Genomic DNA, 57,671 nt, shown 5'->3' with positions numbered 1-57,671 from the left:
CATGATGACGGGCATGCGCCGCCCGGCCGCGCGGAGCGCGCGCACGGTCTCGATCCCGTTCATCGTCGGCATCTCGATGTCGAGCGTCACGACGTCCGGGTCGAGCTGCTCGACCTTCGCCAGCGCGAGACGGCCGTCCGCCGCGGTGCCGACGACGGTGATGTCGGGGTCCCGCTCGAGGGTCTGCGAGACGAGGCGCCGGATGACGACGGAGTCGTCGACCACGAGGACGCGGATCATCCTCGGCCTCCTTCGGTGCCGTGCACGGCGGCGGGGTGCGCCGTGCGGGGGGTGGGGGTCGTGCGGGTCACGGTCGAGGCGTCAGAGCCGGAACCGGGAGACGCGGGCCCGCAGCTCCTCGGAGACGTGCGCGAGCTCGCCGACCGCGGCGCTCATCTGCTCCATGGTCCGGGCGTTCTCCTGGCGCCCGAGGCGATCCCGGTGATGTTCCCGGCGATCTCGCTGGCCCCGGTGGCGGACTCCTGGACGCCGCGCGACATCTCGGTCGTCGTCGCGCTCTGCTCCTCCACCGCCGAGGCGATGGTCAGCTGGTAGTCGTTGATCTGCCCGATGATCTGCGTGATCTCCGCGATCGCACCCACGGCACCCTCGGTGTCGCCCTGGATCGCCTCCACCCGACGCGCGATGTCCTCGGTCGCCTTCGCCGTCTCCTGCGCCAGCTCCTTGACCTCGCTCGCCACCACCGCGAACCCCTTGCCGGCCTCCCCGCGCGCGCCGCCTCGATCGTCGCGTTCAGCGCCAGCAGGTTCGTCTGCTCCGCGATCGAGGTGATCACCTTGATCACGTTCCCGATCTCCTGCGACGACGACCCGAGCTTCTGCACCGTCTCGTTCGTCACCGCCGCCTGCTCCGTCGCCAGGTTCGCGACCTTCGCCGCCTCGTTCGAGTTCTGCGCGATCTCCCGGATCGACGCCCCCATCTCCTCGGCACCCGCAGCCACCGTCCGCACGTTCTGCGACACCTGCTCCGCCGCCGACGCGACCGCGTCCGACTGCGCGGACGACCGTTCCGTCGTCGCGACGAGCTGCGTCGTGGACGCCGCCAGCTCCTCCGCGCTCGCGGCCACCGCGGAGGTCACCTCGTTGACGCTGCCGATCGTGGCGCGCAGGGAGGCGATCGAGCCGGCGAGGCTGTCGGTCATCCGGCCCAGCTCGTCCCGGGAGTCGGCCTGCGGCCGGACGGTGAGGTCGCCGGCGCCGAGGGCGTCGACGGCCGTGCCGATGCTCCGGACGTTGCGCATGATCCGACGCACGACGACGAGCGCGAGCCCGAACCCGGCGACGAGACCGGCGACGAGGATGACGAGGATGAGGCGTTCCGTGCCGAGCGCGAGGGCGGCGACCTCGTCGTTCGCCTCCGCCGCGGACTGCGCCTGCAGCTCCGTGAGCGCGGTGAGCGAGTCGTTGACGATGTCGGACAGCGGCTGCATCGTCTCGTCGTAGTAGCGCTCGATGACGGCGCGGTCGCCGCCGCGCACGACGTCGAGCCAGTCGCCGCGCACCGTCGCGCCGTAGTTCGTCACGGCGGCCACGGCCGCGTCGACGGCCGCCGGGTCGGCCGCCACGGGCCGCAGCGTCTCGAGCAGGTCCGTCGCGTCCGTCGTGAAGGTCTCGATCTCCGCGACCGCGAGGTCGAGCCGCCCGGGAGACAGCATCCCCATCGCGGCCGTGCGCGCCCGCGCACCCTGGTACATGCGGTGCGCCGCGGCGAAGTCGACCATCGGCTCGACGCGCTGCTGGTACACCCGTTCCTGCTCGGCGGCGAGGTTGCCCACCTGGCCCGCGCCCACGACGCCGATGGCGGCCGCGGCGACGGCCATCACGCCGACGGCGGAGAGGACCTTGGTGCGGATGGACAGGTCGCGCAGGCGACGCGTCCGGGTACGGGTGCTCATGACGGTGTCCTTCGGTCAGTGGTGCGTGGAGGTCCTTCGGTGGGTTGCCGCGTGGTCCTCGGAGTCGGGTGCTCCGAGGTCGGACGGCGGCTGCCGGTGGGGGCCGGCAGCCGCCGCCCTGGTCTGGGGGACCGCCGGGGTCAGTAGGCGAACTGGGCCGCGCGGGCGCGCAGCTCGGCCGACATGCGGGCGAGCTCGCCCACGGCCCCGTTGATCTGGTCGAGCGCCGCCGTGTTGGACGACGCCGCCGTCGCGATCCCGGTGATCGTGTCGGCGATCTCCCCGGCACCGGTCGCGGACTCCTGGACGCCGCGCGACATCTCCGTCGTCGTCGCGGTCTGCTCCTCCACCGCCGAGGCGATGGTCAGCTGGTAGTCGTTGATCTGGCCGATGATGTCCGCGATCTCCCCGATCGCGTCCACCGCGCTCGCCGTGTCGCCCTGGATCGCCTCGACCCGGCGCGCGATGTCCTCGGTCGCCTTCGCCGTCTCCTGCGCCAGCTCCTTGACCTCGCTCGCCACGACCGCGAAGCCCTTGCCGGCCTCCCCGCGCGCGCCGCCTCGATCGTCGCGTTCAGCGCCAGCAGGTTCGTCTGCTCCGCGATCGAGGTGATCACCTTGATCACGTCACCGATCTCCTGCGAGGACGTGCCGAGCTTCTGCACCGTCTCGTTCGTCGCCGCCGCGCGGTCGGTCGCCTTGTTCGCGACCTTCGCCGCCTCGTTCGAGTTCTGCGCGATCTCCCGGATCGACGCGCCCATCTGCTCGGCACCCGCCGCGACCGTCTGCACGTTCTGCGACACCTGCTCCGCCGCCGACGCCACCGCGCCCGACCGCGTCGCGGCCTCCGTCGTGCTCGCCGAGAACTGCTGGCTCGTCGCCGACAGCTGCTCCGCCGCCGCCGCGACCGCCTCCGACGTCCCCGCGACCTCACCGATGATGCCGCGCAGGTTCGTCTGCGCCGTCGTCAGGGACACGGCCATCTGCCCCAGCTCGTCCCGGCTGTCCACGTCCGCCGGCACCGTGAGGTCACCGGCGGCGAGGGCGTCCAGCGACCCCCGGACCTTGTCGGCCGACCGCCGGATCGAGTTCGCGACGCGGACGCCGAGCAGCAGCGACAGCACCAGGCCCGCGGCCGACAGCACGATCATGAGGAGGAACGTCCGCGACGACTCGGCAGCCGCGTCGTCCGCGACCGTGCCGAGGTAGTCGTACACGCCGGCACCGGACGCTCCGAGCGCCGCGCGGTACGTCGCGATGATCTCGTCGTTCTGCGCCTGGAGCTCCGGCGAGACCCCGCCCGCGTCGACCGCGGGCATGAGCGACGCGTCGCGGAACGCGACCCACTCGGCCCACGAGGCCTTGAACTCGTTCCAGTTCGGCTCGTCGACGCCCGCGGCCTCGAGCACCGCGTCGATCGCCGCCGACTGCTCCGCGACCAGCGCGTCGGTCGCATCCATCTGGGCGACGACCGCGGCGCGCGCCTCGCCCTGGACGAGCGGGTACTGGTAGGTCAGCCGCCAGGCCTCCTGCGTGTCGTGGTCGACCTGCGCGTTGCTGCGCAGGAGCGAGTTGGCGACGTCGGTGACCGAGGCCGTGCTGGCCGCCAGCGAGCGCAGGCTCGTCAGCGCGAACCCGACGATCAGGACCAGCACGGTGGCGAGGACGCCGAGCGCGACGAGCACCTTGGTGCGGACCGAGAGGTCGGCGAAGCGGCGACGCCGGCGGGTCGCCGTGCGGGGGGACGTGTCGTGGGTGGACATGGGGGTACTCCTCAGGAACGGAAGAACGTGCGGGAAGAAGGGAAGGTGCGGCTCAGGAGGCCGCGGCGTCGACGTCGAGCGCGAGGAGCAGCCGCTGGGGCAGCTTGTACGCGCCGAGGATGACCGCCTGGAGCTCGTCGGTGAGCGTCTGCGGCGGTGCCTCGAACTGCTCGGCGTCGACCTCGAGGACGTCGCCGATCTGGTCGACGAGCAGGCTCACGGTCTCGTCGCCGACGAAGACGACGACCATCATCTGGTCCTCGTCCCGGGCGGGCATGCCCAGCCGGCGGCGCAGGTCCACCGAGAGGACGACCTGCCCGCGCAGGTTGACGAGGCCGGCGACGTCGTCGGGTGCGAGCGGGACCCGGGTGCGCGTCCCGCCGGGGAGCACCTCCTGGACCCGGTCGACCGGGATGCCGCAGAGGCGGTCGTCGAGCGTGAACGTCACGAGCTGGGTGGTCATCGTGCACCTGCCAGGGTCAGGCCGGAACCGGCCAGCGGGTCGTGGAGGTCCTCCACGCCGTCGAGCTCGGAGAGGTCACCGGCCTCGACGTCGTCGAAGAACCCGGGGTCGGCCGCCTGGACGGCGCTGCGCACGTCGAGCAGCTCGGTCACCCGGTCCTTGAGCACCGTCGAGCCGAGGAGCCCGTGGTCGTCGATGTCGCTGTGACGACGCGCGTCGTCCTCGACGATGTCGACGATCTCGGTGACGGCCATCGCGATGCTCCGGCCGCCGCGCGTGTACACGACGACGTCGAGCTCGTCCGCCGGAAGGCCGCTGCTCGCGCCGAGCAGCTGGTCGAGCCGCACGAGCGGCAGCAGCGCGCCGCGGTACTGGAGCACCTCGCGCGCGCCGACCCGCTCGATGGTCTCGGCGCGGATGCGCTCGAGCCGCGTGACCGCGGACAGCGGGATCGCGACCCGACGCTCCCCCGCCCCGACGACGAGCGTCTGCTCGGTCGCGGTGAGCTCGTCGGCGGCCTCCTGGACGTGCGCCCGCGCGAGGCTCGCCGCCTCGGCCGACAGCACGCGCCGGGCGATCGCCTGGAGGTCGAGGATGAGCGCGACACCGCCGTCCCCGAGGACCGTCGCCCCGGAGTACATGCCGATCTGCTTGAGACGGCTGGCGATCGCCTTGACGACGATCTCCTCCATGTTGAGGACCCGGTCCACGATGACGCCGAAGCGCTGCTCGTCGGCCTCGACGACGGCGATGACGCGGCCCTCGGCCTCCTGCTCCAGCCCGAGCACCTCGGCCAGCGAGATCAGCGGCAGGAGGGTCCCGCGCAGCCGGAAGACCGGCGCGGTGCCGACGTGCTCGATCTCGCCGTGCTGGTCGCCCAGCGCCACGAGCTCCAGCAGGCTCACCTGCGGGATCGCGTACACGGAGCCGCAGCACGTCACCGTGAGCGCAGGCATGATCGCGAGCGTCAGCGGGATGCGCATGCGCCACGTGGTGCCGGTCCCCACCGCGGACTCGACGTCGACGGACCCGCCGATGGCCTCGATGTTGGTGCGCACGACGTCCATGCCGACGCCGCGGCCGGACACGTTGGTGACCTTGGCGGCCGTCGAGAACCCGGGCAGGAACAGCAGGTCGAGCAGCTCGGGCGGCGTCATGGCGGCGACGTCCGCCGCCGTGCGCAGGCCCTTGCTCACCGCCGTGCGCCCGACCTTCTCGGGGTCGATACCGGCCCCGTCGTCGGTGATCTCGACGACGACCTGGCCGTTCGAGTGGTAGGCGCGCAGCGTCACGAGGCCCTGGGCGCGCTTGCCCGCGGCGACCCGCACCTCCGGAGCCTCGATGCCGTGGTCGACCGCGTTGCGCACCAGGTGCGTCAGCGGGTCCTTCACGGCCTCGAGCAGCGAGCGGTCGAGCTCGGTGTCGCCGCCGACCATCTCGATGCGCACGTCGCGCCCCAGCATCTTGGCGAGGTCGCGCACGACGCGCGGCATCTTCGACCACAGGTGCTCGATCGGCTGCATGCGCGTCTTCATGACGCCCTCCTGCAGCTCCGAGGCGATGAGGCTCAGCCGCTGGGCGGACCGCTTGGTGTCCTGGTCCTCCCCCTCGCCGGCGATGCGGTCGATCTGGTTGCGCACGAGCACGAGCTCGCCGACCTGGCGCATGAGCGTGTCGAGCAGGTCCACGTCGACGCGGATCGAGCCCTCGGCGGCGTTGCGCTGGTGCGTCTCGGTCTCCTCGGCGCGCGGTCCCGTCGTCGGCGCCGGCACCGCGGGCGGCGCGGCGGCCTCCGGGGCCGGGGCGGGCACCGGTTCGGGGGCGGGCACCGGCTCTGCGGGCACCTCGGCCGTGGCCACCGCGTCGGCGGCCGAGACCGCGTCGACCGCCTCGGCCGGGTCCTCGTCGACCGGTGCGGCGGCGTCCCCGGTGGCCTCGTCCGAGTCCGGGCTCGCGGCCCGTGGCCCTGCGCCCTCGACGGCGCGGCCCTCCTGGACGGCCACGATCTGCTCGACCATCGGCTCGACGTCGAGGTCGTCGCCGGCTCCCGACTCGACCCGGGCCAGGATCGCCCGGAGCGTGTCGACGAGCGCGAGCAGCACGTCGGCCGTCGGCTGGTCCATGTCCCGCTTGCCGTCGCGCAGCTCCGACAGCAGCGACTCGCCCACGTGGGACACGCGCTCCAGGTTGCCGAACCCGAGGAACCCGCTCGTGCCCTTGATCGTGTGCACCGTGCGGAAGATGCTGCTGAGCAGCGTGCGCGACGACGGGTCGCTCTCGAGCGCCACGAGGTCCTGGTCGAGCTGGTCGAGGTTCTCGTACGACTCGACCAGGAACTCGTGAACGATCTCGTCCATCTCGTCCACGGCAACCTCCCCCTGCCATCACTGGCGTCTTCGTCCGTCGCCGGCTCCGGCGAACGGTCCCCGGAGCTCCCTCCTGGTGCTCCGGCGATCTCCCGCCGCGTACGGGGGGCGATCACCGGGCACTGTCGGCGGGTCGGCGGGGTTCGTGGGGGGTCGAGCGGGTGGTTTCCGGGACTACGCGGGGTGCTCCGTGGCGCCCCACGACACGGCGTAGCCGCGCGCGTCGAGCGTCGCCTCGTGGGTGCGGAAGTGCTCGGCGCACAGCAGGAGCTCGCCGCGCTCGCGACGCGCACGTGGACGCAGGCCCACGTGCCGCAGGCGTCGCAGCGGTGCTGCCACGCGGGGGGCACGGGCACGACGGGCGCAGGGCCTGCGGGGTGCCCGGCGTCGTCCCCGTCGCTCCGGCGCACGACGCCGACGACCTCCCAGGGCCGCCGCAGCGCCCTCACGCGGCGGTGGCCTTCTGCGCCGCGCGGTTGACGAGGCCGGCGGCCTCACCACGGGTCATGCCCTGCACGACGAGCTCGTCGACCAGGGAGGCGATCTGCTCGTGCACGTCGACCGGCGTCAGCGGCTTGCCGGACCGGCGGCGGGCGAGCTCCTTGGTGAGGGGCGCACAGCGCTCCGCGACGGTCTTCGCCCGCGTGCGCGCGGGAATGGCGGGGCCCATGGGATCTCCTCTCGTGGCCTCGGCGGACGAGGCTCTCGACGTTCGGTGTCCCTATGCAGACGGAGCGCCCCTCTCCCGGCGCGGACGGCGGGTGAGGGGCGCTCCGGGAAGCGCTGCGGCGCGCTGCTAGACGGCTGCGCGCACAGCCGCCGGGCCGGCCTCCGTGCGCTTCGCGCTCGTGCCCTGACGGGCGGTCGCGACGAGCTCCGCGAGCGTCCCACGCACCTGCGCGGGCGTGCGTCCGAGCGGGGTGCCGGGAAGCGCGGCCGCTGCGGCGAGCGACCGCAGGTACCGCACGGAGTCCCGCGTCGACTCGCCCGCCCCGCGGTCCGGGTCCCAGGCGGAGCGCGCCTCGTGCTCGTGCTCGAGGAACACGGCGGTGAGGTCCGTCACCCAGGCGCCGTCGACCTTGCAGCCGGCGACGGCCCGCTTCACGGCGACGCGCGTGCGCGACACCGCGGGACGGCCCGGCCGTGCGCGGTCGGCGAGGACGTCGCGCACGAGCAGGTCCGCGATCTTCTCGCCGTACTCGTGCTCCGCGACGGTCTCGAGCTCGGCGTCGTCGAAGGCCGCCCAGAGCCGGCCGAGCGCCTCGGTGCGGCGGCACGGCGGCGTCCGGTGGCGGGCGAGGACGGACCGCAGCGCGATGGCGGGGTCCTCCTCGACCCACGCGAGCATGCGCGTGCGCACCTCCGGGTCGAGCGGCCGCGCCAGCTCCGGCAGGTCGAACGCGTCCCGGATCGCCGACGCGTCGATGTGGGTCCGCAGGACGCCGCGCTGCCGTGCCGCCGCGCTGCCGTGCGCGTCGTAGAGCCGGTCGAGGCGCTCGTTGCGCCCCGCGTCGAGCACCTCGGCGGCCGGGTCGGGCACGACGGGCAGCTCGTGGACGAGGCCGGCGAGGCGACCGTCGGCGTCGATGGTGCCCTCGAGGAGCTCGGTCGAGACGATCTGGCCGACCTTGCGCGCGGAGCGCACGCTGCGCAGGAGCGTGCGGTGCATGAGCGTGTAGTCGCCGAGCGCCTGCCGGATCGAGCCGGCCGCGCTCGCGCCGTCCGCGAAGACCTCGAGGTCGAAGAACTTCGTGCCGTTGCGGCCGGTGGAGTCGCCCTCCGCACCGTCGACGCTCGGCAGGTCGAGGATCTTGCGCGTGTAGAAGTCCACCGCCGCCTCGACCATGTCGTCGTGGAGGAAGCGCGCGATGTTGTGCCGGTGGCAGTAGCGCAGCGTCTCCGCCCGCACGATGCCCGTGCGGAAGGTCGCCTCGTAGATCCTCATGCGCGCCTCGCGCTCGGCGAGGGTCCCGGCGCGCACGCGGAGCGCGAGCTCCGTCGTCGTGCGGTCGAGCTCGTCGCTCGCACGGTCGTGCAGCGGGCGGACCACGGCGGTGTCGGTGGCGGCGGACACGATCTCCATGTCATGGGTGTGTGCGGCGCCACCACGAAAACGGAGCGCTCGCAGCCCGAGAATTGTGTGACGTCGGTCACACCGCGTCATCGCGGCGCCGACGGCCTCGTCTTCCTCTGGCGAGCAGGCTGGCCGTCGCGAGGACGGCATAGGCCCGTCCGACGACATCGCGAGAGAGGACTTCCGTGGAGCACAGGCGCCGCACGCTCGACGTCGGGCCAGGAGAGCACCTCCTGCTGCCCGCGTCGGCGCTCGACACGGTCGAGCGGCTGCAGATGTGGCGCACGTTCACGGGGCTCGCCGAGGACGAGGTGCTGCTCTCCCCGCTCTCGGCGACGCCGCTCCCGATGCCCTGGACCGTACCGGAGGGGCACCGCCGCTGGCCGGCGCTGCGCCCCGAGGCGATGTGGCACCCGCTCCTGTGGCTGCCCGGGCGGCTGCGGGCACCGAGCGTCCTGCGCGACCCCGCCACCGGGGAGGCGTGGGGCGAGACGTACGACGAGTGGACGCTGCGGGTCGTGCTGGAGCTGTCGGAGTCGAGCCCGGTCGTCATCGAGGGCCGCCGCTGGGTGCTGCTCCACGACCACGCCCACGGCCGGTTCGTGCGCGCCGCCGGCGCGGCGGACGACCACCTCCTGCCGCTCTTCGACGCGCGGACGGGCACGTGGCTCGACGTGCTGTCCACCGTCGGCCTCGACGTCGACGACCCGCACGACCTCGCCCGCGTCGAGGCGTGGCTCGCGGGCGAGGACGACGACGCCCTCGACGCGGTCGACCTCGACCGGTACCTGCGCGCCGAGGACCGCGACCCCACGTGGGCGCTCGACCGCGCCCACCGGCCGCTGGCCGGCGCCGACGGCACGCGGACCTACGTCGAGGACCTGCGCGACGCGTCGTCGGCGCTCGTCGCGCGCGAGCTGTCGGACCGCGCGGCCGAGCTGGCCGACGCGCACCTGCCCGCGCGCGAGCTGGGCCGCCGCGCCGGCACGCTCGCCCGCGTCGCCTCGACGCTGCTCTCGCCGCACGACGACGTCGCCGAGGACCTCGGCCTCGCGCTGGGCCTCGTCACGGCGAGCGCCGAGCGCGCCGCGACGCAGGCCCGTGCGCTCGGTGCGGTGGCGGACCTGCGCGCGCTGCTCGGCTCGGTCGTGGAGACGTCGTCCGTCGGGCTCGACCGGATCGCGCTGCGGGTCGAGATCGAGACCGCCGAGGTGCTCGGGCAGGTCGCGGCCCTCTCCGGCCCCGCGACGCTCTGAGCAGGGCGCGTCACGCCTCGCGCGGTGCGTGCTTCTCGAGGAACGCGTAGACCTCGGTCGCGTCGACGCCGGGGAACGCCCCGCTGGGCAGGGCCGAGAGCACGTGCTGGTGCATGCGGGCGCTCGGCCAGGAGGCGTCCTGCCAGCGCCCGGCGGCGTCGGGGGCCGGGCGGCGGCAGCAGCTCTCGTCCGGGCACCCGGACTGCCGACGCACGGTCGTGTCCCGTCCCCGGAACCACTTCGCGGACGCGAACGGCACGCCCACGGCGAGGGAGAACTCGCCGGTCGCCGTCGTGCCCGTCTGGGTCGAGCACCAGAACGTCCCCGCGGGGGTGTCCGTGTACTGGTACGACTCGGTCGCGCGGTCGCGCCGCGCGAGCGCCTCGCGCACGGCCCAGCGCCGGCACACGAGCTGGCCCTCGATCGCGCCCGTCGCATCGGCGGGCAGGGGCAGCCCGTCGTTCGCGTACCCGCGGAACAGCGCGCCGTCGTCACCCACGCGCAGGAAGTGCAGCGGGATGCCGAGGTGCACGGTCGCGAGGTTGGTGAACCGCTGGGCGGCCGCCTCGTGCGTGACGCCGAACGCGTCGCGCAGGTCCTCGACGGCGAGGTCCTTCTCGCGCTTGCGCCGCTCGAGGAAGTCGACGGCCGCGGACTGCGGGATGAGGCAGCACGCGGCGAAGTAGGTGATCTCGACGCGCTGGCGGAGGAACTCCGCGTACGAGCGCGGGCGCTCGTGCCCGAGCACGCGGTGGGCGATGGCCTGCAGCGCGAGCGAGCGCAGCCCGTGCCCGCCCGGGATCGAGGCGGGTGGCAGGTAGATGCGGCCGTGGCGCAGGTCGGTCACGGTCCGGGTCGAGTGCGGCAGATCGTCGACGTGCCAGATGGTGAACCCGAGCTGCTCCGCCATGCGCGAGACGGTCCGGTGCGTCAGCGCCCCGGACGTGTAGCCCGCCCGGCGGGCCATCGACTCGGCGAGCTCCTCGATCTCCGGGTAGTGGTTGTCGCGCGCCTGGCGCTCGAGGCGCAGCTCGGTGTTGGCCCGACGCGCCTCCTCCGGCGTCGCGATCGCCTCGGTCGCCCGTCGCTGCAGCTCGGCGTGCAGGCCGACGAGGTTCTCCAGGACCGGCAGCGGCAGCTTCTGGCTCGCGCGCACCGACGGCAGGCCGAGCGCGGCGAACAAGGGGCCGCGCTGCGCGCGGTCGAGCGCGATCTCGAGCGCGGCGCGGCGCGAGGGCGGCTCGTCGGTGAGCAGGTCCGGGACGGGGACGTCGAGCGCGCGGGCGATCTGGTGCAGCAGCGTCAGCCGCGGTTCGCGCCGGCCGTTCTCGATCATGGACAGCAGGCTGGGCGCCGCCCCGACGGCCTCACCGAGCGTGTCGAGGGTCAGACCGCGGGCGGTGCGGAAGTGCCGGACCCGTCGGCCCAGGGTGATGAGGTCGGCCTCGGGGTCCGCCGGGGCCGCCGCGTCGTCCGCCGCCGGCGCGCCGTGCGTCATGGCTTCACGGTACGTCAAGATCCGCTGATCTTCACGGTCGTACTGCTGGGAAAGTCACGCGTGGCGGCACGAGGCTGGGAACGAGGGACGCCCGGTCCCTCGTCTCTCGCCCACCCACCGCAGGGAGCCCGCCCCATGACCGCCACCGCGAACCCGCGCCGCACCCGCCTCGCCGCACTGCTCGACGACGTCGAGTCCGAGCTCGCGGAGCTGAGCGCCGCCCCGGCGGGCGGCGGAACCGTGCCCGACCCGCGTCCGCGCGACGCCCACGCGTGGGTGCGGGAGATCGCCGCGCTGACGGAGCCGGACGAGGTCGTCTGGTGCGACGGCTCGCCCGAGGAGAAGCAGCGGCTGATCCGGCTCATGGTCGGGACCGGGACCCTTCTCCCCCTCGACCCGGAGCGCGCCCGGGCAGCTACCTCGCGCGGTCGGACCCGGGCGACGTCGCGCGCGTCGAGTCCCGCACGTTCATCTGCTCGCGCGACGAGGCCGACGCCGGCCCGACGAACAACTGGCGCGAGCCGGGGGCGATGCGCGCCGAGCTGCGCGGCGTCTTCGCGGGGTCCATGCGCGGCCGGACGATGTACGTCGTCCCGTTCTCCATGGGACCCGTCGGCGGGCCCCTCTCCCAGGTGGGCGTCCAGGTCACCGACTCGCCGTACGTCGTCGTGAGCATGGGCGTCATGACCCGGGTCGGCCGCGAGGTCACGGACCTCGTCGCCGGCGGAGAGCCGTTCGTCCCGGCCGTGCACTCGGTCGGCGCGCCGCTGGTGGGCGGGCGTCCCGGGCGGGGCGACGACGTCGTGCGGCGCGACGACGTGCCGTGGCCGTGCAACGAGACGAAGTACATCGCCACTTCCCCGAGACGCGCGAGATCTGGTCGTACGGGTCGGGCTACGGCGGCAACGCGCTGCTGGGCAAGAAGTGCTTCGCGCTGCGCATCGCGTCCACCATGGCGCGCGACGAGGCTGGCTCGCCGAGCACATGCTCGTCATCCGCGCGACGTCGCCCGAGGGGCGCCGCTACCATCTCGCCGCGGCGTTCCCGTCGGCGTGCGGGAAGACGAACCTCGCGATGCTGCGCCCCGCGCTCCCAGGCTGGACGGTGGAGACGATCGGCGACGACATCGCGTGGCTGCGCACCGGTCCGGACGGGCGGCTGCGCGCCATCAACCCCGAGGCCGGCTTCTTCGGCGTCGCCCCGGGCACCGGCCCCGACACCAACCCGGCCGCGGTGGAGACGATCGCGCGCGACACCATCTTCACCAACGTGGCGCTCACCGACGACGGCGACGTGTGGTGGGAGGGTCTGACCCCCGAGCCGCCCGCCCACCTCGTCGACTGGACCGGTCGGGACTGGACGCCGGCCGACGGCGCGGCCGGGCGCCCCGCCGCGCACCCCAACTCGCGGTTCACCGTCGCGGCGGCGCAGTGCCCGACGATCGCGGACTCGTGGGACGACCCGGACGGCGTGCCGATCGACGCGATCGTCTTCGGCGGGCGGCGGGCGTCGAACGTGCCGCTCGTGGCGCAGGCCTACGGCTGGGAGCACGGCGTCTTCCTGGGAGCGACGATCTCGTCCGAGCGGACGGCCGCCGCCGAGGGCACGGTCGGCGAGCTGCGCCGGGACCCGTTCGCGATGCTGCCCTTCTGCGGCTACACCATGGCGGACCACTGGGCGCACTGGCTGCGCGTCGGCGCGTCGATGGACCCGGACCTGCGACCGAAGATCTTCCAGGTCAACTGGTTCCGCAAGGACGCCGACGGGCGGTTCCTGTGGCCGGGGTTCGGGGAGAACGCGCGCGTGCTCGCCTGGATCGCCGCGCAGGTCGACCGGGCGCACGGCGTGCGGACCGACTGCGGCGCGGTGACGAGCCCCGTCGGGCTGCTCCCGGCGCCGGGTGCGCTCGACGTCGAGGGCCTCGACCTGCCCGACGGCGCCCTCGACGCCCTCTTCGAGATCTCCCCCACGTCGTGGCTCGCCGAGACCGAGCTGACCGCGGAGTTCTTCGACACGTTCGGCGACCGCGTGCCCGACGCGCTGCGGGACCAGCTCGCGCGGCTCCGCGAGCGGCTCGAGGCCTGACCTGGCGCCGACCGACCCTTGTGGGCGGCTCCCGCGCGTCACTAGGGTCGGCGCCATGGTCGAACGCCGCCGCTGGCAGACCGAGGCCGACCGGCTCGGCAACGCCGACCCGTCCGACCCGACGGGCTGGTTCGAGCGGCTCTGGTCCGCCGCGGGCCGCGGGGACGTCGCCGTGCCGTGGGACCACGACGACCCGCACCCGGTGCTGGCGTCGTGGCTGGAGACGCGCGAGCCGCCCGCCGCGGGACGGTCCGCCGTCGTCGTCGGGTGCGGGCTGGGGGCCGACGCCGAGCACCTGTCCCGTCTCGGCTGGGCGACGACGGCGTTCGACGTCTCGCCCTCCGCGGTCGCCGCGGCACGCGCCCGCCATCCCGCTCGGCCGTGGCCTACGCCGTCGCCGACCTGCTCGACCTGCCGCCCGCGTGGGCCGGCGCGTTCGACCTGGTCGTCGAGATCTACACGGTGCAGGCGGTGAACCGGAGCGTCCGCGGCGCGCTCACCGCCGGGGTCCGCTCGCTCGTGGCACCGGGCGGCACCCTGCTCGTGATCCAGTCGGTCGCCCACGGCGACGACGACGGCGGGCCACCGTGGCTGCTGACCCGGGCGGAGATCGACGCCTTCGCCGCCGACGGGCTGGTGGCGGTGTCGGTCGACGAGCTGCCGGTCGAGGACCCTCCCGGCCGCCGTGGCCTCTGGCGCGCGGAGCTCCGCCGGGTCTGAGGAGCCGGCGGGCGTTGCGACGAACCCGGCCGCGGACCGTGTCGATCCGGGCCTGTCCCGTTCGACCTGTGGGTGAGAGGGTCGGAGGACCGGCCCGCCGACACGGGAGACGAACCATGAAGTACATGCTCATCATGCGCAGCACCGACGAGGGCGCCGCGGCGTTCGAGAACGTCTCGTTCGACGAGATGCTCGACGCGATGGGGCGCTTCAACGACGAGCTGATCCGCGCGGGCGTCCTGCTCGCCGCCGAGGGCCTCGACGACGCGAGCAAGGGCGTCGTCGTCGACTTCTCGACCGAGACCCCCGTGGTCACCGACGGCCCGTACGGCGAGACCAAGGAGCTGTTCGGCGGCTACTACGTGCTCGACGTCGCGTCGCAGGAGGAGGCGGTCGAGTGGGCCAAGCGCCTGCCGATGGCGGGCCCGGGCACCAAGGTCGAGGTCCGCCGCGTGCCGACGATCGACGAGTTCCCGCAGGACAACGAGTGGATCCGCAAGGAGAGGGCGTGGCGCGAGTCGACGGGCCAGCTGTGACCTCGCCCGCGCGGCCGGTCACCCGCGGCGGCCGGGAGGACGAGCCCGGCCGCCGCGCCGTCGAGGCGGTGTGGCGCATCGAGTCCGCGCGGATCGTCGGAGCCCTCGCCCGGTACACGGGCGACGTCGCCCTCGCCGAGGACCTCGCGCAGGAGGCGCTCGCGGAGGCGCTCGTCTCGTGGCCCCGGGACGGCGTCCCGACGAACCCGTCGGGCTGGCTGCTCACCGTGGGCCGTCGGCGGGCGATCGACGCCTTCCGCCGGCGCGCCGCGCTCGACGAGCGGTACGCCGCCCTCGCCCGCGGCCTGGACGAGGGCGGCACCACGACGGGCGGGCCGCCCGCGGGCACCGAGGACGTCGACGTCCTGGGAGACCCCGACCGGATGGACGACGACGTGCTCGCCCTCGTGCTCGTCGCGTGCCACCCGGTGCTCTCGCGCGAGGCGCAGGTCGCCCTGACGCTGCGCGTCGTCGGCGGACTGTCCAGCGACGAGATCGCGCGCGCGTTCCTCGTCCCGACGGCGACCGTGCAGGCGCGGATCACCCGGGCCAAGAGGACGCTGGCCGCCGCGGGCGTCCCGTTCGCCGTCCCGCCGCGCGAGGAGCGGCGCGAGCGCCTCGCCGGCGTGCTCGCCGTGCTGTACGTGATCTTCACGGAGGGCTCGACGGCCACGTCGGGGGACGAGTGGCTGCGTCCGGACCTCGCGCACGAGGCGACCCGGCTCGCGCTCGTGCTCGTCGGGCTCGTCCCCGACGAGCCGGAGGCGCACGCCCTCCTGGCGCTGCTCGAGCTCACCGCGGCGCGCTTCGGTGCGCGGACCGGTCCCGACGGCGAGCCCGTGCTGCTCGCGGACCAGGACCGGCGGCGATGGGACCGGTCGGCGATCCGGCGCGGCCGCGCGGCGCTCGCCCGCGCCGACGCCCTCGGTCGCGGCCGCGGCGCGTACGGGTTGCAGGCGGCGGTCGCCGAGTGCCACGCCGTCGCGCCGTCGGTGGCCGAGACCGACTGGGACCGCGTGGTGCTGCTCTACGAGGCGCTGGGCCGGCTGGCGCCGTCGCCCGTCGTCGACCTCAACCGGGCCGTGGCCGTGTCGATGGCGCAGGGCCCGGAGGCGGCGCTGCGGATCGTCGACGAGCTCGTGGCGACCGACCGCCTCTCCGGGTTCCACCTGCTGCCGAGCGTCCGCGCGGAGCTGCTCGGCCGGCTCGGCCGCACCGACGAGGCCCGCGCGGAGTACGAGCTCGCCGTGCGCCTGTGCCCGAACCCGCGCGAGCGCGACCTGCTGCGCCGCAAGTCCGCGGCGCTGCGCCCCTGAGGCTCCCGGGTCCCCGGCCTCCGGTCAGCGCGCGGTCAGTCCGCGGCGCTGTACGGCTTCCCCGGCCAGTACGCCCACTCCTCGAAGTGCGACACGCGCCCGTCGGCGGCGAACCGCAGGAGCCACAGGTCGCGGTACTCCTGCTCGCGCGGGGCGGTGTAGCGCACCTCGAGGCGCACGACCGCGGCGTCGGCCTCGACCGCCACGGGCCCCGCGGTCACGGTGAAGGACGCGTCCTCGTCGACGGTCCAGAAGCCGCGGATCGCGTCGTGCCCGTGCAGCGGCTCCTCGTCGTAGGGCGAGCGCAGGTACGTCGCGTCCTCGGTGAAGAGCCGCTCGACCGCCGACGCGTCGCTCGCCCGCCACGCCGACTCGTACGCACCGACCCATGCCGTCACCGTCTGCCGGTCGAGGTCCATCCGGGTCTCCTCTCGCGCGGGGTTCCCAGCGTGCGCCACGAGACGGGGCCTCGCACCCGCGCCTGACGGGATAATCGACGCCGTGAGCTCCTCCCCCGACCCCGGCACCGACTGGCGCCCGCACGTCGCCGACCCGTCCGCACGCCCGGCGTCGACCCTGCCGCACGTCGTGTTCTTCGAGCCGCGCATCCCCGGGAACACCGGCAACGCCATCCGCCTCGCCGCGGTGACCGGGTCCCGGCTGCACCTCGTGGAACCGCTCGGGTTCGAGATGGACGAGCCGCGGCTGCGTCGCGCCGGCCTGGACTACCACGACCTCGCCGCGGTCGAGGTGCACGCCGACCTCGACGCCGCGCTCGCCACGCTTCCCGGCCGGGTCTTCGCGTTCACGACGCGCGCGACGACGTCGTACGCCGACGTCGACTACCGCCCCGACGACGTCCTGCTGTTCGGCCCCGAGCCGACGGGCCTGCCCGACGACGTCCTCGCGCACCCGCGCGTCACGGACCAGCTCAAGATCCCCATGCTGACCGGCCGCCGGTCGCTCAACCTCACGAGCGCGGCGTCGATCGCGGTCTACGAGGCCTGGCGGCAGGCAGGGTTCGCGGGCGGCGCCTGAGCCGAGCCTCGGCGCACGAGAACGGGGTTGGTGCCGTCATCCGGCGGATGACGGCACCAACCCCGTGGTCGGCGGTCGGACGAGCGAGATCGGCGGTCAGACGAGGTCGCGGACCGCCGCGTACTGCTCGCGGATCGCCGGGACCGGCTCCGCCTCGGACACGGTGCCCGACGACGCGGCCCAGGTTGGCGGGGGCACCTCGCCACCGCTCGTGCCGGTGCTCGTCGCGCCGTCGCCGGCCCCGGTCGCCCGGTGCGCGGCGAGGACCCACGCGGCCTGGCGCGCGGCGCCGTCGGCCACGTACTCGCCGGGCTCGGGCACCGTCACGGGCAGCCCGAGCACCTGCGGCGCGATGCGTCGCACCGCCTCGGACTGCGCTCCCCCGCCGATGAGCTGCACGCGCTCGACCCGCACGCCCAGGGCGCGCAGGGCGTCGAGCCCGTCGGCGAGGCCGCACAGCATCCCCTCGACGAACGCGCGCGCGAGGTGCTCGGGCGTCGTCGTGCCGAGGCGGATCCCGTGCAGCGTCCCCGACGCGTCGGGGCGGTTCGGCATCCGCTCGCCCTCGAGATAGGGCACGAGCACGAGCCCGTCCGCGCCGGCGGGCGCAGCGAGCGCGAGCCGCGAGAGCTCCGCGTGGTCGACGCCGAGCACCGAGCGCGCCGCGTCGAGCACGCGGCTCGCGTTGAGCGTCACGGCGAGGAGCAGGTACCGGCCCGTCGCGTCGGAGAACCCGTTGACGAGTCCCGACCCGTCGGCCGTGCGGTCGTCGGCGACGGCGGACACGACGCCCGACGTCCCGATCGACACCGCGACGTCGCCCGCGACCATGCCGAGGCCGAGCGCGGCGCCGGCGTTGTCCCCCGCGCCCGGGCCGAGCAGCGCACCGCCCTCGACGGCGGACCCCGCCACCGTCGGGTGCGCGACGCCTGCGACCGCCGACGGCGCGACGACGCGCGGCAGCACGACGTCGGTGCGCCCGAACGCGAGCTCGAGCAGGTCGAGGCGGTAGCCGCCCCGCCCGTCGGCGTGGCCCTCACCCTCGCCGTCGCCGGCTCCCGTCGTCGCCCGCGTCGCGTCCCAGTACCCCGTCCCGGAGGCGTCGGACGCGTCGGTGACGAGCGCGTCCAGGTCGGGACCGAGCGGGGCCGTCGGAGAGCCCTTCGGGCCGTACCCGGCGATGCGCCACGTCAGCCAGTCGTGCGGCAGCGCGACCGCCGCGACGCGCGCGGCGTTCTCCGGCTCCGCGTCGCGCAGCCAGCGCAGCTTCGTGACCGTGAGCGAGGCGACGGGCACCGAGCCGATCGCGTCGGCCCAGGCCTGGGCGCCGCGCTCGTCGTCGCCGTCGCCGAGCTCGCGGACGAGGTCGCGCGCCGCCTTGGCGGACCGGGTGTCGTTCCACAGCAGCGCCGGCCGGACCACGTGGCCGTCGGCGTCGAGCGCGACCATCCCGTGCTGCTGCCCGCCGACGGCGAGCGCGGCGACGTCGTCCAGACCGCCGGCCGCCGCGACCGCGGCGCCGAGGGCCTCCCACCACGCGTCCGGGTGGACCTCCGTGCCGTCGGGGTGCTTCGCCGAGCCGAAGCGCCGCAGCGCCCCCGTCCGAGCGTCACGCACGACGACCTTGCAGGACTGCGTGGACGTGTCGACGCCGGCGACCAGCACGCGCTGGCCGCCGGCGTCGGCCGTCCCGGAAGGGCTCGCCACGTCAGCCGATGAGGTGCTCGAGCGCGAGCTGGTTGAGGCGCACGAAGCCGAAGTCGCGGTTCGCCGCGGCGTCGACGTCGAAGTCCTCGTACGCGCTGCGGTCCGCGAGCAGGTCGGCCACCGACTCGCCGGCGGCGAGCGTCGGCTGCCCGAGCTCGAAGACGCCGGAGTGGGCGAACGCCTCCTGGACGCGGCTGTCGGCGCGGTACGCGGCGGCCTTGCGCGCGAGGAGGCGGTAGGTCTCCATGTTGGCGCGCGCGGAGTCCCACACGCCGACCTCGTTCTCGGTGCGCGACGGCTTGTAGTCGAAGTGCCGCGGGCCGGTGTAGCGCGGGCCGCCGTTCGGGAAGCCGTTCTCCAGCAGGTCGACCGTGAAGAACGCCGACAGCAGGTCGCCGTGGCCGAACACGAGGTCCTGGTCGTACTTGATCGAGCGCTGGCCGTTGAGGTCGATGTGGAAGAGCTTGCCGGCCCACAGCGCCTGCGCGAGGCCGTGCGTGTAGTTCAGGCCCGCCATCTGCTCGTGGCCCGTCTCCGGGTTGAGGCCCACGATGTCGCCGTTGTCGAGCTTGGCGATGAGGCCGAGCGCGTGGCCGATCGTCGGGAGGAAGATGTCGCCGCGGGGCTCGTTCGGCTTCGGCTCGAGGGCGATCTTGAGGTCGTAGCCCTTCTCCTTGATGTACGCCGCGGTCAGGTCGAGGCCCTCGGCGTACCGCTCGTGCGCGGAGTTCAGGTCCTTGGCGCCGTCGTACTCGGTGCCCTCGCGCCCGCCCCACATGACGAACGTCTTCGCGCCGAGCTCGGCGGTGAGGTCGACGTTGCGCAGCACCTTGCGCAGCGCGTAGCGGCGCACGCCGCGGTCGTTCGACGTGAGACCGCCGTCCTTGAACACGGGGTGGCTGAACAGGTTCGTCGTCACCATCTCGATGACGAGGCCGGTCTCCTCCGCGGCCTTGCGCACGGCGCCGAGACGCTTCGTGCGCTCGGCGTCGTCGGAGCCGAAGGGCACCACGTCGTCGTCGTGGAACGTGAAGCCCCACGCGCCCACCTCGGCGAGGCGCCGCACGGAGTCGGCCGGGTCCAGCTCGGGGCGGCTCGCGCTGCCGAACTGGTCCTGCGCGGTCCAGCCCACGGTCCACAGACCGAAGGAGAAGTTGATGTCCTGCGTCGGCTCGTCGGCCACGGTGGTCTCCTCGTCCTCGAGAATCTCGTCGGATGGCGCGACGGTCGCGCCCCCTTTTTGTCGTACGGCTGAACTTATGCGCCAGGATCGGTAGGGTCAAGGCGTGAACCGCGCCGCAGCGACCCGCACGGGTCAGTCCGCAGCCCGGCAGGCGTCGCTCCGCGAGCACAACCTCGCGCTCGTCGCCCGCGCCGTGCTCGAGTCCCCCGCGCCCTGCTCGCGCGCCGACATCGCCGCGGCCAGCGGGCTCACCCGCGCGACCGTCTCGACGCTCGTCGACCGGCTCGTCGCGGCCCGGATCGTCGCCGAGCTGCCTCCGCTCGCCCCGCAGCGCGCGGGCCGCCCGGCCGTGCCCCTCGCTCCCGCGCCGCGGACGGTCGTCGGCCTGGGCCTGGAGGTCAACGTCGACCACCTCGGCGGGCGCGTGCTCGACCTGACGGGCGCCGTCGTCGCCGAGCACGTCGAGCCGGACGACCTGCACGACAGCGACCCGGACCTCGTCCTCGCCCGGCTCGGACGCATCGCCCGGGACCTGGTGGACACGGTGACCGCCGACGGCATGACGGTCGCCGGCGCGACGCTCGCGCTGCCCGGCCTCGTCGACGTGCGGACCGGCGGCCTGGTCGTCGCGCCGAACCTCGGCTGGACGCGCCTCGACCCGGTCCCCTCCCTCGGCCTCGACGACGGCACGCCGCACGGCGTCCCCGTCACGGTCGCCAACGAGGCCAAGCTCGCGGCGCTCGCCCAGTCGGGGCGCACCGTGGTGCCCGGCGCCGGGAGCGCGCCGGCCGCCCCGACGTCGTACCTGTACGTGTCCGGCGACGTCGGGATCGGCTCCGCGATCGTCGTGGACCGGCGCCTCTTCCACGGCGGGCACGGCTGGGCGGGCGAGATCGGCCACGTCGTCGTCGACCCGCGCGGCCCGCGCTGCCGCTGCGGCGCGACGGGGTGCCTCGAGCAGTACGCCGGCAAGGACGCCCTGCTGCGCGGAGCCGGCCTCGCCACGACCGCCGAGACGTCGGACCTCGTCGCCGCGCTCGACGCCGGGCGCCCGACGCGCTCGCGGCCGTCGCCCTCGCGGGCCGGGCGCTCGGGAGCGCGCTGGCCGACTACGTCAACCTCGTCGACATCGAGACGGTGCTCCTCGGCGGCATCTACCCGCCGCTGCTGGCGCACCTGCGCGGCCCCGTCGAGGCCGAGCTGCGCGACCGCGTGCTCGCCGCGCCGTGGGCCGACGTCCGGGTGGACGCGGCGCCCGTCGGCGACCACGCCGCGATGACGGGCGGCGCGCGCGAGGTGCTGCGCCGCGTCGTCGAGCACCCCGCGGCGTGGGTCGAGGGCGACTGACGGGCTCAGTCCGGCGGCGCACCGCCGACGGCCTCGACGACGTCGGCGAGGTCCGCGCCCGCGCGCAGCAGGGCGACCGAGCGCCGGGCGACCCGCTCCAGACGCTCGCGCAGGACCCCGTCGGCACGCTCCACGCCGGACGCGCCGTCGAACGCGGCGAGCAGGTCGCGGACCGCCGGCACCGGGTGGCCGGCAGAGCGCAGGGCCACCACGACGCGGGCCCGGGCGACGACCGGCGGCGGGTAGCGGCGCACGCGCTGCGACGTCACACGTTCCGGGGCCAGCAGCCCTTCGGCCTCCCAGAACCGCAGCGTCGACATCCGGACGCCGAGCGCCTCGGCGAGCTGAGTGATCGTCATCGCGTCGCCGTCGGCCCCGGCTCCGGCTCCGGCTCCGGCTCCGGCTCCGGCCAGGGGAACCGGCCCGGCCGACCCGGGCACCGTGGACTCCGCGCGGATCGCCCGCAGCGCCTCCTGCGCGCGCAGCACCTCCTCGCGCTCGCGCGCGAGCGCGACGTGCAGTCCGGCGACGGACGCCGCCGCCCCGTCGAGGGTCCCGTGCCACAGGGTCGCGAGGAGCCGCCGCGCCACGACCGGCCCGGCGGCGGCCGCGACGCCCCGGTAGGCGCGCAGCGCGGCGACGTGCACGGGCGTGAAGGCACGGTGGCCCGACGCCGAGCGCGCGGCGGGAGGGACGACGCCGAGGCGCTCGAGGTCGCGCACCTGCTGGAGCGAGTACCCGGTCGCACGGGCGACGTCGACGGTGCGGAGCGGCGGCCCCGATGCACGCCCCGATGGAGACCTCTCGCGCGCGGTCATCAGCGATCGCCTCGGTCGACCCCACGCGAGCACTTCAACGTCATGCTCGAAGTATGGACAGGGAGCAGATCATCGGCACGGTCCGGACGTTCGACGGGGCGCTCGTCCTCCTGCCCGGACCCGGCAGCGGCGCGCCCGAGCTCGCGTGGGGCGACGCGTTCTTCTACCACGCACCCGACGGCACGGTCCCGGAGCGCGAGCAGCCGTACGGCACCGTCGTCACCAAGGACTACCCCGGCGACGACGCGTGCGACCTCGACCCCGCCGGGCGGTGGCGGGTCAACGTCCACGTCGACCGCGCGACGTTCCGCGACCTGCTCGGGGCCGAGCCCCGCGACGTCGTGCTGCCGCCGAACCTCACGGCCGCCGACGTCGTCGTCCCCCACCCCGCCTACGCCGCCCAGGCTGGGTCGCCGTCGTGAACCCCGGCGAGCGGACCGGTGCCCTCGTGCTGCGGCTCCTGCGGGAGGCGCACGCCGCGTCCCGCGCCCGCCACGAGCGGCGAGGGTCGCTGCGCGTGCAGCCGCCGCAGGACTGACGGGGCGCGCCCGTCCGTGCGCCTCGGTACCCCTCGGTACCCGTCAGCTCAGTACCCGTCAGCGCCCGCCCGGCGCCGGCGCCGTGCTCGCGCGCCGGACGAGGCGGGTGGGCACGAGGCGCGTCCCCGTCTCGTGCACACCCTCGCGGACCTGGCGCAGCACCTGCGCGACGCAGCGCCGCCCGACCTCCGCGAAGTCCTGGTGGACGGTCGTGAGCGGCGGCAGGAACTCGCCCGACTCGGGCAGGTCGTCGAACCCGACCACGCTCACGTCCTCGGGCACGCGACGCCCCGCGTCGTGCAGCGCGCGCAGGAGCCCCAGCGCCATCTGGTCGTTGGCGACGAACACCGCGGTGCAGTCGGCGCGCCCGGCGAGCCGGCGCCCCGCCTCGTACCCGGACGCGGCGGACCAGTCGCCGTGCTCGACGGGCGGCACGGCACGGCCCGCGGCCTCCAGCGTCCGGCGCCACGCGTCCGCTCGCCGCTCGGCGGCGAACGAGTGCGCGGGCCCGGCGAGGTGGTGGACCGTGGCGTGGCCGAGGTCGAGCAGGTGCTCGACCGCCTGCCGGGAGCCGTCGGCCTGGTCGGTGTCCACGACCGCGTACCGGTCGCCGGCGTCGGAGTCCGCGACCACGACCTCGACGCCGGGCGGCAGGCTCACCTGCGCGACGTCGAGCAGGTGGACCTCCATGAGCAGGATGATCGCGTCGACCGCGAGCTCCCCGAGGCGCGTGAACGCCCCGTGGACGCCGTCCTGCGTCGGCGCCTCCACGGGGATGACGGTGATGGCGTACCCCTCGGCGGCGGCCGAGGCGGCGATCGCCTCGAGGGTGCGGACGTTGCCCGTCGTGCCGAGCGAGAACAGGATGACGCCGATGGTGCGGAAGCTCCCGCTCTTCAGCGCGCGCGCCGCGCTGTTCGGGCGGTAGCCGAGCTCCGCCATCGCGTCGAGCACGCGCGACCGCGTCGCCGCCACGACGCCGGGGTGCCCGTTCGACACCCGGGAGACCGTCTGCGCCGAGACCCCGGCGCGGCGCGCGACGTCGGCCATCGAGACCCGGCGCACGGGCAGCACCGGCGGCGTCCTCGTCACGACGGGCGCCGTGGTGGCGGGGACGTCCTCGTCGAGCCGGTCCGTCGTCGTCATCGTCCTCGTGGTCCTCCCTGCGAGCCTCGGTGCCCGCGAGCCGACCCCTCGTCCCGGGGCCTTCGCGTACGCCGGTCACCACCGTGGGACCGTCGGGACCACCGTACGTGATGTTTGCGCAAACATCGAGTGTCGTGCATGCTGATGTTTACGTAAACACCGGGCGACGACAGCGTCACCCGCCCCGAGGACGAGGAAGCAGCATGACGACGACGTCCCCACCCGTGGTGGTCTCCGACGTACCACCGGTCGACTCTTCCCGCCCGACCCGGCGCCGACGGCGCTCGTGGATCGGGTGGGGCTTCGTGGGCCCCTTCATGGCGGTCTTCGCGCTCGTCTTCCTCGCCCCGATCGCGTACTCGATCTACCTCAGCCTGTTCCGCACGCAGATGGTGGGCGGCACGCAGTTCGTCGGGTTCGACAACTACGCCCGGGCGTTCTCCGACCCGCAGTTCTGGTCGGGCGTCACGCGCGTCGGCCTCTTCCTGCTCGTCCAGGTGCCGATCATGCTCGGCATCGCGCTGCTGATCGCGCTCGCGATCGACAGCGGTCGCCTGTACGGCAAGAACTTCTTCCGCATCTCGATCTTCCTGCCCTACGCCGTTCCCGCCGTCGTCGCGACGCTCATGTGGGGCTTCATGTACGGCACGCGGTTCGGTCTCGTCGGGAACATCAACGACGCGCTCGGCACGTCGATCCCCAACCCGCTGTCCCCGGACTGGGTGCTCCTCGCGATCGGCAACATCGTGACCTGGGAGTTCGTCGGCTACAACATGCTCATCTTCTACTCGGCGCTGCGCGTCATCCCGACGTCGCTCTACGAGGCGGCCGAGCTCGACGGCGCGAGCCAGTGGCAGGTCGTGCGGGCCATCAAGATCCCCGCGATCCGCGGCTCGCTCGTCATCGCGACGATCTTCTCGATCATCGGCTCGTTCCAGCTCTTCAACGAGCCGAGCATCCTGCAGAGCCTGGCCCCGAACGCCATCACGACGTACTTCACCCCGAACCTGTACGCCTACTCGCTGTCGTTCTCCGGCCAGCAGTACAACTACTCGGCGACCGTCGCCATCATCATGGGCGTCCTCACGATGATCGTGGCCTACGTCGTCCAGCTGCGCGGCATGCGCAAGGAGGCCTGACCGTGTCTGCGACGACTCCCACCAGCCCGCACCCGTCCGCCGTGCCCGTCGTCGGGCCGCCGCCGCGCAAGCCCGTCCGGATGCGCTCGCGCGCGCCGCACAGCGTCGCCCGGCCCCGCCGCAGCACGCTGCTCACCGTCCTCAGCGGCGTCGTGCTCCTCTACTCGCTCGTCCCGCTGTTCTGGCTGGTCGTCAACGCGACGAAGACGCAGTCGAGCCTGTTCTCGTCCTTCGGCCTGTGGTTCAGCGGCGACTTCGCGCTGTTCGACAACATCGCCCGGACCGTGACCTACGACGACGGCATCTTCGGCCGCTGGTTCGTCAACACGGTCCTGTACGTCGTGCTCGGCGCCGGCGGTGCGACGTTCCTCGCCGTCCTCGGCGGCTACGCGCTGGCGAAGTTCACCTTCCCCGGCAAGCGGGGCGTCTTCGCGATCGTCATCGGCGCGGTCGCCGTGCCCGGCACGGCCCTCGCCGTCCCGACGTTCCTCATGTTCAGCCAGATGGGCCTGACGAACACGCCCTGGGCCGTGATCATCCCGTCGCTCATCTCGCCGTTCGGCCTCTACCTCATGTGGGTCTTCGCCGCCGAGGCGATCCCCACCGAGCTGCTTGAGGCGCCCGCGTCGACGGCTCGAGCGAGTTCCGCACGTTCTACCAGGTCTCCCTCCCGCTGCTCGCGCCGGGGATCGTCACCGTCCTGCTCTTCACGATGGTCGCGACGTGGAACAACTACTTCCTGCCGCTCATCATGCTCAAGGACCCGACGTGGTACCCGCTCACGCTCGGCCTGAACGCGTGGAACGCGCAGGCGGCGACGGCCGGCGGCGAGGCGATCTTCGACCTCGTCATCACCGGGTCGCTGCTGACGATCCTGCCGCTCGTCGTGGCCTTCCTCCTCCTCCAGCGCTACTGGCAGTCCGGCCTCGCGGCGGGCTCCGTCAAGGAGTGACCCGCGCCTCGGCGCACCCCACCCGCACCACCCATCCGTCTGACGACGAAGTGAGAGGAACACCCATGTCCATCCGCACCACCCGCACCCTGCGGGCCGTCGCCGCCACCGGCGTCGTCGCGCTCGGCCTGGCCGCCTGCTCCGGCGGCGGCGACTCCGGCTCGGACTCCGGCTCCGGCGGGTCCGCCGACGACGTCGCGGCCGCCCTCGAGGAGGGCGGCAGCCTGACCGTGTGGGCCTGGGAGCCCACGCTCGAGCAGGTCGTCGCCGACTTCGAGGCCGAGCACCCGGACGTCGACGTCGAGCTGGTCAACGCCGGCACCGGCAACGACCAGTACACCGCCCTGCAAAACGCGATCGCGGCCGGCCGGGGCGTGCCCGACGTCGCGCAGGTCGAGTACTACGCGCTGCCCCAGTTCGCGCTCTCGGAGTCGGTCGCGGACCTCTCGGCGTTCGGCGCCGACGAGCTCGACGGCACCTTCACCCCGGGCCCGTGGAGCTCCGTCCAGCAGGGCGAGGGCGTCTACGGCCTGCCGATGGACTCCGGCCCGATGGCGCTGTTCTACAACGAGGAGGTCTTCGCGCAGCACGGCGTCGAGGTGCCGACGACGTGGGACGGCTTCGTCGAGGCGGCGCGCGCCCTGCACGCCGCGGACCCGAACGTGTACATCACCAACGACACGGGCGACGCCGGCTTCACGACGTCGCTCATCTGGCAGGCCGGCGGCCAGCCGTTCCAGGTCGACGGCACGGACGTGACGGTCGACCTCGGTGACGAGGGCAGCACGCAGTTCGCCGAGACGTGGCAGACGCTCATCGACGAGGACCTCCTCGCGCCCGTCAGCTCGTGGAGCGACGAGTGGTACCAGGGTCTCGGCAACGGGACGATCGCGACGCTCGCGATCGGCGCGTGGATGCCGGCCAACCTCGAGTCCGGCGTGCCGGACGGCGCCGGCACGTGGCGCGTCGCGCCGCTCCCGCAGTGGGAGGAGGGCGCCTCCGCGAGCGCCGAGAACGGCGGCTCCGCGCTGTCCGTGCCGGCCGCGAGCGAGAACCAGGCGCTCGCCTACGCCTTCCTCGAGTACGCGAACGCCGGGGACGGCGTCCAGACGCGCGTCGACGGCGGCGCCTTCCCCGCCACGACGGCCGAGCTCGAGTCGGACGAGTTCCAGTCCTACGAGTCCGAGTACTTCGGCGGCCAGCAGATCAACGAGGTCCTCGCGGAGTCCGCGGCGAACGTCGTCGAGGGCTGGGAGTACCTGCCGTTCCAGGTGTACGCGAACTCGATCTTCAACGACACGGTGGGCCAGGCGTACGTCTCCGGCACGCCGCTGACCCAGGGCCTGCAGGACTGGCAGGACGCCTCCGTGGCCTACGGCCAGGAGCAGGGCTTCACCGTCAACGAGTGACGTCCGCCGGTGGCCGGGCCCCGCGCCCGGCCACCGGTCTCCGGTCACCGCCCGACGGCGCACGACGCCGTCGTCCGAGCACCATCCGAGGAGCACCTCTCGTGTCGAGCACCACCGACCGCCCGACGGCCACCGCCGACGGCCCCGTCCCCCACCGCTGGCTGCGGCGACCCGGCCCGCACGCCCGCCCCGGCGAGCCCGCGCACCCGGACCAGCACGCGCCGTCCGGCCTGTCGTACGGCGCGGACTACAACCCGGACCAGTGGCCGCGCGAGGTCTGGACCGAGGACGTGCGGCTCATGCGCGAGGCCGGCGTCACCGTGGTCTCGCTCGCGATCTTCTCCTGGGCGCGGATCCAGCCGACCGAGGACACGTGGGACTTCGCGTGGCTCGACGAGGTCATGGACCTGCTGCACGAGAACGGCATCACCGTCGACCTCGCCACCGCGACCGCCTCCCCGCCGCCGTGGCTCACGACGAAGCACCCCGAGGTCCTCCCGCAGACCCGGACGGGCGAGACCCTGTGGCCGGGCGCACGCCAGCAGTGGCGCCCGACGTCGCCCGTCTTCCGCGAGCACGCGCTGCGCCTCGTCGAACGCATGGCCGAGCGCTACGGCGACCACCCGGCGCTCGTGGCCTGGCACGTGTCGAACGAGCTCGGGTGCCACAACGTCTACGACTACAGCGAGAGCGCAGCCGACGCCTTTCGTACCTGGCTGCGCGGGCGGTACACGACCCTCGACGCGCTCAACGCCGCGTGGGGCACCGCGTTCTGGTCGCAGCGCTACAGCGACTGGGACCAGATCCTGCCGCCGCGCCTGACGACGTCGCACCCCAACCCGACGCAGCAGCTCGACTTCAAGCGGTTCTCGTCCGACGCGCTGCAGCAGTACCTGCGCGCCGAGGCCGCGATCCTGCGCCGCGCCACGCCCGACGTCCCCGTGACGACCAACTTCATGGTCATGGGCGAGACCAAGGGCATGGACTACGCCGCGTGGGCGGACGAGCTCGACTTCGTCTCCAACGACCACTACGTGCTGCCCGGGCCGCAGGCGCTCGACGAGCTGTCGTTCTCCGCGAACCTCACCGGCGGCATCGCCCGCCACCGCCCGTGGTTCCTCATGGAGCACTCGACGAGCGCGGTGAACTGGCAGCCCGTGAACGTGGCGAAGAAGCCAGGGGAGCTCGCCCGCGACTCGCTCACGCACGTCGCGCACGGCGCCGACGCGGTCTGCTACTTCCAGTGGCGCCAGTCCGCGGCGGGCGCGGAGAAGTACCACTCGGGCATGGTCCCCCACGCGGGCGAGCACTCGCGGCTGTTCCGCGACGTCGTCGCCCTCGGCGCGACGCTGCGCGACCTGGCGCCCGTCGCCGGCAGCGACCAGGCTCCCGCCCGCGCCGCGATCGTCTTCGACTGGGACTCGTGGTGGACGAGCGAGCTGGACTCGCACCCGACCGACCGCCTGCGGTACCGCCAGGAGGCGCTCGACTGGTACTCGGCGTTCCTCGCGCTCGGCGTGCGGGCCGACGTCGTGCCGGTCGCGGCCGACCTCACGGGCTACGACGTCGTCGTGGCGCCGGTGCTGCACGTCGTCCCGGCCGCGCTGCGCGACCGGCTCACCGCCTTCGTCGAGGGCGGCGGGCACCTCGTGACGACGTACTTCTCGGGCGTCGTGGACCAGGACGACCACGCCTGGCTCGGCGGCTACCCGGGCGCCCTGCGCGACCTGCTCGGCGTCCGCGTCGAGGAGTTCGCGCCGCTGCTCGACGGCGAGTCCGTGACGGTGGAGGTCGACGGCGCTCAGCTCGAGGCCACGACGTGGGCGGAGCCGGTCGACGTCGTCGACCCGGCCGTCGAGGTGGTCGGCTGGTACAAGACCGGGGAGCAGGCGGGTCGCGCGGCGATCACGCGCCGTCCCGTGACGACGGGCGCCGGCACCGGCTCCGCGGCCTACGTCTCGACACGCCTCGGCCGCGAGGGCCTCGCGCCCGTGCTCGGCCGGCTGCTCGAGGACGCCGGCGTGCGCAGCGAGCTGCCCGCGGCGGCGCGCGGCCTCGTCGAGCTGGCCGTCCGGACGGACGGCAGCGAGGAGTTCTGGTTCCTCGTCAACCGCACCGCGCAGCCCGTCGAGGTGCCCGACGTCGCGGGCGACGTCCTCCTCGGGCGTCGCCTGACGCCCTCGGGCCCGGGCGACGGTGCGCTCCTGCTCGACCCGCGCGGCGTGGCGGTCGTCCGCCGCCCCGCCGAGACCACGCCGAGGTAGAACCCCCGGCCTCGAGGTAGAGCCCGCCGCGCTCTACCTCGGGGCCGAAGGTTCTACCTCGCGGTCGGACCTCTCGAACCCCGCGGGATCCCCCGCACCCGATGGCACCCCCCATCGGTTCGCAGCGACGCGAAGGAGGTGGCTCAGCGATGAGCCCCACACCGGACGTGCGAGAGCACGACGACACGACGCGGGGTGCCCCACCCCGTCGATCGCTGGGCGCACGGCTCGGCGCAGGGATCGGGGCGGGCGCGCTCGTCGCGGGCTGCGCCCTCGGGGCCGTCCCCGCCCAGGCCGCACCCGCCGGGCCGCTCGGCGCCCTCGGCACGCCGTCGGCGGCGGCCGCCGCCGTCGACGACGACGTCCCCGGCGTCACGGTGACGCCCGACCCCTCGTACGCCGGCGCCCCGTTCGAGGGCTGGGGCACGAGCCTCGTGTGGTTCGCCAACGCGACGGGCGACTACCCCGACGAGATCCGCGAGCGGCTCGCGGACATGGTCTTCGGCGACGAGGGCCTCAACCTCAACATCGCGCGCTACAACGTCGGCGGCGGCAACGCCCCCGACGTCCCGCCGTACCTGCGGGCGGGCGGCGCGTCGACGGCTGGTGGAAGGCGCCGGAGGGCACCACGCGCGAGGACGTCGACTGGTGGGACCCGGAGAACCCGGACCACTGGGACCCCGACGCGGACGCCACGCAGCGGTGGTGGGTCGACCGCATCAAGGACGAGGTCACGCACTGGGAGACGTTCAGCAACTCCCCGCCGTGGTTCATGACCGTCAGCGGCTACGTCTCGGGCGGGTTCGACGCGAACGCCGACCAGCTGAAGACGGAGAGCATCGACGACTTCGCGGCGTACATGGTGGGCGTCACCGAGCGTCTCGAGGAGGCGCACGGCATCGACGTCGACACGATCGACCCGTTCAACGAGCCGAACACGAACTACTGGGGCACCCAGCTCGGTGCCGACGGCAACCCGACCGGCGGCCGCCAGGAGGGCGCCCACATGGGCCCCGAGCTGCAGCAGCAGGTCATCCCGGCGCTGGCGTCCGCGCTCGAGGGCTCGACGACCGACGCCGTGATCTCGGCGATGGACGAGACCAACCCGGGCACGTTCGCGCGCAACTGGAACTCCTACCCGCAGTCGGTGCGCGACCAGGTCGCCCAGCTCAACGTCCACACGTACGGCACGGGCCAGCGCACCACGGTCCGCGACATCGCCAAGGGCGAGGACAAGCCGCTGTGGATGAGCGAGGTCGGCGGCAACTGGAGCTCGACGGGGCAGGACTTCGAGACCATGGAGTCCGGTCTCGGCAGCGCGCAGCACATCGTCGACGACCTGCGCGAGCTCGAGCCGAACGCCTGGGTGTTCTGGCAGCCGGTCGAGGACTACACCAACATGGCGCCGGGCGGCGAGAGCGCGGACGGCATGAACTGGGGCGAGATCCAGATCCCGTTCGACTGCACGGCCGAGGACACGCTCGAGACGTGCCCCATCTACACGAACACGAAGTACTGGGCGACCCAGAACTTCACGCACTACATCGAGCCGGGCGACCGCCTGGTCCGCTCCGACGACGCGAGCAGCACGGCCGCGATCTCGGAGGACGACTCCACGGCGACCGTCGTGCACGTCAACGCCACGACGGACGAGCGCGCGGTCACGCTCGACCTGTCGAAGTTCGGTGCGGTCGGGTCCGATGCGACCGTCACCCCCGTCGTCACGAGCACGGCCGGCTACCTCGTGGAGGGCGAGCCGGTCGCGTCGCGCACGAAGCCTCGGGTCCGAGCGCCACGCTCACGGTGCCCGCGGAGTCCGTGACGACGTTCGTCGTCCACGGCGTCTCGGGTGTCGCCGACGACGCGGCGCTCGTCCAGGACGGCCACGTCTACCGGATCGACGGCGTGCAGTCGGACCGCTCGCTCGCGCCGGCCGCGTCCGGCGACGGCCTCGTCGTGCGCACGGACGCACCCGTGGCCGAGCAGGCGTGGGAGCTGACGGCGCTCGGCGCTCCCGAGGGCGCGGGCACGAACCGCACCCGGTACGCCGTGACGAACGCGGCGACGGGCGAGCAGCTCTCCGTCACCGAGGACACCTCGGCCGCGCTCGTCGAGGCCCCGGCGGACGTCGCGGACACCCCGCTCGCCGCGCAGTGGATCCTGTCCACGACCGGCGACGGCACGTCCACGTTCGTCAACGCCTCGTCGAAGACGCTCCTCGAGGTCGGCGGCCAGGCCACCGCGGACGGCTCGCCGGTCGGCACGTACCTCGCCAACTCGGGCGCAACCAGCGCTGGCGCGTGGTCGACGAGACGGTGCTCGGCACGGAGCCCGTCGAGGCGTTCACGACGCCGGGTATCGCGCCCGTGCTGCCGGACGTCGTCGTCCCCGTGTACCGGGACGGCGCGCGCGGCGAGCTGCCGGTGGCGTGGGAACTGCCGTCCGACGACGCGTGGGAGACGGCGGGGACCGTCGAGGTCGCCGGGACCGTGGCCCTGCCCACGGGAGGCACGGTCGAGGCGACGGCGAGCGTCGTCGTGGACACGCTCGAGCGCACGCTGCCTGCGCGCGCGAAGGCGTACGCGGGCGGGACTCCCGCGCTGCCGGCGACCGTCACGGCGCTCGCCGCGGGCGGCGCCGAGGTGCAGCGCCCGGTCGTGTGGGACGCCGCTCCCGCGGGCGCGTTCGACGAGGTCGGCGTGGTCGAGCTCGCGGGCACGGCCGACGCGGGGTCCGGCGAGACCCTGCCCGCGACGGTCCGCGTCCAGGTCACGGAGGCGACGTCCGCGAACGGCGCGCTCGCCCCGGGCACGGCCGCGGGGGCGACGTTCACCGAGCCCGGTTACTCCGTCGCCGGGGTCGTGAACGGGAACCTCACCGACAAGGCGTGGTCGAACTGGCTCTCCGGGACGAAGCGCGCGTCGGACACCCTGACCGTGACGCTCCCGGCCGAGCGTGACGTCACCGGCGTCGTGACGCACTTCTGGAAGGACGGGTCCAGCGCGAGCTGGGCGCGGTCCGTGCAGCTCCAGGCGCTCATCGACGGCACGTGGACCGACGTCGGGGAGCCCGTCGCGATCGACGCGCCGACGACCGGGCCCGCCCCCGCGGTCACGGTGCCCGCCGACGTGCGGACGTCCGCGGTGCGCGTCGTGCTCGCCGCGCGGGAGAACACTCACATGGTGGTCTCCGAGATCGAGGTGCTGGCCCAGGTGCCGGGCACGGGGACGGACACCGCGGCGTCGGGCATCACCGTCGACGGCGAGCCGCTCGCGGGCTCGACCCGCAGGTGACGACGTACGAGCGTCCCGCGCCCGACGGCGTGCCCGCCGTGGCGGCCACCGCGCACGACCCGTACGCGACCGTCCGCGTGGACCCCGCCGAGACGGTCCCGGGGACCACGAACGTCACCGTGACGGCCGAGGACGGCTCCGAGCGCGCGTACACGCTCGCGTGGACCGACGGCGGTGCGCAGGCACCCGTCACGGCGACCGCCGAGCCGCGCTGCCTCGCCGGGAAGGTGTACGTCGCCGTCCGCGTGACGAACGAGGGTGACGCGCCCGTCGACGTCGCGGTGTCGACGCCGTACGGCGACCGCTCGTTCGCCGACGTGGCGCCGGGGAAGAACGCGTACCACGCGTTCGCGACCCGGAGCGCGTCCGTCGACGCCGGCACCGTCGTCGTCGCGGTCGACGGCGGCGCCGGGCAGGAGGTCGCGCACGGCGCGCGGACCTGCTGACCCTCGCACAGCGCTCGACGGCCACCCGACCGGCACCGCCGGCGGGTGGCCGTCGTCGTCCGCCGTGCCGGACGTGTCCCGGACGCGTCCCGGACGGCGGGGCGGACGAGCGCACGGCGCGCAGATTGCGTAGCGTAGACCCGGTGCCCGGACAGCCCGGGATGGACCGGAGGAGGCTCGTCCGTGACCGACAGCGGTGTGACAGTGCAGGACCAGGGTTCGCTGTGGGTGATGTACGGCGAGATCGACGCCGCCGTGCAGGCGCGCCACGAGGACGAGCTGGTCCGGCACGCGCAGTCCGCCGCAGGGCGGATCCGCATCGACCTGTCCTCCGTGACGTTCATGGACTCCGGCGGCCTGCGCCTCCTCTACCACGCCGCGACCGCCGGCACCGGGAAGCCGGCGCTCGTCGGCACCCCGCAGCGCGTGCGCGACCTCCTCGACCTGAGCGGCGTCGTGACGCTGTTCGACCTCGAGGAGACCCGGTGACGATCGACCGGTCCGTCATCCCGGACCGGTTCGTGGAGATCGGCGTCTGGCGCCTCGGCTCCATGGCCGACCTGGCCGACCTCCGCGGCGCGCTGCACCGCGTGCTCACGGGCGCTCCGCTCCCTCCCGACCGGCACCTCGAGGCCGTGCCCGAGCGCGTCGTGCTCGTCGCGAGCGAGCTGGCCACGAACGCCCTGCGCCACGGGCGGCCCCCCGCCCGGCTGCGCCTGCTCAGCGACGGGCGCGAGTTCGTCGTCGACGTCGTGGACCACTCCCCCGAGCTGCCGCCCGTGATCGACGCGCACCGCCCGCCGGGCGACGGCGGGTTCGGCCTGCAGCTCGCGCGGCGCACCGCCCGCGAGGTCGGCTGGTTCGGCACGACGACGGGCGAGAAGCACGTGTGGGCCCGCTTCGTCGTGCCGCTGTTCCGCGCGGGCGCGAGCGCGCGCAGCGCTCTGGCGCTGCTCGGCTGAGCCGACCTGCTGAGCCGAGCTGCTGAGCCGGTACGGCTGAGCCGGTCGGCCCGACCTGGCCCGAGCCGCCGGACCCCGGGCGGTCAGGCGTCGCGGCGCAGGACGAGCAGCGTGGCGTCGTCCGCCGAGCGCGGGTCGCGCGCCGCCGTGACGATGGCGTCGACGTCGAGGACGCCGCCCGTGCAGGTCGCCGCCAGCCGGGCGAGCCCGTCGCGGATCGACTCTCCCCGCCGCTCGACGAGGCCGTCGCTGTACAGCACCAGCGCGCCGCCGGGCGCCACCTCGACACTGTTCACGCTCGGCGTGGTCTCCACGAGACCGAGGGGCGGGGCGCTCGCCTGCTCCGTCCAGCGCGTCGTCCCGTCGGGCTCGACGACGAGCAGGGGCGGGTGCCCCAGGGACGCGTGCTCGACGACGCCGGTCGCCGGGTCGAGCACCGCCACGGCGAGCGTCGCGACCTCGCCGGGCAGCGTCCACCGCGCGAACTCCGCGAGCTTCTCCACGGCGCGAGCGGCGCACGACGTGGTCACCAGCGCGGCGCGCAGGGTCGTGCTGAGCTGTCCCATCGTCGCGGCGGCCTGCAGCCCGTGCCCGGTGACGTCCCCGACGACGAGGGCGACCTTGCCGGACGGCAGGTCGAGCGCGTCGTACCAGTCGCCGCCGACGTACCCGTCGCCGGCCGACTCGTAGCGCGACCGGATCGACCAGCCCGGCACCTGCGGCAGGATCGCCGGCAGGAGGCTGCGCTGGAGCGACTCCGTGGCGCGCAGGTCCTTGCGCCCGCGCACGTACAGCGCCTCGACGAGGTGGCCGCGCAGCGCCGCGGCCGAGTCGGTCTGGTCGGGCGTCCACGGGCGGCTGTGCCCCCGCACGACCTCGCGCCACCGCTCGAAGGACTTGCGCGGGCTGAGCCGCACCGTGTCGCCCTCGCGCGACGCCAGGGCCTTGTTGTACGGGTCGCCGCCCCAGTCGACGTGGCGCAGCACCTCGTCGCGCACCCACACGACGACCTGGCCGTCGGGCAGCACGATGCCCATCACGCCCGCGACGTCCGGGGCCATGGCCGCGACGTCGGGCGCGTCGCGCACGAGGCAGTCGGTCGCGACGAGCTCCTCGCCCTGCGCGAGCACCCACGCGACGAGGGCACGGCAGCCGTCGTCGTCGGGGACGCTGCCCACGGAGATGAGGCGCCCCTCGGCGACCACCGCCGCGCCGTCCGCGCGCACGAGCTTGCGCAGCCAGCCGGAGCGCGTGATCGCGGTGCCGAGCGGGGCGGCGTCGTCACGGCTGTCGGCCGCGAGGTGCGCCAGGACGCTCTCCGCCCGCCGGACCTCGGCGTCGCGCTCCTCCTCGGCCTGACCCACGAGCCGCACGGACAGGGCCGAGCCGAGGAACTCCGCGGCGGTCCGGACCTCGTACGGGGGCTCGTGCGCGCCGGCGTAGTGGTGGCACGCGATCATGCCCCAGAGCTTGCCGTCGTGGAGCAGCGAGATCGACATCGACGCCCGCACGCCCATGTTCCGCAGGTACTCGAGGTGGATCGGCGACACGCTGCGCAGCGTCGAGTACGTGAGGTCGAGCGGCGCGCCGTTCGTGGGCAGGTCGGTGGGGACCACCGGCGCGGGGGTGTAGTCCACGTCGGCGATCAGCCGGATCCAGTTCTTCTCGTACAGCGCGCGGCCTGCGGCGGGATGTCGGACGCCGGGTAGTGCAGGCCCTGGAAGGAGTTGAGGTCCTCCCGGCGCGCCTCGGCGACGACCTCCCCGTTGTACTCGGCGTCGAAGCGGTAGATCATCACGCGGTCGAAGCCGGTGAGCGCCCGCACGTGCCGTGCGGCGTCGTCGTAGAGCTCGTGCAGGCTCGCGGCGCGCTCCAGGTCGCGCAGGGCACGGCGGACGCGCAGATAGGTGTTGCGGAACGTCAGCGGACGCTCGCCCGCCGCGGCCTCGAGCTCGACGACGAGCACCGGCTCGGCGCCCGGGCCCCGGTCGGGCAGCGGCGGGCGGTGCAGGACGGCGTCGACCTCGCGGACGACGCCCGCGCCCTCGAGCCGCACGGTGAGGGGGTTGCGGACCGCGAGGTCCTCGCCGCTCGCGGCGTGCTCGAGCACGGTCGTGGCCGCCGGCGACCCGAGGGCTGCGGCGAGCGGCTGCCCGAGGAGGTCCTCGGGCTCGGAGCCGAGGAACACCGCGGAGTTCGAGGAGACCTGGAGCACCGTGCCGTCGCTCTCGCGGACGACGAGCAGCGCCCCGCGAGGCTGGATCATGCCGGGGACGTGGATCGGTTCGCGCGCGCAGTTGTCGAGGTCGACGGGCTCGCCGGGCGCGAGGAGCCCGTCGTCGTCCACCGTCCTCGTCACGGGCGTCCTCCGGTCCTCGTGGCGCGCCGGGCGCCTGCCACACGTCGTCGGACCGCCTGGGCACGAAGATCCGGTACGACGGTACAGGCTAACGTGCGGAACCGAGGAGTACCGTCGTTCGTCGGACACGTGCGGGAGCGGTGCGACGAGACGCCCGCGCCCGAGCCGACGAGCAGAAGGTGACCATGAGCACGACCGCCACGCCCCCGATCCTGCGCGCCACCGGCCCTCGCCGCCGGGTACGGCGGACCCGACGTCGTCCACGGGATCGACCTCGACGTCGTCCCGGGGACGGAGCCCGTCGGGATCGTCGGGGAGTCCGGAGCCGGCAAGTCCGACGGTCCTGCGCACGCTCGTCGGGCTCGTGCGGCCCACGGCCGGCCACGCGACCTACGACGGCCGCACCGTGTCGAAGCTGTCGCGCCGCGACAAGAAGGTCTTCCGGGCCGACGTGCGGCGCGTGTCGCAGGACGGGCTCGAGGGCGTGGGCATCGACCCGCGCTGGAGCGTCGACCGCACGCTCTCGGCCGCGCTGACGGAGGCGCGCAAGGCGGGGCGGGCGAACGGACGGCCGGTCGCCGACCTGCTGGCCGACGTCGCTCTCGAGCCACGGCTCTCGACGCGCACGGTGCACTCGCTGTCCGGCGGCGAGAAGCAGCGGCTCGCGCTCGCCGTCGCCCTCGCCACGCGGCCCCGCGCGCTGCTGCTCGACGAGCCGCTGACGGCGGTCGACCCGGCGATGCGCGGCGACGTCGTGCGGCGGCTGCGCGAGACGACGGGCGCGCTCGGGACCGCCGTCGTGCTCGTCTCGCACGACCTCGAGCTCGTCGAGCGGATGTGCCCGACCGTGCACGTGCTCGCCGGAGGGACGTTCGTCGCGTCGGGGCCGCTGCGTGACGTCGTCGCGGGCGACGCCCCCGGCGCCGACCACCCGGCCGTCCGCGCGCTCGCCGAGGCGGCGCCGCTCGCGGTGCAGCGCTTCCGCTGACCGCGAGCGGCACCCGGTCCGCACGGTCCCGGGCGAGGGCCCTGGGCCCTACCTCGAGGACAGTGCGCGCTCGACCGCGTCGAGCTCGTCCGCCGTGAACGGTGCCGCGGAGAGCGCGGCGACGCTGTTCTCGAGCTGCCGCACGCTGCTCGCGCCGATGAGCGCGGACGTGACGCGCTCGTCGCGCAGCACCCACGCGAGCGCGAGCTGGGCGAGCGTCTGGCCGCGGCCCTGCGCCACCTCGTCCAGCGCCCGGGCGGTCGCGAGGTAGCCCTCGTCGATGCTGTCGGCCGAGAGGAACGGCGAGTCCGGACGGGCCGCGCGCGACCCCGCGGGCGCGTCGCCCGACAGGTACTTGTCGGTGAGCAGGCCCTGCTGGAGCGGCGAGAAGACGATCGTGCCCACGCCGAGCTCGCCCACGACGTCGAGCAGCGACTCGCTCTGCACGCCGTCGTAGCGGTCCTCGTGCGCCGCGTCCTCGACGTGGCGGTTGAGCATCGAGTAGCTGGGCTGGTGGATGAGCAGCGGCGTGCCGAGGTCGGCGAGGATGCGGTGGGCCTCGCGGGTGCGCGCCGGCGAGTAGTTCGAGACGCGACGTACAGCGCCTTGCCGGCCTGGACGACGTCGTGGAGGGCCTGCATCGACTCCTCGAGCGGCGTGCTCGGGTCGGGACGGTGGTGGTAGAAGACGTCGACGTAGTCGAGACCCATGCGCTGCAGCGACTGGTCGAGCGACGAGACGAGGTACTTGCGCGAGCCGCCGTCGCCGTACGGGCCGGGCCACATGTCGTAGCCCGCCTTCGACGAGATGACGAGCTCGTCGCGGTACGCCCCCAGGTCCTGGGCGAGGTGCCGGCCGAAGTTCTCCTCCGCCGACCCGTACGGCGGGCCGTAGTTGTTCGCGAGGTCGAAGTGCGTGACCCCGAGGTCGAACGCGCGGCGCAGCACGGCCCGCTGCGTCTCGAACGGCGTCGTGTCGCCGAAGTTGTGCCACAGCCCGAGCGAGATCGCCGGCAGGTCGAGCCCGCTGCGTCCCGTCCGGCGGTAGGTCATCGAGTCGTAGCGGTCGTCGGCGGCGACGTAGCGCGAGGTGAGAGGCATGAGCCCATTGTGCCCGTCCGGCGGCGACGTCTCGTGGCGGGCTCGTCGACGTCGGCGACCTACCCTCACCTCATGGACGACCAGCTCCACGTGCGGGCGGCGACCGGCGACGACTGGCCCGGCATCTGGCGGGCCCTCGAGCCCGTCCTCCGCGCCGGCGAGACCTACACCTACCCGCGGGACATCACCGAGGACGCGGCGCGCACCGCGTGGGCCGGGAGCCCGGGCGCGCGCGTCCTCGTCGCGGTCGACGCCACCGGCAGGACGGTGCTCGGCACCGCGAAGTACCTGCCCAACCATCCCGGAGCCGGCGCCCACGTCGCCAACGCGAGCTTCGTCGTCGACCGCGACGCGAGCGGGCGCGGTGTCGGGCGCGCCCTCGCCCACGCCGTCCTGGACGGCGCACGCGCCGACGGGTACCGCGCGATGCAGTTCAACGCCGTCGTCGAGACCAACGAGCGCGCGGTCCGGCTGTGGGAGTCCCTCGGCTTCACGGTCCTCGCCACGGTGCCGGAGGCGTTCGACCACCCCGCCCTCGGGCTCGTCGGCCTGCACATCATGCACCGCACGCTCTGAGGGCACGCGCCCGACGCCGCCGACGTCACGCACCCGCGAGCGCCCGCACCGCCCGCTCGACGGCGGGGCGCAGGTCGAGGTCGGGGTCGACGGTGAGCCGGTGCAGGAGCAGCCCGTCGGCGAGCGCCATGAGTGCCCGGGTCGCCGGCGCCGGGTCGGGGATGCCGATGTCGGTGACGACGCGCTCGGTCCACCGCTCGAACTCCTGGCGCTGGTGCCGCAGCGGCCGTCCGAGCTCCGGGTCGCCGGCGAGCTCGAGGAAGAGGGCGTAGCGGGCGCGGGTGCGCGTGGCGAACGGCCCGGTCTGCAGCACGATCCCGGCGCACAACGCGTCCACCAGGTCGTCGGGACCGCTGATCGCCGGCGCCCCGGCCGGGTCGAGCTCGGCACGCTCGCGCTCGGCGATCCAGTCGACCACCCCGCCGAGCAGGGCGCGGCGGGTGCGGAACCAGTTCGACGTCGACCCTGCCGGCAGCCCGGCCCGCTCGTCGACGCGGGCGTGGCTCAGCGCCCGCACGCCCTCCGCCCCGAGCAGCTCCACGGCCGCCTCCAGCGCGCGCTCGCGGGTGCTCGCGGCCATGGACGCCCCCTCCCCACGGGTCTACTATGAACATAGTAGTCGGCCGGACGAGGGAGTCGTCATGACGACGTCGCAGCCCCGAACCACCCGCCCCGAGGGCGCGCCGGCGTGGTCGCCACCGCTGCCCGAGGCCCCAGGGTTCGACCATCGCGTCGTCGAGACGTCGGGCCTGCGCACCCACGTCGCCACCGTCGGCGACGGCGACCCGGTCGTGATGCTGCACGGGTTCCCGCAGCACTGGTGGCAGTGGCGCGACGTCGCGCCCGCGATCGCCGCGCGCGGCTACCGCGTGCTGTGCCCGGACCTGCGCGGAGCCGGCTGGACCGAGGCGGACGACCCCCGCGTGGACCGCGAGACCCGGCTCCACGACCTGCTCGCGCTCCTCGACGCCCTCGAGGTCGAGCGCCCCCACGTCGTCTCCCACGACATGGGCGCCATCACCGCCATGCAGCTGACCTACGAGCACCCCGAACGGGTGCGCACGGCGGTGCAGCTCTCCGTGCCGCCGGGATTCATGAGGTTCAGCCCGAGGATCCTCCCCGGCTTCCGGCACCTGCCGCCGTTCGTCTGGCACCGGCCGGGCGCCTCCCTGCGCGGCGTCCTCGCCGAGCCCTACGTCGCGCACCCGATGCCGGAGGGCGACGTCGACGCCCACCTCGCCCCGCTGCGCCGACCCGAGGTCGACGCCGCGGTGCGCCCGCTGACCCGCGGCATGATCCTGCCCGAGGGGCTGCGGATGATGCGCGGCACCTACCGCCGACGACGGCTCACCGTGCCCACGCTCGTCGTCCTCGGCCGTCGCGACCGCCCCTGGACCGAGGACGTGATGGGCCGCGTCTGCCCCGACCCCGCGCGCTACGCGGACCGTCTCGCGTTCGCGTACGTCGACGACGCCGCGCACTTCATCGCCGACGACGCCCCCGCCGCGGTCGCCGACCTCGCGCTCGACTGGTTCGACCGCGCCGCGTGACGGGGCGCGCCGGCCACCCTCGCCGGCGCACCGCGCTCAGCGCGTCGGCGTCTCCACGACCTGGCCCGCCCACGCGAACCCGCCGCCGAACCCGAACAGCAGCGCGGGCACCCCGGCGGGGATCTTGCCGGCGTGCCACCACTTCGACAGCCCGAGCGGGATGGACGCGGCGGACGTGTTGCCCGACTCGACGATGTCGGTGACGACGACGCGGTCCTCCATGCCGAGCGCCTTGGCGAGCGGCTCGATGATCCGCAGGTTGGCCTGGTGCGCGACGAGCACCTGGACGTCGTCGAGCGAGACGCCGGAGCGCTCGACGACGGAGCGGGCGCGGTCGGCAGCGCGCGTGATGGCCCACTTGAAGACCGCGCGGCCGTCCTGGGCGAACCTGTCCTCCGGCGCCTCGATGAGCACGGCGGGCGTGAGGTCGGGCTCCGAGCCCCACGTCACCGGCCCGACCCCGGGCGTCTCCGAGGCCTGGAGCACGGCTGCGCCCGCGCCGTCCGCCGTGAGGATGCACGTGCTGCGGTCGGTCCAGTCGGTGAACGCGGTGAGCTTCTCCGCCCCCACGACGAGGGCGGTGCGCGCGGAGCCGGCGCGGATCGCCTGGTCCGCGAGCGCCACGGAGTGCGCGAAGCCGGAGCACGCGACGTTGACGTCGAGCACGGCGGGCCCGACGACGCCGCGCAGGTCGAGCTCGGACGCCTCCTCCGGCGTCGACTCGCCCGGCATGACGCCGGTGCGCAGGTGGTAGGCGACGCGACCGGCGGTGTTGGGCGAGCGGTCGACGGCGGTCGCGGTGGCCACGACCACGAGGTCGACGTCGGCGGCGCCGACCCCGGCGTCCTCGAGCGCGTGCCGCCCCGCGGCGACGGCCATGTCGGCGACGGTCGTGCCGTCGTCGGCGACATGGCGCGTGACGATGCCCGTGCGCGAGCGGATCCACTCGTCGTTCGTCTCGACGAGCTGCGCCACGTCGTCGTTCGTCATGGTCCGTTCGGGCTGGAAGTGCCCGAGCCCGACGATGCGCGAGCCGGGGGCGCCGGTGGCGGGAGCGATCATGGGTCCGATCATTCACCCGGCCGCGCGGATCGACCAAGCCGGCCCCCCGGCGACCGGTCGCGCGCGCACCGTGCGCCACGCCGGTAAGCGCCTGCCCTACGCTGACCTCGTGCCCTCCCCCACCCTGAGCGACGTGGCCCGCGAGGCGGGCGTCTCCCTCGCGACGGCCTCGCGCGCGCTGAACGGGAGCGCGACCCGCGTCGTCGGCCCCGCTCTGCGCGAGCGCGTCCTGGCGGCCGCGGAGCGGCTCGGGTACACGCCCGACGCGCGGGCGCAGGCCATGGCGCGGGGACGCTCGAGCGCGCTGGGCCTCGTGGTGCACGACATCGCCGACCCCTACTTCTCGACGCTCGCGGCGGGCGTGAGCGAGGCGGCGGAGGACGACGGGCTCGTCGTGACGCTCGCGTCGACACGGACGGACCCGGTGCGCGAGGCCGAGGTCGTAGAGCTCCTCGCGCGCCAGCGTCCGCAGGCGCTCGTGCTGGCGGGGAGCCGCCTCGGCGGCGACGACGACCGCGCCCGACTGCTCGCGACGCTCGCCCGCTACGTGTCGGGCGGGGGCCGCGTGGCGACCGTGGGGCAGCCGCTCGACGACCTGCCGTGCGTGCAGATCGCGAACCGCGAGGGCGCCGCCGAGCTCGCGGGCGCGCTGCACGGGCTGGGCTACCGCGACGTCGTCGTGCTCGCGGGGCCGCCCGACCACCGGACCGCGGCGGACCGGACGCACGGCCTCCTCGAGGGGCTCGCCGAGCGCGGCGTGCACGTCCCGGCGGAGCACGTCGTCCCGGGCGAGTTCACGCGCGACGGCGGCTACGGCGCGGCGACGTCCGCGCTGCCGCTGCTGCGCGGACGCCCGGGCGTGGTGCTCGTCGCGGTGACCGACGTCATGGCCGTCGGCGCGACGGCCGCGCTGCGCGACGCGGGCCTCGGCGTCCCGGACGACGTCGCGGTCGCGGGCTTCGACGACATCGTCACGCTCCGCGACGTCACGCCCGGCCTCACGACGGTCCGGCTGCCGCTGCACGACGTCGGCGCCGCCGCCGTGCGACTGGCCCTCGGCGCGGGCGAGCCGTCCACGGAGCAGCGCGTCGTGGTGCGCGGCGAGGTCGTGGTCCGCGCCTCGACGCCCCGGCAGCCCACCCGCTGAGCGGCCGCCGCCACGTCGCCCTTCCCTCCGGAGCGCGTTCTGTCGTACAGTGGGGAAAGCGCATTCCCGTGCGGGACTGCGACCCCCACACGCCCTCCCGGCCGTGCCGGGCCGACGCAACGGAGCCGAAGCCGAATGACCACCTCCCGCACCCTGCGGATCGCCATGAACGGCGTGACCGGCCGCATGGGTTACCGCCAGCACCTCCTCCGCTCGATCCTGCCGATCCGGGAGCAGGGCGGCGTCGAGCTGCCGGACGGGACCCGCCTGCAGGTCGAGCCCGTCCTCGTGGGCCGCAACGAGTCGAAGATCCGCGAGCTCGCCGCGCAGCACGACGTCGAGCACTGGACCACCGACCTCGACGGCGCGATCGCCGACCCGGACGTCGACGTCGTGTTCGACGCCTCGATGACCGCGCTGCGCGCGAAGACCCTGACGAAGGCCATGCAGACGGGCAAGCACGTCTACACGGAGAAGCCGACGGCGGAGACTCTCGCCGAGGCGGTGGACCTCGCGCGCCTGCGGGAGGAGACCGGGGTCACGGCGGGCGTCGTGCACGACAAGCTGTACCTGCCCGGCCTCGTCAAGCTGCGTCGCCTCGTCGACGAGGGCTTCTTCGGCCGCATCCTGTCGCTGCGCGGCGAGTTCGGCTACTGGGTGTTCGAGGGCGACCACCAGGCGGCCCAGCGCCCGTCGTGGAACTACCGCGCCGAGGACGGCGGCGGCATGACCACCGACATGTTCTGCCACTGGAACTACGTCCTCGAGGGCATCCTCGGCTCCGTGCGCACCGTCACCGCGCAGACCACCACGCACATCCCCACGCGCTGGGACGAGCAGGGCCAGGAGTACACGGCGACCGCCGACGACGCGGCGTACGGCATCTTCGAGGTCGAGACGCCCGCCGGCGACCCGGTCGTCGCGCAGATCAACTCGTCGTGGGCCGTGCGCGTCTACCGCGACGAGCTCGTCGAGTTCCAGGTGGACGGCACGCACGGCTCCGCCGTCGCCGGGCTGCGCAAGTGCGTCGCCCAGCAGCGCGCCCACACCCCCAAGCCGGTGTGGAACCCCGACCTGCCCGTCACCGAGCCGTTCCGCGACCAGTGGCTCGAGGTCCCGGCGAACGCCGACCTCGACAACGGCTTCAAGGCGCAGTGGGAGGAGTTCCTCCGCGACGTGCACGCCGGGCGCCCGCACCGCTACGACCTCCTCTCCGCCGCCCGCGGCGTCCAGCTCGCCGAGCTCGGCCTGCGCTCGTCCGCCGAGGGCCGGCGCCTCGACGTCCCGGAGATCGCGCTGTGAGCGCCCCGGCCACCTCCGCCACGCAGGCGCTCCCCGGCGCGCGGGAGCTGCGCGACCGCGACGGCTCGGGCGCCGTCGTGCACCTGCCGCGCTTCGGCGACGACGGTCGCGTCGCGGGCACCGAGGTCCGCGAGCTGCTCGTCCCCGGACCGTGGACCCGGCCGTCCGCGCCGATCACCTCGCGCGTCGCCTTCGCGGCCGCGCACGTCGTGCCGCAGGTCGGCGCGGAGAACGTCCCGGGCGCGCCGGCCGTCGTCGACTGGGACGCGACCCTCGCCTACCGGCACCGCATCTGGGAGCACGGGCTCGGCGTCGCCGACGCGATGGACACCGCGCAGCGCGGCATGGGCCTCGACTGGGCCGCGACGCAGGAGCTCGTGCGTCGCTCCGCCGCCGAGGCGCGCTCGGTCGCGCGCGCGTCGCGTGCGGCGCCGGCACCGACCAGCTCGACCCCGCCCTCGTCGCGACCTGGGAGCGCGGCGACCCCGCCGCGCTCGACGCCGTCGTGAAGGCCTACCGCGAGCAGGTCCGCGTCGTGCAGGAGGCCGGCGCGCAGGTGATCGTCATGGCCTCGCGCGCGCTCGCCCGGGTCGCCCGCTCGCCCGAGGACTACGCGCGCGTCTACGACGCCGTGCTCGCCGAGGCCGACGCGCCCGTGATCCTGCACTGGCTCGGCACGATGTTCGACCCCGCGCTCGCGGGCTACTGGGGCTCGGCTGACGTCGCCGCCGCGACCGACGTCTTCGTCGACCTCATCCGCGCCCACCAGAGCCGTGTCGACGGGGTCAAGGTGTCGCTGCTCGACGCCGACCACGAGAAGGGCCTGCGCGCCCGCCTCGCCGCGCTGGACCCGGGCTCCGGCCCGGGTGCCCCCGGACCCGTGCGCCTGTACACGGGCGACGACTTCAACTACCCCGAGCTCGTGGTGGGCGACGGGCGGTCCCACTCCGACGCGTTGCTCGGCATCTTCGCCGCGATCTACCCGGCGGCGTCGACCGCGCTCCAGGCGCTCGACGCCGGGCACCCCGACCGCGCGCACGCGATCCTGGCGTCGACCGAGCTGCTCGGTCGGCACGTGTTCGCCGCGCCGACGTACTACTACAAGACCGGGATCGCGTTCCTGTCCTGGCTCAACGGCGCGCAGGAGGGCTTCCAGATGGTCGGGGGGCTGCAGTCCGGGCGGTCGGTCGCGCACCTCGTCGCGCTGGTCCGCCTCGCCGACCGCGCAGGGCTCCTCCTCGACCCCGACCTCGCCGCCCGGCGCACGCGGACGTTCCTCGACGCGAACGGGGTGACGCGATGACCGCGCCGACCCCGACGAGCGCGCCCGGCACGCGGTCCGTGGCGGCGAGTGCGATCGCGGGCGTGCCCGACCTGTCGCGCTGCTCGCTCAACACCGCGACCGTCAAGCGCGCGACGCTCGAGGAGGCCGTCGCGGCGGCCGCCGAGGCCGGCTACGGCGCGGTCGGGCTGTGGCGCGACCGCGTCCAGGAGATCGGCGCGGGGCGCGCGGCCCGCGTCGTGGCCGACGCCGGGCTGCGCGTCTCCTCGCTGTGCCGCGGCGGGTTCCTCACCGCGCCGGACGCCGCGGGCGTCACCTCGGCGCTCGACGACAACCGTCGCGCGATCGAGGAGGCCGCGACGGTCGGGACGCGCGAGCTCGTGTTCGTCGTCGGGGGCCTGCCCGCGAACGGCACGCCCGGCCAGGCACCGCGGCCCGACGCCGGCCCGGGCGACCGCGACCTCGTCGCCGCGCGCGCCCGGGTCGCGGACCGCGTCGCCGACCTCGTCCCGTTCGCGGCCGAGCACGGCGTGCGCATCGTCCTCGAGGCGCTGCACCCGATCTTCGCCGCCGACCGGGCGGTGCTCTCGACGCTCGGCCAGGCGCTCGACCTCGCCGCGCCGTTCGACGCGGGCACGGTGGGCGTCGTCGTGGACACGTACCACGTGTGGTGGGACCCGGCGCTGCGCGAGAGCATCGTGCGCGCCGGCGCCGAGGGTCGGATCGCCGGCTACCAGGTCTGCGACTGGATCCTGCCGCTCGCCGCCGACCCGCTCCTGTCCCGCGGGCACGTCGGCGACGGCTACGTCGACTTCCCCACCATCACGCGATGGGTCGCGGAGACGGGCTACGCCGGCGACGTCGAGACCGAGATCTTCAACCAGGCCGTGTGGGACACCCCCACGGCCGACGTCGTCGCGCGGGTCGCGGACGGCTACGCACGTCTGGTCCTGCCGCACCTGGGCACAGCGGGCGGCTGACCGACGGCCGCGGCGGCGACGACGGACCGCCGCCGCGGCGCACGAGAAGGGCGCCGCCCGGGGAACTGCCTCTCCTCCCCCGGGCGGCGCCCTTCGTCCTGCGCGCTCGTCGTCGGCCCGGCCCCGTCAGGGGCCGGGCACCGCGCTCAGGTGACCGTGCCCAGCTGCCACGGCACGAACTCCTCGCCGCCGATGTCGAGGTCCTCGCTCGCGGTCGCCTCCCCCGACGCGACCGCGAGGATGCGCGCGAAGATCTCGTCGCCGACCTCCGCGAGCGTGGCCGTGCCGTCGACGACGCGACCGCAGTCGACGTCGATGTCGTCGCCCATGCGGGCGAACAGCTCGCTGTTCGTGCCGAGCTTGATCGACGGCGTGGGCTTGCAGCCGAACACCGACCCGCGCCCAGTCGTGAAGCACACGACCGTCGCGCCGCCCGCGACGAGACCCGTCACGGACACCGGGTCGTAGCCCGGGGTGTCCATGAACACGAAGCCCGGCGTGGTCATCGGCTCGGCGTACTCGTGCACGGCCGCGAGGTCGGCCTGCCCGCCCTTGGCGACGGCGCCGAGGGACTTCTCGAGGATGGTCGTCAGGCCGCCCGCCTTGTTGCCGGGCGACGGGTTGTTGTCGAGGCTGCCACCGCCGGCGGCGGCGTAGTCCTGCCACCAGGCGAGGCGGTCGAGCAGCCGCTGCCCCACCGCGGGCGTGACGGCGCGCCGCGTGAGGAGGTGCTCCGCGCCGAAGACCTCCGGCGTCTCCGCGAGCGCCGAGGTGCCGCCGTAGGCGACGAGCTGGTCGGACGCGAGCCCGAGCGCCGGGTTCGCGGTGATGCCGGAGTACCCGTCGGAGCCGCCGCAGTTGAGGCCGAGCACGAGCTCGGACACGTCGCACTCGGTGCGCGCGAAGCGGCCGTCGATCTCCTCGACCATCTCGCGGACCGCCTGCACGCCGGCCCGCACGGTCGCGCGGACTCCCCCGGAGTCCTGGATCGTCAGCGTCCGCACGACGGTGTCCGGCGACAGGCGCGCGCCCGCGAGGACCGTGTCGACGGCGATCATCTCGCAGCCGAGGCCGAGCACGAGCACGCCCGTGACGTTGGGGTGGGCGGCGTAGCCGCGCAGCGTGCGCAGCAGCACCTGCGCGCCCTCGCTGCTCGGCACGAGGCCGCAGCCCGACTGGTGCGTGAGGGCGACGACGCCGTCGACGTCGTCGTACGCGTCCAGCGCGAACCCGCGGAACTGGTCGGCGATCATGCGCGCGGTGCTCGCGGAGCAGTTCACCGAGGTGAGGATCGCGACGTACGAGCGGGTGCCGACGCGCCCGTCCGCGCGCCGGTACCCGCGGAAGGTCGGCCGTGGCCCGTCGGGGACGGGCAGCTCGGTGTGCACGGTCGCGAGCTCGTGCTCGCGCTCCCCCTCCTCGAACCCGAGGTTGTGCCCGTGCACGTGGTCGCCCGGCGCGACGTCGGTCGTCGCGACGCCGATGACCTGCCCGTACTTGCGCACCGGCGCGCCGGCGGGGACCGCGCGCAGCGCCACCTTGTGGCCGCGGGGCACCGGGTCGCGCACGAGCACGCTCACCCCGCCGGCCGTGACGTCGGACGCACCGTCGGCCGCACCGTCGGCCGTGACGACCGCGCCGGGCGCGAGGTCGCGCGTCGCGACCGCGACGTCGTCCTCGGGGCGCAGCACGAGGAGCGCCGTGCGGGCACCGGCGGGCGCGCTCACGCTGCGCCCCCGACGGCATCCTTGACGCGCACCGGCTGCCCCGTCTCGAGCGACCGGTTCGCGGCGATGCCGACGCCCGCGGCGAGCAGTCCGTCGCGCCACCCGGCGGGACGGCCGAGCGGGTCGTCCCCCGCGCCGCGGAAGACGTCGCGCAGCAGCATCGCGTCCCCGCCCCCGTGCGCGCCCTGACCGACCGGGATCGGCACCTCGCGCGCCTCCTCCCAGTGCCGCTGGACGACGAGGCGCTCACCGCGCGGGCGGACCGGTCCGCTCGCGGCGGCCTCCTGCGCCGACGGGTCGAGCACCGGGCGCCCGTCCGGCCCGACGACGACCGCCCCGCGCTCGACGACCTCGAGCTCGGCGCGACCGCGCGTGCCGGTGACGCTCACGCGGTAGCCCTCCCAGGGCCCGTAGGCGGTGAGCGAGTAGGTGAGCAGCGCGCCGCGGGCGTACTGCACGAGGACGGCCGCGGTGTCCTCGATGGTCACGCCGGCGGCGAACGGGTCCTGGTCGCGCCGGTAGCCGTCGTGGGCCTCGGCGCCGAGGTAGAGGTCGGCCAGTCGCGGGTCGTCGGCGAGGTCGAGCAGGAACCGGTCGCGGGGCGCGTCCGCCGTCGGCCCGTCGGGGGCGCCGCGCGTCCCGCGCGCGGGGCGCTCCCCGGCCGGCCGCGCGCCGTCGGGCCCGTAGAACCGCAGGCCGCCGCGCGCGAAGACGAGGTCGGGGACGTCGCCGACCCACCAGTTGACGAGGTCGACGTGGTGGCTGGACTTGTGGACGAGGAGCCCGCCCGAGGACTCCTTGTCGCGGTGCCAGCGGCGGAAGTAGTCGGCGCCGTGCACGGTGTCGAGCACCCACTCGAAGTGCACGGCGGTGACCTCGCCGATCTCGCCGTCCGCGATCAGCCGCTTGAGCGCGGTGTTGCGCGGCGAGTAGCGGTAGTTGAACGTCACGACGACGTCGCGACCGTGCGCCGCGACCGCGTCGGCGATCGTCCGGCACCCCCGGCCCGTCGTCGTCATCGGCTTCTCGAGCACGACGTCCGCGCCCGCTGCCAGGACGCGCGCGACGACGTCGGCGTGCGTGTGGTCCGGCGTCGTCACCACGACGGCGTCGACCCGCTCGCGCGCGATCATCGCCTCGAGGTCGTCCGGGGCGTACGTCGGCACCGGCGCCTCGCCGGCCGCGCGCACGAGGTCGTCGTAGTAGGCGGCGCGCACGGGGTTCGGCTCGCACCACGCGACGACGCGGGCCGCGTCGCGGTGCGGGCCGAGGACCGCGTCGACGTACATCTGGGCGCGGTGGCCGGTCCCGACGACGGCGTAGCGGCGGCGCGCGTCGGTCTCCTGGGGTGTCTCGGCGAGGGGCGGCACGACGGTCCTTCCGTGGTTCTCGGCTCGACCCGGGCGCGACGGCCGGCGCGAGGGTCGGCCGGCCCGGTCCCGTGGGGCGACGGGGGGCCGGGCCGGCCAGCTGGGGTGGACGCCGCGGGGCGTCCGGTGGTCGGCCGACGGGCGCCGGCCGGCGGAGTCAGCCGATGGCGTCAGCCGATGGCGGCCTCGACCTCGGTCATGAACTGCGCGGCGGCGTCGTCCGGCGAGAGGTTGCCGAACAGCACCTCGGTGTTGATGCGGCGGATGATCTCGACGACGTCACCGGCGCCCACGGGCGGCACGGCCGGGCCGTCGACGATCTCGTCCTCGAGGTCGGCGAGGAAGTCGGCCGCCTGCTGCTCGACGGGCGGCAGGAGGTCGGCGACCTCCGCGCGGACGCGGTGTTCGCGGGCAGGCCGCGGTCCGAGAGGATCAGCGCGCCGGCCTCCGGGTCGTTGAGCAGGAAGTCGACGAACTTCGCCGCGGCCTCGGGGTGCTCGGACGTCTTCGCGACCGAGTAGTACATGGCGGGCTTGAAGTACATGCCCGTGCGCTCGAACTCGGACTCGCCGGGGAACCGCAGGAGCTGCAGGTCGCGGCCCGCCGCGGTGCTGATCGCCCCGAGCTGGTTCGTCCACCACACGCCCATCGCGCCGGAGTTGGTCCCGAGCAGCGACCCCTCGGGGCCGGCCGCGTCGATCTCCACCGACCGCGCGGCGTCGGGCTCGCCGCCGTTGGCCTGCAGGTCGAGCGAGACCTGGAAGAAGTCGGCGAGCGTCTCCTCCGAGAAGCCGAGCGAGCCGTCCTCGGTGTACAGCGCCTCGCCGCGCTGGCGCGCGAAGATCGCGAACCCGGGCTCGTTGAAGCCGTAGTCCTGCACGCCGTAGACGCCGTCGGGCGTGCCGGCCGAGATCTGGCCCGCGATGTCGACGTACTCGTCCCAGGTCCACGTCGTGTCGTCGGGCAGCTCGACGCCGGCCTCGGAGAAGATCTTCGGGTCCGCGAGCATCGCGTAGACGTTCACGCCCGTCGCGATGCCGTACAGGCCGCCGTCGGTCTCGCCCGACGCCAGGACGTTCTCGTCGATCGCCGAGGTGTCGATGTCCAGCTCGGAGAGGTCCGCGAGGACCCCGCGACTCGCGTAGTCGGCGAGGTAGCGCTCCTCCTGCGTCATGACGTCGGGGGCGTCGCCCGCGGCGACCGAGGTGGCGAGCTTGTCCCAGTAGCCGCCCCAGTCGGTGTAGTCGGGGACGACGGTGATGTCCGGGTTCTTCTCCTCGAAGAGGTCGATGACCTCCTGCGTGAGCTGGTGGCGCGTGTCGGAGCCCCACCACGAGAACCGGATCTCGACGGGCCGTCCGCTCCTCGGACGTGGCGGGGTCCTCGTCGGCGGGGACGACCCCGCTGTCGCCGGAGCAGGCGGTCAGCGCGAGGGCGCCGACGACGAGGGCGGCCGCCGCGGCGGCGCTGCGGTGCGCCCTGCGGCTCCGGCGGGTGATGGACGTGTTCATGACTCTCCTTCGGTGCGTGACGAGACGTCGTCGTGTCGATCGGCAGGTCCCGGCGGGCGCCGGGTGTGGAGACGTGCTGGACGGGAGCCGGCGGGCTACTTGATGCCCGTGGTGGCGATGCCCTTGACGAGGTACTTCTGGCCGAACAGGAAGACGAGGAACACGGGGACCAGGGAGACGATCGACATCGCGAACATCGCGCCCCACGAGCTCTGGCCCGTGGAGTCGACGAACGTGCGCAGCGCGACCGGGACCGTGTACATGTCCGGCTTGGTGAGGAAGATCAGCTGGCTGAAGAAGTCGTTCCACGTCCAGATGAACGTGAAGATGGCGGTCGTCGCGAGGGCCGGCAGGGCGAGTGGCATCATGATCCGCGCGTAGATGCGCCCGTGCCCGCAGCCGTCCAGCCGTGCCGCCTCGTCCAGCTCCCGCGGGATGCCGCGGAAGAACTGGACCATGAGGAAGATGAAGAACGCGTCGGTCGCGAGGATCTTCGGCACGATGAGCGGCAGGAACGTGTTGATCCAGCTCAGCGACGAGAAGAGGATGTACTGCGGCACGATGACGACGTGGATCGGCAGCATGATCGTCATGAGCATGATCGCGAACCACACCTTGCGGCCGCGGAACTCGAGGCGCGCGAACGCGTAGGCGGCGAGCGAGCACGCCACGAGGTTGCCGAGCACCGAGCCGAGCACGACCACCGCGGAGTTCACCAGGTAGTGGCTGAACGGGTGGAGCAGCGCGTTCCAGCCCTCCGTGTAGTTGCTGAGGTCGATGTCGCTCGGGATGAGTCCCGGCTCGCGGAAGATCAGCGCCGACGGCTTGAACGAGCTGACCAGCATCCACAGCAGCGGGTACAGCATGATCAGGCCGAAGAGCACGAGCAGCACGTGCCGGATCACGGTCCCGGCGCGGGCCCGGGAGCGACGACGCCGGACGGCGGACGGCGGGACGTCCGGTGCGGGGTGCGAGGCGGCGGGGCCGTGCCCGGCGGCCGTTCGCGAGGCTGCGCCCGTGGGGGCGTCGGTCGTGGTGTCAGTCATCGTAGAAGACCCAGTACTTGGAGGCGAGGAAGTTGACGAGCGTCATCCCGCCCACGATCAGGAGCAGGAACCAGGCCATCGCGGACGCGTAGCCCATCTCGAAGGAGCCGAAGCCCTTGAGGTAGAGGTAGAGCGTGTAGAACATCGTCGAGTCCGCCGGCCCGCCTGTCCCGCCGCTCACGACGAACGCCTGCGTGAACGACTGGAAGGCGTTGATGAGCTGCAGCACGAGGTTGAAGAAGATGATCGGCGTGAGCAGCGGCACCGTGATCGACCAGAACCGGCGCAGACGGCCGGCCCCGTCGATGGACGCGGCCTCGTAGTACATCGCCGGGATCTGGCGCAGGCCGGCGAGGAAGATGACCATCGGGGCGCCGAACGTCCACACGTTGAGGACGACGAGGGTGCCGAGGGCGTAGTCCGGGTGCGACACCCAGCCCTGACCCTGGATCCCGAAGAACGCGAGGACCTGGTTGACGAGGCCGTCGGCGCCGAACACCTGCCGCCAGAGGATGGCGATGGCCACGCTCCCACCCAGGAGCGAGGGCAGGTAGTAGACCGACCGGTAGAAGGCCAGGCCGCGCAGCCCCTTGTCCAGCAGGAGGGCGAGACCGAGCGCGGCGGCGAGCTGCAGCGGGACGGACACGAAGACGTACGTGAACGTCACCTGCAGCGAGTCGAGCAGCCGCGGGTCGGCGAACATGCGCTCGTAGTTCTCGAACCCGATCCACGACGGCGCCTGGAGCAGGTCGTAGTCGGTGAACGACAGGTAGAGCGACGCGACCATCGGCCCGGCCGTGATGAGGCCGAGGCCCAGGAACCACGGGGCGAGGAACAGCGCGGCGGCGCGGCCGTCCCCCCGGCGTCGTCGGGTCGGTCGGCGGCCCGGGCGCGGGTCGGTCGCGGTCGTGGGTGCGGTCACGGTCGCCACGGCGCACCTCCCTCGCGGCCACGGGTCCGCTCGGCGATGCGGGTCATGCCTCTCCCTCCGGTCAACGCTGATCGGAACTCGTCGGCGCTCATCGGACGTGATGACGCCTGCTAGCACTGCCGGCACCGGCCGCCGTTGACCGGAAACCGGTTGCTCGACACGGAACGTACCACATGGGTAACCGGTTTCCTATGGTGTAGCGTCAGTCGCACCGCGGCCGGCACGACCGGTGACGCGCCCGCCCCGCGACGACGCGGAGCGGGCTGCGGCGCGCGCACGACGACCCGAGGGAGAACGATGGCCAGCGTGAGCACACGTCGAGGCACCGCCACGATCGCGGACGTCGCCGCCGCCGCGGGGGTGTCGCGCGCGACCGTGTCCCGGGTCATGAACGGGCGCTCGACCGTCGACCCGGAGATCTCGGAGCGCGTCCGGCAGGCCGCGGCCGACCTCAGCTACCGGCCGAGCAACGTCGCCCGCAGCCTCTCCCTCGGCCGCACGAACACCGTCGCGCTCGTCGTCCCCGACCTCGGCAACCCGATGTTCCAGCAGGTGCTGCGCGGCGTGACCAACGCGGCGGCACCCGCCGGGTACCGGGTGCTCGTGGCCGACACGGCCGAGGACCCGACGGACGAGGCCGCGACCGCGCTGGAGGCACGGCTGCGCTGCGACGCGCTCGTGCTCGTCTCGCCCCGCATGGCCGACGCCGAGCTCACCACGCTCGTGCGCGAGGTGGCACCGGTCGTGCTCGTCAACCGCGAGCCCGTCGACGCCGAGGGCGTCCCGGCGCTCGTCGTCGACTACGCCCGCGCGGCCGAGCAGGTGCTCGATCACCTGATCGGCCTCGGCCACCGGCGCATCGCCTACCTCGCCGGACCACCGGGGAGCGCGTCCGACGCCCTGCGCCGCACGGGCCTGCGCGCGGTGCTCGACCGCCGGCCCGACGTCGAGCTCGTCGACCTGCCCGCCGGGCCGGACATCGCGGCGGGGCACGCCGTCGTCGACGAGGTGCTCACCGCACGACCGACGGCCGTCCTGGCGTTCAACGACCTCGTCGCCTTCGGCCTCCTCGCGGGCCTCAACGAGGCCGGGGTCGCCGTGCCCAAGGACATGTCGGTCGCGGGGTTCGACGACATCGACCTCGCCCGGTACGCCACCCCGTCCCTCACGACCGTGGCCGTGCCCCAGGCCGAGCTCGGGAGGCACGCCTGGAAGGAGCTCGCCGCGTCGATCGCGACCGGCGGGCACCCCTCGCAGGTCACCCGGTTCGAGCCGCGGCTCGAGATCCGCGCGAGCACGGGACCGGTGCCCCGGCAGGTCGCCCGCGCCCGTGCGACGACGCGGCCCCGCACGGCCTCGGTGCCCGTCGTGCCGACCGTCGCCGCCGCGCCCACGGTGCTGCCCGCGACCCGGGACGTCGCGTGGACGGCGGACGGCGACGCCGTCGTGCTGCGCTGCGGGGACCTGCGCCTCGCGCGCTACCAGCAGGGCGACCGCATCCCGCCGGTGCACGCGCCGCGCGCCCACCTCCACCCGGTCCACACGCTCGCGGGCGTCCCGCTCACCGACGCCGGCCCGGTCGACCACCGGCACCACTACGGCGTCTCGATGGCCGTCCCGGACGTCAACGGGACGTCGTACTGGGGCGGTCGGACGTACGTCGAGGACGTCGGCCCGACCCTGCTGCCGAACCACGGCCGGCAGGTGAGCCACGCGCTGCTCGTCGACCCGGTCGAGCCGCACGTGCTCCACGACGCCGTGCGCTGGCACGACGAGCACGGCGTGCCCCAGCTCGAGGAGGAGCGGCGCCTGGACGCCCGCCTGCTCGACGACGACTCGTGGGTGCTCGACTGGCGCTCGGTCCTGCGCGCCGAGCGCGGGGCGCTCGTCATCGGCTCGCCCGCGACGAACGGCCGCCCGGGCGCCGGGTACGGCGGCCTCTTCTGGCGTCTCGCGACCGCGCGAACCGCGACGTGCTCAGCGCCGGCGGCCCCGGCGAGACCACCGCGCACGGGAGCACGTCACCGTGGGTGGCGTACGTCCAGCAGCACCCCACGCACACGACGACGCTCCTGCTCGTCCAGCACGGCGACCCGCTCCCCTGGTTCGTCCGGGCGGCCGAGTACCCCGGGGCCGGGCCGGCCCTCGCGTGGGACACCCCGCGCAGCATCCCCGCGGGCGGCACGTTCGAGACGGGGCTGCGCGCGGTCCTCGTGGACCGTGCGCTCGGCCTCGACGAGGCCGCCGCGCTCGCGGAGCGCGTGCGGTGAGCGCACCGGCACCCGTCGCGGTCGTCGGCGTGCACGGGCACGGCGCCTCCCACGTGCGCGCCGTCGAGGCGCTCGCGGCGCGCGGTCTCGCCCGCCTGTGCGCCGTCGTCGACCCGCGCCGGCCCGACGACGCCCCCGCACCCTGGTTCCCGACGCTCGGCGACCTCCTGTCCGCCACGCAGCCCGACGTCCGGCCCGAGGTCGTCGTCCTGTCCACCCCGATCCCCACGCACCTGCCGCTCGCGCGCGCCGCGATGGAGGCCGGGCTCGACGTCCTGCTCGAGAAGCCCACGGCCGCGTCGCTCTCCGAGCACACGGCGATCGTCGAGACGGCCGAGCGGACCGGACGGCTGTGCCAGGTCGGCTTCCAGTCGTTCGGGTCGCACGCGCTCGACGCGGTGACGGAGCTCGTCGCCGACGGCGAGATCGGCGAGGTCGTCGGTCTCGGCGCCGTCGGCACGTGGGTCCGGACCGCGGGGTACTGGGGCCGCGCACCCTGGGCGGGCCGACGTCGGCTCGACGGCCGGGACGTCGTCGACGGCGTCGTGACGAACCCGCTCGCCCACGCGATCGCGACGATGCTCCGCGTCGGCGGGGCACGGACCTCGGCCGACGTCGCGCACGTCGTCGTCGACCTGCACCGCGCGAACCCCATCGAAGCCGACGACACCTCGTCCGTGCGCGTCGTCGCAGCCGACGGGACGCGCTACGGGGCAGGCCTCACGCTGTGCGCGCCCGAGCGCACCCCGGCGCGCGTGCTCGTGCTCGGCACCGACGGCGAGATCGCGCTCGAGTACGAGCACGACCGGGTCACGCTGCGCACGCCCCGGCTGCAGGTCGAGAAGACCTACGGGCGCACGCCGCTGCTCGAGGACCTGCTCGCGACGCGCGCCGACCCGGCACGCCGGCTCGCGTGCGACGTCCGGGACACGGGCGCGTTCATGCGCGTGCTCGAGGCCGTCCGCACGGCGCCCGCGCCGCGCGCCGTACCTGCGGCGTGCGTGACCTGGCACGGCGAGGGCGACGACCGGCGACCCGTCGTCGATGACGTCGCCCGGTGGTGCGAGGCCGCCGCGCGCTCCGCGCGGACGTTCGCCGAGCTCGGGGTGCCCTGGGCCCGCTGAGCCGCGGTTCCCGATCACAGGCGATCTCCACTCGTCGTTGCCCACCCGTGTCGCGCGCGCAAGGAATCGCAGACCCCGACGGGGCGATCGTGGGCGGTCACCCCTGCCACGACTGTCGTTCTTCGGAGGCACTCTCCTTGCGCGCTTACATCGATGGATGTCAACATAGACGCATGTCGATACAGGATCTGGTGATCGTGGGTTCCGGGCCCGCGGGGTACACCGCCGCGATCTACGCCGCCCGTGCCGGGCTGGACCCGGTGGTGCTCGCGGGGTCGGTGACCGCCGGTGGCGCGCTGATGAACACCACGGAGGTCGAGAACTTCCCCGGGTTTCCCGACGGGATCATGGGCTCGGACCTCATGGAGAGCATGCGCAAGCAGGCCGAGCGGTTCGGCGCGCGCGTGGAGTGGGACGACGCGGAGAAGCTCGAGCTCGACGGCCCGGTGAAGACGGTCGTCACCGCGAACGGCGAGACGTACCGCGCCCGCGCCGTGATCCTCGCGACCGGGTCCGCGTACCGCGAGCTCGGCATCGACGACGAGAAGCGCCTGTCGGGCCGTGGGGTGTCCTGGTGCGCGACCTGCGACGGGTTCTTCTTCCGTGACCAGCACATCGCCGTCGTCGGTGGTGGCGACTCCGCGATGGAGGAGGCCACGTTCCTGACGCGCTTCGCCGAGAAGGTGACGATCGTGCACCGTCGCGACGAGGTGCGGGCGTCGAAGATCATGGCCGACCGCGCGCTGAACGACCCGAAGATCGACTTCGCGTGGAACTCCGAGGTCGTCGCCATCGCCGGTGAGAACAAGGTCGAGGGCGTCACGCTGCGCGACACCGTCACCGGCGAGGAGCGTCCGTTCCCCGTGACCGGGCTGTTCGTCGCGATCGGGCACGAGCCGCGCAGCGAGCTCCTGGCGGGCCAGGTCGACCTCGACGCCGAGGGCTACGTGCAGGTCGTGGGACGCTCGACCGCCACCAACCTGCCCGGTGTGTTCGCCTGCGGCGACCTCGTGGACCACTCCTACCGCCAGGCCATCACCGCCGCCGGTTCCGGGTGCTCCGCCGCCCTCGACGCCCAGCGCTACCTCACCGAGCTCGTCGACGCCGCCGGC

At 74.3% G+C, this 57,671-nt stretch carries 46 protein-coding genes and 10 pseudogenes (1 of these 56 running past the window's edge); 32 read left to right on the top strand and 24 right to left on the bottom strand.

Annotation, left to right across the window (positions count from 1 at the left end; all coding sequences use genetic code 11):
* The 8 genes and pseudogenes from BJF88_RS05730 to BJF88_RS05700 form a co-directional block, all read right to left on the bottom strand.
* Positions 1–240, bottom strand: the 5' end (the start) of a protein-coding gene (locus tag BJF88_RS05730; RefSeq protein WP_075828095.1) for a chemotaxis response regulator protein-glutamate methylesterase. The gene continues 831 nt to the left of window position 1, outside the view; only the first 240 of its 1,071 coding nucleotides appear in the window; it begins with the start codon at positions 238–240; its stop codon lies beyond the left edge, outside the window.
* Between the two features lie 152 nt (positions 241–392).
* Positions 393–1,840: pseudogene (locus BJF88_RS05725) on the bottom strand (methyl-accepting chemotaxis protein).
* A 215-nt stretch (positions 1,841–2,055) separates the two neighbouring features.
* Positions 2,056–3,065 (bottom strand): annotated as a pseudogene (locus BJF88_RS23120) (methyl-accepting chemotaxis protein).
* Between the two features lie 664 nt (positions 3,066–3,729).
* Entirely contained in the window at positions 3,730–4,140 is a 411-nt protein-coding gene (locus BJF88_RS05715; protein WP_075828094.1) for a chemotaxis protein CheW, read from the bottom strand.
* The gene (locus BJF88_RS05710; protein WP_255371791.1) at positions 4,137–6,497 is read right to left on the bottom strand and encodes a chemotaxis protein CheA; all 2,361 of its coding nucleotides are present in this window, start codon (positions 6,495–6,497) and stop codon (positions 4,137–4,139) included. Before BJF88_RS05710 ends, BJF88_RS05715 begins: the two co-directional genes overlap by 4 nt.
* A gap of 183 nt (positions 6,498–6,680) precedes the next feature.
* On the bottom strand, positions 6,681–6,815 hold the full coding sequence (locus BJF88_RS21345; protein WP_255371790.1) for a hypothetical protein: 135 nt from the start codon (positions 6,813–6,815) through the stop codon (positions 6,681–6,683).
* Positions 6,816–6,951: 136 nt separating this feature from the next.
* Positions 6,952–7,176, bottom strand: coding sequence for a hypothetical protein (locus BJF88_RS05705; protein ID WP_075828092.1), 225 nt, complete (start codon positions 7,174–7,176; stop codon positions 6,952–6,954).
* Positions 7,177–7,302: 126 nt separating this feature from the next.
* Complete coding sequence (locus BJF88_RS05700; RefSeq protein ID WP_158068883.1) at positions 7,303–8,580, bottom strand: hypothetical protein; 1,278 nt, start codon at positions 8,578–8,580, stop codon at positions 7,303–7,305.
* A 185-nt stretch (positions 8,581–8,765) separates the two neighbouring features.
* Here BJF88_RS05700 and BJF88_RS05695 point away from each other — a divergent pair, with 185 nt between their 5' ends.
* Positions 8,766–9,836, top strand: coding sequence for a hypothetical protein (locus BJF88_RS05695; RefSeq protein WP_075828090.1), 1,071 nt, complete (start codon positions 8,766–8,768; stop codon positions 9,834–9,836).
* Between the two features lie 10 nt (positions 9,837–9,846).
* On the opposite strand, the gene BJF88_RS05690 is transcribed toward BJF88_RS05695, so the two are convergent.
* Complete coding sequence (locus tag BJF88_RS05690; protein ID WP_075828089.1) at positions 9,847–11,334, bottom strand: XRE family transcriptional regulator; 1,488 nt, start codon at positions 11,332–11,334, stop codon at positions 9,847–9,849.
* 135 nt (positions 11,335–11,469) lie between these two features.
* Here BJF88_RS05690 and BJF88_RS23115 point away from each other — a divergent pair.
* The 7 genes and pseudogenes from BJF88_RS23115 to BJF88_RS05670 all read left to right on the top strand — a co-directional run.
* A pseudogene (locus BJF88_RS23115) lies at positions 11,470–11,724 on the top strand (phosphoenolpyruvate carboxykinase); the annotation flags it as partial.
* Positions 11,607–12,235, top strand: a pseudogene (locus BJF88_RS23110) (hypothetical protein); the annotation flags it as partial. The pseudogenes BJF88_RS23115 and BJF88_RS23110, both read left to right, overlap by 118 nt.
* 83 nt (positions 12,236–12,318) lie before the next feature.
* Entirely contained in the window at positions 12,319–13,419 is a 1,101-nt protein-coding gene (locus tag BJF88_RS23105; RefSeq protein ID WP_369824493.1) for a phosphoenolpyruvate carboxykinase (GTP), read from the top strand.
* Positions 13,420–13,474: 55 nt separating this feature from the next.
* Positions 13,475–13,894, top strand: coding sequence for a methyltransferase domain-containing protein (locus BJF88_RS21340; protein ID WP_255371789.1), 420 nt, complete (start codon positions 13,475–13,477; stop codon positions 13,892–13,894).
* Positions 13,891–14,139 (top strand): hypothetical protein, encoded by a 249-nt coding sequence (locus BJF88_RS21335; RefSeq protein ID WP_255371788.1) that lies wholly within the window; start codon positions 13,891–13,893, stop codon positions 14,137–14,139. Before BJF88_RS21340 ends, BJF88_RS21335 begins: the two co-directional genes overlap by 4 nt.
* A 116-nt stretch (positions 14,140–14,255) precedes the next feature.
* On the top strand, positions 14,256–14,675 hold the full coding sequence (locus BJF88_RS05675; RefSeq protein WP_075828088.1) for a YciI family protein: 420 nt from the start codon (positions 14,256–14,258) through the stop codon (positions 14,673–14,675).
* Between the two features lie 68 nt (positions 14,676–14,743).
* A complete protein-coding gene (locus tag BJF88_RS05670) occupies positions 14,744–15,991 on the top strand; it encodes an RNA polymerase sigma factor (protein WP_255371797.1) in 1,248 nt (415 codons plus the stop codon).
* 35 nt (positions 15,992–16,026) lie between these two features.
* On the opposite strand, the gene BJF88_RS05665 is transcribed toward BJF88_RS05670, so the two are convergent.
* Positions 16,027–16,410 carry a nuclear transport factor 2 family protein gene (locus BJF88_RS05665; RefSeq protein WP_075828086.1) on the bottom strand — a complete coding sequence of 128 codons (384 nt, stop codon included), beginning with the start codon at positions 16,408–16,410 and terminating at the stop codon, positions 16,027–16,029.
* 157 nt (positions 16,411–16,567) lie between these two features.
* On the opposite strand from BJF88_RS05665, the gene BJF88_RS05660 reads away from it, so the two are divergent.
* Positions 16,568–17,029 carry a tRNA (cytidine(34)-2'-O)-methyltransferase gene (locus BJF88_RS05660; RefSeq protein WP_075828112.1) on the top strand — a complete coding sequence of 154 codons (462 nt, stop codon included), beginning with the start codon at positions 16,568–16,570 and terminating at the stop codon, positions 17,027–17,029.
* Positions 17,030–17,125: 96 nt separating this feature from the next.
* On the opposite strand, the gene BJF88_RS05655 is transcribed toward BJF88_RS05660, so the two are convergent.
* Both BJF88_RS05655 and xylA read right to left on the bottom strand, forming a co-directional pair.
* On the bottom strand, positions 17,126–18,736 hold the full coding sequence (locus BJF88_RS05655; protein ID WP_255371787.1) for a xylulokinase: 1,611 nt from the start codon (positions 18,734–18,736) through the stop codon (positions 17,126–17,128).
* 1 nt (position 18,737) lies between these two features.
* Positions 18,738–19,919, bottom strand: coding sequence for a xylose isomerase (xylA, locus tag BJF88_RS05650; protein ID WP_075828085.1), 1,182 nt, complete (start codon positions 19,917–19,919; stop codon positions 18,738–18,740).
* A gap of 103 nt (positions 19,920–20,022) precedes the next feature.
* On the opposite strand from xylA, the gene BJF88_RS05645 reads away from it, so the two are divergent.
* The gene (locus tag BJF88_RS05645) at positions 20,023–21,198 is read left to right on the top strand and encodes an ROK family transcriptional regulator (RefSeq protein WP_255371786.1); all 1,176 of its coding nucleotides are present in this window, start codon (positions 20,023–20,025) and stop codon (positions 21,196–21,198) included.
* Between the two features lie 73 nt (positions 21,199–21,271).
* Here the strand turns inward: BJF88_RS05645 and BJF88_RS05640 are convergent, their stop codons facing one another.
* Positions 21,272–22,084, bottom strand: a complete 813-nt coding sequence (locus tag BJF88_RS05640; RefSeq protein ID WP_075828084.1) for a MerR family transcriptional regulator — start codon at positions 22,082–22,084, stop codon at positions 21,272–21,274.
* On the opposite strand from BJF88_RS05640, the pseudogene BJF88_RS23100 reads away from it, so the two are divergent.
* A pseudogene (locus BJF88_RS23100) lies at positions 22,048–22,622 on the top strand (DUF6194 family protein). The gene BJF88_RS05640 and the pseudogene BJF88_RS23100 overlap by 37 nt on opposite strands.
* 58 nt (positions 22,623–22,680) lie before the next feature.
* Here the strand turns inward: BJF88_RS23100 and BJF88_RS05630 are convergent.
* Positions 22,681–23,769 carry a LacI family DNA-binding transcriptional regulator gene (locus BJF88_RS05630; protein WP_083648892.1) on the bottom strand — a complete coding sequence of 363 codons (1,089 nt, stop codon included), beginning with the start codon at positions 23,767–23,769 and terminating at the stop codon, positions 22,681–22,683.
* 203 nt (positions 23,770–23,972) lie between these two features.
* On the opposite strand from BJF88_RS05630, the gene BJF88_RS05625 reads away from it, so the two are divergent.
* From BJF88_RS05625 to BJF88_RS05580, 11 genes and pseudogenes are all read left to right on the top strand, one after another.
* Positions 23,973–24,908 (top strand): carbohydrate ABC transporter permease, encoded by a 936-nt coding sequence (locus BJF88_RS05625; protein ID WP_083648891.1) that lies wholly within the window; start codon positions 23,973–23,975, stop codon positions 24,906–24,908.
* Positions 24,909–24,988: 80 nt separating this feature from the next.
* Positions 24,989–25,860, top strand: a pseudogene (locus BJF88_RS05620) (carbohydrate ABC transporter permease).
* 65 nt (positions 25,861–25,925) lie between these two features.
* Positions 25,926–27,269 (top strand): sugar ABC transporter substrate-binding protein, encoded by a 1,344-nt coding sequence (locus tag BJF88_RS05615; protein ID WP_075828083.1) that lies wholly within the window; start codon positions 25,926–25,928, stop codon positions 27,267–27,269.
* Positions 27,270–27,370: 101 nt separating this feature from the next.
* The gene (locus BJF88_RS05610) at positions 27,371–29,533 is read left to right on the top strand and encodes a beta-galactosidase (RefSeq protein ID WP_255371784.1); all 2,163 of its coding nucleotides are present in this window, start codon (positions 27,371–27,373) and stop codon (positions 29,531–29,533) included.
* Positions 29,534–29,682: 149 nt separating this feature from the next.
* The gene (locus BJF88_RS21330) at positions 29,683–30,309 is read left to right on the top strand and encodes a hypothetical protein (RefSeq protein WP_255371799.1); all 627 of its coding nucleotides are present in this window, start codon (positions 29,683–29,685) and stop codon (positions 30,307–30,309) included.
* Complete coding sequence (locus BJF88_RS20265) at positions 30,252–31,355, top strand: glycoside hydrolase (RefSeq protein WP_255371796.1); 1,104 nt, start codon at positions 30,252–30,254, stop codon at positions 31,353–31,355. The genes BJF88_RS21330 and BJF88_RS20265 overlap by 58 nt, the downstream gene beginning before the upstream one ends.
* Positions 31,337–31,741 (top strand): annotated as a pseudogene (locus BJF88_RS23095) (RICIN domain-containing protein); the annotation flags it as partial. The gene BJF88_RS20265 and the pseudogene BJF88_RS23095, both read left to right, overlap by 19 nt.
* 92 nt (positions 31,742–31,833) lie before the next feature.
* The gene (locus tag BJF88_RS20255) at positions 31,834–32,826 is read left to right on the top strand and encodes an Ig-like domain-containing protein (protein ID WP_075828081.1); all 993 of its coding nucleotides are present in this window, start codon (positions 31,834–31,836) and stop codon (positions 32,824–32,826) included.
* Entirely contained in the window at positions 32,823–33,272 is a 450-nt protein-coding gene (locus tag BJF88_RS05590) for a hypothetical protein (RefSeq protein ID WP_075828080.1), read from the top strand. Before BJF88_RS20255 ends, BJF88_RS05590 begins: the two co-directional genes overlap by 4 nt.
* A gap of 183 nt (positions 33,273–33,455) precedes the next feature.
* Positions 33,456–33,761: an STAS domain-containing protein gene (locus BJF88_RS05585; RefSeq protein ID WP_075828079.1), complete on the top strand. Its 306-nt coding sequence runs from the start codon at positions 33,456–33,458 to the stop codon at positions 33,759–33,761.
* Positions 33,758–34,234: an ATP-binding protein gene (locus BJF88_RS05580; RefSeq protein WP_075828078.1), complete on the top strand. Its 477-nt coding sequence runs from the start codon at positions 33,758–33,760 to the stop codon at positions 34,232–34,234. Before BJF88_RS05585 ends, BJF88_RS05580 begins: the two co-directional genes overlap by 4 nt.
* Before the next feature lie 83 nt (positions 34,235–34,317).
* Here the strand turns inward: BJF88_RS05580 and BJF88_RS05575 are convergent, their stop codons facing one another.
* Positions 34,318–35,871 carry a SpoIIE family protein phosphatase gene (locus tag BJF88_RS05575; protein ID WP_255371783.1) on the bottom strand — a complete coding sequence of 518 codons (1,554 nt, stop codon included), beginning with the start codon at positions 35,869–35,871 and terminating at the stop codon, positions 34,318–34,320.
* A gap of 8 nt (positions 35,872–35,879) precedes the next feature.
* Positions 35,880–36,593, bottom strand: a complete 714-nt coding sequence (locus BJF88_RS21320) for a hypothetical protein (RefSeq protein ID WP_255371782.1) — start codon at positions 36,591–36,593, stop codon at positions 35,880–35,882.
* Positions 36,594–36,957: 364 nt separating this feature from the next.
* On the opposite strand from BJF88_RS21320, the gene BJF88_RS05570 reads away from it, so the two are divergent.
* Entirely contained in the window at positions 36,958–37,581 is a 624-nt protein-coding gene (locus BJF88_RS05570) for an ATP-binding cassette domain-containing protein (RefSeq protein ID WP_255371781.1), read from the top strand.
* 48 nt (positions 37,582–37,629) lie between these two features.
* Here the strand turns inward: BJF88_RS05570 and BJF88_RS05565 are convergent.
* A pseudogene (locus tag BJF88_RS05565) lies at positions 37,630–38,681 on the bottom strand (aldo/keto reductase).
* 72 nt (positions 38,682–38,753) lie between these two features.
* Here BJF88_RS05565 and BJF88_RS05560 point away from each other — a divergent pair.
* Positions 38,754–39,257, top strand: coding sequence for a GNAT family N-acetyltransferase (locus BJF88_RS05560; protein WP_075828107.1), 504 nt, complete (start codon positions 38,754–38,756; stop codon positions 39,255–39,257).
* Positions 39,258–39,282: 25 nt separating this feature from the next.
* Here BJF88_RS05560 and BJF88_RS05555 read toward each other — a convergent pair whose 3' ends face one another.
* Positions 39,283–39,837 carry a TetR/AcrR family transcriptional regulator gene (locus BJF88_RS05555; protein ID WP_075828077.1) on the bottom strand — a complete coding sequence of 185 codons (555 nt, stop codon included), beginning with the start codon at positions 39,835–39,837 and terminating at the stop codon, positions 39,283–39,285.
* On the opposite strand from BJF88_RS05555, the gene BJF88_RS05550 reads away from it, so the two are divergent.
* Positions 39,836–40,807, top strand: coding sequence for an alpha/beta fold hydrolase (locus BJF88_RS05550; protein WP_255371780.1), 972 nt, complete (start codon positions 39,836–39,838; stop codon positions 40,805–40,807). The two genes, BJF88_RS05555 and BJF88_RS05550, sit on opposite strands and share 2 nt — an antisense overlap.
* Positions 40,808–40,843: 36 nt before the next feature.
* Here the strand turns inward: BJF88_RS05550 and BJF88_RS05545 are convergent, their stop codons facing one another.
* Positions 40,844–41,869 carry a 3-oxoacyl-[acyl-carrier-protein] synthase III C-terminal domain-containing protein gene (locus BJF88_RS05545; RefSeq protein ID WP_075828075.1) on the bottom strand — a complete coding sequence of 342 codons (1,026 nt, stop codon included), beginning with the start codon at positions 41,867–41,869 and terminating at the stop codon, positions 40,844–40,846.
* 109 nt (positions 41,870–41,978) lie between these two features.
* On the opposite strand from BJF88_RS05545, the gene BJF88_RS05540 reads away from it, so the two are divergent.
* From BJF88_RS05540 to BJF88_RS05525, 4 genes and pseudogenes are all read left to right on the top strand, one after another.
* Positions 41,979–43,016 carry a LacI family DNA-binding transcriptional regulator gene (locus BJF88_RS05540; protein WP_075828106.1) on the top strand — a complete coding sequence of 346 codons (1,038 nt, stop codon included), beginning with the start codon at positions 41,979–41,981 and terminating at the stop codon, positions 43,014–43,016.
* 135 nt (positions 43,017–43,151) lie between these two features.
* A complete protein-coding gene (locus tag BJF88_RS05535; protein WP_075828074.1) occupies positions 43,152–44,318 on the top strand; it encodes a Gfo/Idh/MocA family protein in 1,167 nt (388 codons plus the stop codon).
* Between the two features lie 83 nt (positions 44,319–44,401).
* Positions 44,402–45,621: pseudogene (locus BJF88_RS05530) on the top strand (dihydrodipicolinate synthase family protein).
* A 62-nt stretch (positions 45,622–45,683) separates the two neighbouring features.
* Positions 45,684–46,580, top strand: a complete 897-nt coding sequence (locus BJF88_RS05525) for a sugar phosphate isomerase/epimerase (RefSeq protein WP_075828105.1) — start codon at positions 45,684–45,686, stop codon at positions 46,578–46,580.
* Between the two features lie 146 nt (positions 46,581–46,726).
* Here BJF88_RS05525 and BJF88_RS05520 read toward each other — a convergent pair whose 3' ends face one another.
* The 5 genes from BJF88_RS05520 to BJF88_RS05500 all read right to left on the bottom strand — a co-directional run bounded on the left by BJF88_RS05520 (position 46,727) and on the right by BJF88_RS05500 (position 53,156).
* Positions 46,727–48,307 carry a UxaA family hydrolase gene (locus BJF88_RS05520; protein WP_075828073.1) on the bottom strand — a complete coding sequence of 527 codons (1,581 nt, stop codon included), beginning with the start codon at positions 48,305–48,307 and terminating at the stop codon, positions 46,727–46,729.
* A complete protein-coding gene (locus tag BJF88_RS05515; protein WP_075828072.1) occupies positions 48,304–49,677 on the bottom strand; it encodes a Gfo/Idh/MocA family protein in 1,374 nt (457 codons plus the stop codon). Before BJF88_RS05515 ends, BJF88_RS05520 begins: the two co-directional genes overlap by 4 nt.
* A gap of 196 nt (positions 49,678–49,873) precedes the next feature.
* Positions 49,874–50,938: an ABC transporter substrate-binding protein gene (locus BJF88_RS05510; RefSeq protein ID WP_255371795.1), complete on the bottom strand. Its 1,065-nt coding sequence runs from the start codon at positions 50,936–50,938 to the stop codon at positions 49,874–49,876.
* A 345-nt stretch (positions 50,939–51,283) separates the two neighbouring features.
* Positions 51,284–52,234 (bottom strand): carbohydrate ABC transporter permease, encoded by a 951-nt coding sequence (locus BJF88_RS05505; RefSeq protein WP_075828071.1) that lies wholly within the window; start codon positions 52,232–52,234, stop codon positions 51,284–51,286.
* Positions 52,227–53,156: a carbohydrate ABC transporter permease gene (locus tag BJF88_RS05500; RefSeq protein WP_075828104.1), complete on the bottom strand. Its 930-nt coding sequence runs from the start codon at positions 53,154–53,156 to the stop codon at positions 52,227–52,229. The genes BJF88_RS05505 and BJF88_RS05500 overlap by 8 nt, the downstream gene beginning before the upstream one ends.
* Before the next feature lie 306 nt (positions 53,157–53,462).
* On the opposite strand from BJF88_RS05500, the pseudogene BJF88_RS05495 reads away from it, so the two are divergent.
* The 3 genes and pseudogenes from BJF88_RS05495 to trxB form a co-directional block, all read left to right on the top strand.
* Positions 53,463–55,435 (top strand): annotated as a pseudogene (locus BJF88_RS05495) (DUF6807 family protein).
* The gene (locus BJF88_RS05490) at positions 55,432–56,559 is read left to right on the top strand and encodes a Gfo/Idh/MocA family protein (RefSeq protein WP_075828070.1); all 1,128 of its coding nucleotides are present in this window, start codon (positions 55,432–55,434) and stop codon (positions 56,557–56,559) included. Before BJF88_RS05495 ends, BJF88_RS05490 begins: the two are co-directional and overlap by 4 nt.
* Positions 56,560–56,732: 173 nt before the next feature.
* On the top strand, positions 56,733–57,671 hold a 939-nt coding region (gene trxB, locus BJF88_RS05485), incomplete at its 3' end, for a thioredoxin-disulfide reductase (RefSeq protein WP_075828103.1).

Source organism: Cellulosimicrobium sp. CUA-896 (assembly GCF_001942335.1).
GTDB lineage: Bacteria > Actinomycetota > Actinomycetes > Actinomycetales > Cellulomonadaceae > Cellulosimicrobium.
The sequence above is the reverse complement of the archived record's forward strand: the minus strand, read 5'-3'. Positions and strand labels throughout refer to the sequence as shown.

What these genes read in the sequence shown, in the direction of transcription:
- BJF88_RS21330 (WP_255371799.1), top strand. Translation starts at nt 29,683, where the DNA reads ATGAGCCCCACACCGGACGTGCGAGAGCACGACGACACGACGCGGGGT.
- BJF88_RS05560 (WP_075828107.1), top strand. Translation starts at nt 38,754, where the DNA reads ATGGACGACCAGCTCCACGTGCGGGCGGCGACCGGCGACGACTGGCCC.
- BJF88_RS05615 (WP_075828083.1), top strand. Translation starts at nt 25,926, where the DNA reads ATGTCCATCCGCACCACCCGCACCCTGCGGGCCGTCGCCGCCACCGGC.
- BJF88_RS05550 (WP_255371780.1), top strand. Translation starts at nt 39,836, where the DNA reads ATGGACGCCCCCTCCCCACGGGTCTACTATGAACATAGTAGTCGGCCG.
- BJF88_RS05675 (WP_075828088.1), top strand. Translation starts at nt 14,256, where the DNA reads ATGAAGTACATGCTCATCATGCGCAGCACCGACGAGGGCGCCGCGGCG.
- BJF88_RS05715 (WP_075828094.1), bottom strand. Translation starts at nt 4,140, where the DNA reads ATGACCACCCAGCTCGTGACGTTCACGCTCGACGACCGCCTCTGCGGC.
- BJF88_RS05535 (WP_075828074.1), top strand. Translation starts at nt 43,152, where the DNA reads ATGACCACCTCCCGCACCCTGCGGATCGCCATGAACGGCGTGACCGGC.
- BJF88_RS05640 (WP_075828084.1), bottom strand. Translation starts at nt 22,084, where the DNA reads ATGACCGCGCGCGAGAGGTCTCCATCGGGGCGTGCATCGGGGCCGCCG.
- BJF88_RS21340 (WP_255371789.1), top strand. Translation starts at nt 13,475, where the DNA reads ATGGTCGAACGCCGCCGCTGGCAGACCGAGGCCGACCGGCTCGGCAAC.
- BJF88_RS05710 (WP_255371791.1), bottom strand. Translation starts at nt 6,497, where the DNA reads ATGGACGAGATCGTTCACGAGTTCCTGGTCGAGTCGTACGAGAACCTC.
- BJF88_RS05705 (WP_075828092.1), bottom strand. Translation starts at nt 7,176, where the DNA reads ATGGGCCCCGCCATTCCCGCGCGCACGCGGGCGAAGACCGTCGCGGAG.
- BJF88_RS05630 (WP_083648892.1), bottom strand. Translation starts at nt 23,769, where the DNA reads ATGACGACGACGGACCGGCTCGACGAGGACGTCCCCGCCACCACGGCG.
- BJF88_RS05625 (WP_083648891.1), top strand. Translation starts at nt 23,973, where the DNA reads ATGACGACGACGTCCCCACCCGTGGTGGTCTCCGACGTACCACCGGTC.
- BJF88_RS05505 (WP_075828071.1), bottom strand. Translation starts at nt 52,234, where the DNA reads ATGACTGACACCACGACCGACGCCCCCACGGGCGCAGCCTCGCGAACG.
- BJF88_RS23105 (WP_369824493.1), top strand. Translation starts at nt 12,319, where the DNA reads ATGCTCGTCATCCGCGCGACGTCGCCCGAGGGGCGCCGCTACCATCTC.
- BJF88_RS05665 (WP_075828086.1), bottom strand. Translation starts at nt 16,410, where the DNA reads ATGGACCTCGACCGGCAGACGGTGACGGCATGGGTCGGTGCGTACGAG.
- BJF88_RS05690 (WP_075828089.1), bottom strand. Translation starts at nt 11,334, where the DNA reads ATGACGCACGGCGCGCCGGCGGCGGACGACGCGGCGGCCCCGGCGGAC.
- BJF88_RS05555 (WP_075828077.1), bottom strand. Translation starts at nt 39,837, where the DNA reads ATGGCCGCGAGCACCCGCGAGCGCGCGCTGGAGGCGGCCGTGGAGCTG.
- BJF88_RS05545 (WP_075828075.1), bottom strand. Translation starts at nt 41,869, where the DNA reads ATGATCGCTCCCGCCACCGGCGCCCCCGGCTCGCGCATCGTCGGGCTC.